The organism is Nocardioides sp. Root190, from assembly GCF_001428565.1.
In the GTDB taxonomy this organism is placed as follows: domain Bacteria; phylum Actinomycetota; class Actinomycetes; order Propionibacteriales; family Nocardioidaceae; genus Nocardioides.
Genome location: NZ_LMIA01000014.1, coordinates 38429 through 94762 on the forward strand (window position 1 = coordinate 38429; position 56334 = coordinate 94762).

The window sequence follows — 56334 nt, forward strand, 5'->3', positions numbered from 1 at the left end:
GCCGATCCACTCATCGATCTCGAGCTGGTGTCGGCCCTTCACATTGGCACCGAGCTCGGTCAACAGCTCACCGACCGAGCAGCCGTCGTAGCGGCCGATCAGTGCGGTGGAAGCGGTCCCGAGATCCATACCCATATTGGATCACGACCCACCGACACAACCACCGGCAGGCGGGAAGCCCGGTGGTCGAGGAGGTCGCGCAGCGACCGTCTCGAGACCAGGTGAGTCGATGCCGGAACTGGCCCGTGGACACCCAGGTGCACCGTGGCGGGTGGTCTCGAGACGGCCGCGGGCGGCCTCCTCGACCAACGGTGGCTGTCCGCCGTACCCACTCGTTGCTGCTCCTACGGAACGAGACCACCGACCGACTGCAGTCCGGGTCGGCGGCGTCCCCGTTGGTCGAGGAGGTCGCGCAGCGACCGTCTCGAGACCTGGTGRGTYGGTGCCGGGTCTTGCCCACAGGTAGGTGGGTGCATCGTGGCCAGGGGTCTCGAGACGGCCGCGGGCGGCCTCCTCGACCANCTCGAGACCTGGTGGGTTGGTGCCGGGTCTTGCCCACAGGTAGGTGGGTGCATCGTGGCCAGGGGTCTCGAGACGGCCGCGGGCGGCCTCCTCGACCAACGGGTGAGGGGTGTCCGTTGGTCGAGGAGGTCGCGCAGCGACCGTCTCGAGACCTGGCGGGTTGGTGCCGGGTCTTGTACGGGTAGGTGGGTGCATCGTGGCCAGGGGTCTCGAGACGGCCGCGGGCGGCCTCCTCGACCAACGGGGCCGCGGGCGGCCTCCTCGACCAGCGGCGGTGACGGCGTACGCGTACGCGCCGCTCGCCAGTCCTGCGCACCTTTGCGCGTGAGCGCGGACGCGCGACGGGGCTGCGAATTCCTACCTTCGAGACATCGGCGGAACCACCGCCCGCACCCGAAGGAGATCGTCATGTCGAACAAGGCAGTAGTCAGCCTGGCCACCGGGATGGAGGACCCCGAGCGGGTCACCGTCGCGTTCCTCGTCGCGCTCGGCGCGGCCGAGCAGGGCCGGCCCACCTTGATGTTCCTGACCAAGGAGGCCGTCCGGCTCGCCGTCCCCGGCGTCGGCGTCGGGAAGGCCTGTGAGGGGTGTCCGCCGCTGCCCGAGCTGCTCGCCCGCTACGAGGCCGCGGGCGGGAAGTACCTCGTGTGCCCCCTGTGCTTCAACGCCAAGGCGCTCGACCCGGAGAACCTGATCGGGAGCGCCGAGATCGGCGGGACGATCCCGATGTGGCAGTGGATCGGTGACGAGGGCGCGACCAGCTTCAGCTACTGATCGCGCGACATCTCGGGGATCGGCGTGAGCAACGGCTCCCCGGCCAGCCAGGCCGCGAGGTTGTCGAGGGTGAGGGTCCGCATCGCGGCCCGGGTCTCCTCGGTGGCGGAGCCGACGTGGGGGAGGAGCACCACGTTGTCGAGCGCGACCAGCGCCTTCGGCACGTGGGGCTCGTCCGCGAAGACGTCCAGCCCCGCGGCGCCCAGGCGTGCATCGGTGAGTGCCGCGAGGAGGGCGTCCTCGTCGACGACGGAGCCACGCGCGACGTTGACCAGGACGCCGTCCGGGCCGAGCGCGTCCAGCACCGGCCGGTCGACGAGCCCTGCTGTGGCCGGGCCTCCCGGCACGATCACGATCAGGTTGTCGACGGCGTCGGCGAGCCCGACCGCGGTCTGGTGGTAGGCGTAGGGGACACCGGGCACCTCGTGGCGGCTGTGATAGCTGACCTCGCAGCCGAGTGCCTCGAGCAGACCCGCGATGGTGCGCCCGATCCGGCCGAGTCCGAGGACGCCGACCTGGCTGCCGGAGACCTGACCGGTCAGCGGGAAGGACCCGTCCGCCCAGTGTCCGTCGCGGATGAAGCGGTCCGCGGCGACGAACCTGCGCCGGGTCGCGATCAGCAGCCCCAGCGCCGTCTCCGCGACCGCGGCGTCGAGGACGTCGGGCGTGTGGCTGACCGCGATCCCGCGGGCGAGGGCGGCGGGCACGTCGATGTTGTCGTAGCCGACGCCCTGGTTGGCGATCATGGCGAGGTTCGGCAGTGCGGCGATCAGGTCGGCGTCGACGCGGCCGGAGTTGGAGCAGACGATCGCGACGACCTCGGAGCCGTGGGCCGTGAGGAAGTCGGCGCGCCCCTCCTCCGGCAGGTCGAGGGCGTCGTACGACGCACCGACAGCGTCGTGCAGCTGCTGGCTGAACGGGGGGACCCGGAGGATGGTGCCGGTTCTCGTCACCCCGCCAGCCTAGGACGCGCCCTACGAGCCGCAGGCTGAGGTGACGTCGGTGACCGACACCCATGCGGGCAGCTGGCGCGGGTCCGGGGTGGGCAGGTGGTCGGGGCCGTAGGTCCAGCGCGGGCCGCGGGCGACCAGGTCCTCGATCGCGTCGGCGAGGCGGTCGACGTCGTCGCTGGAGGAGCCCAGTCCGAGGCTCGCCCGAACGGCCGTGGCACCGCCGGTGAGTCGCCGGAGCAGCGGGTGCGCGCAGAAGCGGCCGTCACGCACGCCGATCCCGTGCTCGGCGGAGAGGTACTGCGCGACGAGCTCGGCGCAGTGGCCCTCGACGGTGAACGTCGCGAGGGCGAGCACGTCGACCTCCCCGCGCCACAGCTGCAGGGTCCGGACCCCGTCGATGGCCTCCAGCCGGCCGATCAGCCGGTCGCGGAGATCCTCGTCGTGGCGCACCAGTGCGCCGTCCGGGAGAGCCGCGAGCACCTCGCAGGCAGCAGCGAGCGCGACCGCTCCGACGACATTGGGTGTCCCCGCCTCGTGGCGGGCCGGAGCAGCGCCCCACGTCACGGAGTCGGTGGTGACGTGGGTGACGGCGCCGCCGCCGGCGAGGTACGGGGGAGCGGCGTCGAGCCAGTCGCGACGTCCGACGAGCACGCCGGCGCCGTACGGCGCGAAGAGCTTGTGGCCCGAGAAGGCGAGGTAGTCGATGCCGAGCTCGGCGACGTGGATCCGGTGGTGGGGCACGAGCTGGGCGCCGTCGACGGCGATCCGGGCGCCGTGGCGGTGCGCGATCGCGACCAGCTCGGCCAACGGCAGGATCTCGCCGGTCACATTGGAGGCTCCCGTGACCGCCAGCAGCGCGGCGGGGGTCCGGGCGAGCTCGTGCTCGAGAGCCGCGAGAGTGGCGGCGACGGTGGGATGGGCGGGGACCGTACGGACCCCGTTGGCCCGCCAGGGCAGGAGATTCGCGTGGTGCTCGATGTCGAGGACGACCACGTCACCGGGCACTGCGCTCGCCAGCAGGTTCAGCGCGTCGGTGGTGTGTCGCACCACCTGGACGACGTCGTCGGGCCGGGCACCGACGAAGGCGCCGATCGTGCGGCGAGCCGTCTCGTAGGCCGCGGTGCTCACCGCAGAGGCGTACCCCGCGCCGCGGTGCACGCTCGAGTAGTGCGGAAGGAACTCGGCGACCCGGTCCGCGACCGCTTGGAGCGCGGGCGCGCTGGCGGCGATGTCGAGGTTCGCGTACGGCGTCGTCCCCCCGGTCACGAGGGGGACCGGTGCGCCGGCGCCGACCAAGCCGGCGAGTGGGTCGATGCGGCGGGTTCGGCGAGTGCGGTCGGTGCGGGTGCCTGCGGTCATGGAGTGTCCTCGGGTCGGGGACCCCGTGCCGGAGTCCGCGCTTGCCGACCTGCGGTGCGCAGGAGGCCGTGTCCTCACCCGGGGCACCCCACCGCGGAGGAGGGTTGCCGGCCAGCAAGCCGGGGCTTCGCACTGGCACTCGTGACAGGGCCGAACGCTACCAGATCACTCGACAATGAGCTCCCGGTCAGGCGGGACGACCCACCCGCAGCATCTCCTCGCGGCTGGCGACCTTGACCCGGGCCCGGCCGGCGGCCTCGCCGAGGGCGACCTCGTGCGCGTCGAGCAGCTCCCACGAGGTGTGCGTCGCCACGGCGACGTCACGCTCGGCGAAGTAGGCGTCCACGTCCTCGGGGCGACGCGCGGTCGCGGTCGGCACGGTGTCGGCGAGCAGGTGGCCGACGGTCTCGGCCGCGTCGCTCTTCGTGTGGCCGATCAGGCCGACCGGGCCGCGCTTGATCCAGCCGGTCACGAAGGTGCCGGGGATCGGGGTGCCATCCAGGTCGAGCACCCGGCCGCCGTCGTTCGGGATGACCGCGGCGCGGTCGTCGAAGGGGAGGCCCGGGAGGGCGGTGCTGCGGTAGCCGACGGCGCGGTAGACGCCCTGCACGTCCCAGTCGGTGAACTCGCCGGTGCCCACGACGTTGCCGTCGGCCTCGGGCGAGTGGGTGCGCTCGGTGCGCAGGCCGGTGACCCTGCCGTCGGCACCGGTGATCTCGACCGGCGCCTCGGCGAAGTGCAGGTGGATCCGGTGGTCCTTGCCCACCGGGTCGGCACCGACCCAGCTGGTCAGGGTGTTGAGCACCATCTTCTGCGCCTTGTGCTGCGCGATGTGCTCCATGCCGTGCTCGTCCACGTCGAAGCCCTCCGGGTGCACGATCACCTCGACGTTGGGCGAGTGGTTGAGCTCTCGCAGCTCCAGCGGCGAGAACTTCGCGTACGCCGGGCCGCGGCGGGCGAAGACGTGCACGTCGGTGATCGTCTTGGCCTGCAGGCCCTCGTGCACGTGGGCGGGAATGTCGGTCACCAGCATCTCGTCGCCGGTCTTGGCGAGGACCCGGGCGACGTCGAGCGCCACGTTGCCGACGCCCACGACGGCCACGCTGGTCGCGTCGAGGGGCCAGGTGGTGGGGGCGTCGGGGTGGGCGTCGTACCAGGACACGAAGTCGGCGGCGCCGTACGACAGCTCCTCGCCGGGGATGCCGAGATCGCGGTCGGCCATCGCGCCGGTCGAGATCACGACGGCGTCGTAGAACTCGCGGAGGTCCTCGAGCTTCACGTCGACGCCGTACTCGACGTTGCCGAGGAAGCGGACCTCGGGCTTCTCCAGCACGCGGTGGAGCGCCTTGATGATCTCCTTGATGCGGGGGTGGTCCGGAGCGACGCCGTACCGAACGAGCCCGAAGGGCGCCGGCAGGCGCTCGAGGATGTCGACGGAGACGTCGACGTCCGACTTGGTCAGGATGTCGGCCGCGTAGATGCCAGCCGGTCCGCCGCCCACGATCGCAACACGAAGAGTCATGGTGCAGAGTCTGCTGATCCACGGCGTCTCACAGAACGAGGTTGTGGTTGGGTGCTCACAAGATAGGCTTGTGAGCATGTTGGGTCCGTACGTCCCGGATCTCCGGGCTCTCGAGCTGCTCGTCGTCGTGTCCCGCACCGGCAGCCTGGGGGCTGCGGCGAGCGAGCTCGGCATCTCCCAGCAGGCCGCGTCGTCGCGGGTACGGACCATGGAGTCGCTCGTCGGTGAGCCGCTGGTGGCGCGGAGCAAGCGCGGCTCGGAGCTCACCCCGACCGGCGAGCTCGTCGTGCAGTGGGCGGATCGGGTGCTCGATGCCGCCCAGGAGCTGGATGCCGGCATCGCTTCGATCCGTTCGGACCGCCGCGGCCACCTGACCATCGCCGCCAGTCTGACGATCGCGGAGCACCTGCTGCCCGGGTGGCTGGTCGGACTCCGTGCCCAGCAGGCCCAGCTGGGACAGCAACCCACCGAGATCCGGATGACGGCGACCAACACCGAGCGCGTGACCGAGCTGGTCACCTCCGGGGAGGTGGCGCTGGGCTTCGTCGAGGGACCGGATGCCCCCAAGGGACTGCGCCGTCGTCTGGTCGGCACCGATGAGCTCGTGGTGGTCGTCGGCCCCACCCACCCCTGGGCGTCCCGCCCGCGCCGTCGGGTCACCGCCGCCACGTTGGCGGCCACGCCCCTCGTCGTACGGGAGGCCGGGTCGGGGACCAGGACCGTCCTGGAGCGGGCTCTCGCCGACATGCCGCAACCTCCGCCGATGCTGGAGCTGTCCAGCACGGCCTCGGTGCGCGCCGCCGTCGCAGCGGGGGCAGGTCCGGCTGCTGTCGGCGCCCACGCCGTCCGCGACGACCTCGCCACTGGCCGTCTGGTGCGGATCACCGTGGCCGGTCTGGACCTGACCCGCCGGCTGCACGCAGTGTGGCTCGGTGGCCCGCAACCCGCAGAGGGCCCCGCCCGCGAGCTCGTCGCCTGGGCCGCGCGGGGTGCGCGCGGCTGAGCGGCCCACCGACCGCGGGACCTCAGGTGTGGGCGGGGTGGCGCGCCGAGAGCCGGGCGATCGAGTCGTCGGTGCAGTCGGCCCAGAAGCCGCCGATCACGTCCTCGATCTGGGTGAAGGAGTCCGCGACGTAGAGGACGTCCTGGTAGTCGGTGATGTCGTAGACCTGACTGCCCATCTCGCCGATGTCGAGGGGGCGGATGGTCATCCCGCGGAACGCCTCGATCTCGCCGGGGGAGGAGAGGATGCCGGCGCCGTACGCCTTGAGGTCGCCTGCTTCCCAGAGGATCCCGAACTCGAGGGTGAACCAGAAGACCTTGCTGATGAACTCCAGCGCCTCGGTGGTGCGGACCCGGCGAGAGGCCTGGCCGGCGAGCTCGTAGAGGGCCGTGAAGCGCGGGTTGGCGAGGGTGTTTCCGTGGCCGACGACCTCGTGGAGGACGTCCGGCTCGGGGGTGTAGAGCGGCACGGAGTGGTGGCGGACGTACTGCGTCGACCAGAAGCCCTTGTCGGCGAGCGAGCCGTAGAAGTCGCGGAGCGGCACGAGGCCGGCGGCGGGCTGGTAGCGGTAGCCGGTCAGGGGGCGCAGCCACTCGCTGACCTCGGCCAGCTGCGGGATGTGGTCGATCGGCAGCTCGAGGGACTCCTTGCCGTCGAGGAACTCGCGGCAGGCGTGGGCGCGGTGCTTGGTCACCAGCGCCTCGCTGACCACGCGCCACACGCGGTGCTCGGCATCGGTGTACTCCGCGAGCGGAGCCGGCGTGCCGGGCCGCCAGTTGCTCGCGAGGGTGGCGAGGGCGTCGCGCCGGGCGCGGTACGCCGGGTCGGCGAAGCCTGGGTGGTCGTCGCCCAGGTGCACCTTGAGGGATCCGTCCTCGTCGGCGGTGACCGGGGCGAAGTGCTGCGCTTCCTCGAACATGGCCCAAGTCTGTGATCTGGTCCACCGAATTGCCAGCATCCTCAGACGAATGGCTCCGGTGGACCCGACCTGAGTGGCAGACTGTCCGACATGGATGCGACCGACCGTGCAATTCTGGACGTCCTGCGCACCGATGCCCGGACCTCGATCCGGGACGTCGCCACCCAGGTCGGAGTCAGCCGGGCGAGTGCCTACGCGCGGGTGAAGCGGATGACCGACGCCAAGGTGATCCGCAGGTTCACCATCGACGTCGACCACGTCGCGCTGGGGCTCGGGCTGGCGGCGTACGTCCACGTCCGGACCAAGCAGAACTCGTGGAAGTCATTCCGCAAGAAGGTCTGGGAGCTGGAGGAGGCTGCGCACGTCGCCCTCGTCACCGGCGACTTCGACTGCGTGATCCTGGTGCGGGCCCGCGACGCCGACCACCTGCGCGAGCTCGTGCTGGAGCGGATCCAGTCGTTGCCCGAGGTCGTCGCGACCCAGACGGTGCTGGTGTTCGAGGAGCACGTCGGTCCGTCCTGAGACCTGCGGCGCGCACGACTGGAACAGGTTCTAGTGTGGCGTCCGTGGACAGACTCGACGGACGTGTTGCTGTGGTGACCGGTGCGGGCAGCGGCATCGGTCGGGTGACGGCGCGCCGGTTGGCGGCGAAGGGCTGCGACGTCGCGCTCGTCGACCTCCGACCCGACGGGCTCGAGGAGACGGCACGGCTGGTCCGCGCCGAGGGGCGCCTGGCAAGCACCCACCTCGCCGACGTGTCGGACGCCGAGCGGATGGCTGCCCTGCCCGAGGAGGTGCTCGCCCTCCACGATGCCGTGCACGTCCTGGTCAACAACGCCGGAGTGACCTCGGTCGGTCCCTTCGCCGACGAGCGGCTCGAGGACATCCGTCTCCTGGTCGACGTCAACATCTGGGGCGTCGTTCACGGGTGCCGCACCTTCCTCCCCGTGCTGCGCGAGCAGGAGGAGGCCCACATCGTCAACGTGTCCAGCATCGCCGGGCTGCTCGGACTGCCGCACACGGCGACGTACGCGCTCACCAAGGGCGCGGTGAAGGCGTTCTCGGAGGCCTTGCGTGGCGAGCTCGCGGGGACCACGGTCGGTGTCAGCGTTATCTACCCCGGCACCCACCGCACCGCGATCGCCGCCACCGCGCGAGGCTCCGACGGCGCCCGCGTCGCGAAGCTGTCCCAGGGCCGGCTGGGCGTGCTGATGCCGCCGCCCTCGCTCGTCGCCCGCCGGATCGTCAAGGCGATCGAGAAGGACCAGGCCCGCGCCGTCGTCGGACCCGACGCCCGCGTGATCGACCTGGCCTCCCGGATCGCTCCCGGCCGCACCCGGTTGATCGGTCGGGTCACCGGGAGGCTGTCGGGTCACTGAGGCGGGCGTTCGCGGCACCATCGTGACGACGGCCACCGTCGTCCGTGGAGTGGCGGCCTACCGCTTCCGGTCGTGCTTCTCGAGGAACCCGTGGATCTCGACCCACGTCGTCTCGGGCGCCTTCGTCCCGGTGAGGACACCGAGGTGGCCGCCGGGGGCGAGGGGCAGCCGGACGTCGGTGGAGTTCGGCAGGAGCTCGCCGACGTGGTGGGCGGCAGCTGCTGGGACGAGGACGTCGGACTTTCCGGCGATGTTCATGACCGGCACCCTCACCGTGGCCAGGTCGACGAGGTGGTTGGGGCCCTGCACCTTGCCGGTGGCGAGCTCGTTGCGCAGCGCGAGGCGCTGGTAGACCTGCAGGGTCGCCCGCCCCGGGTAGGCCAGCATGTTGTTCATGATGTGATCGACCGCCTGGACCTGACCGAGGAACTCGCGGTCCTCGCGTCTCGACCACAGCGTGCGTGGCTTCTTCAGGTACGTCGGCAGGGCGGTCGCCTTGAAGCCGAGGCTCACGACCGGCGCCGGCACGGACCCGGCGACCTTGAGAGCACTGCCGACGATGCGACCACGTGTCACACGGCCAATCGCCTGCACCGGCCTGAGGATCGGCTGCTTGGAGAGGTCGAACGGACTGGCGACCATCGCGACCGTGCGGATGGGCAGGTCCTGGTGGACGGCTGCGGTCCCCAGCGACAGGAGCCCACCCATGCACCACCCGACCAGGTGCACGTCGCGGCCGCCGGCGTCCTCGGTCACCTTGCGGATCGCAGGCGGCAGGACGTCGTTGACGAAGTGCTCGATGCCGACCTTGCGGTCCACGCCCTTGAGCGGCCCGTAGTCGACGAGGTACGTCGGTCGGCCGCGGTTGACGAAGTCCTGGGCGAGCGAGAGCCCCTGGCGCAGGTCGAAGCAGGACGCCTGGGAACCGAGCGGCGGCACGAGGAGAACCGGGATCCCCTTGTTGCGCACTCCCTTGACCTTGTCGTAGCGGTGCAGCTCGCGGGTCTGTCCGGTGTCGATGATCTCCGACGGTGTCCGGGTCAGGTCGGCGATGCCGCCCTTGACCAGGAAGTCCCAGAGGTTGACCACGGACTGCTTGCTGGGAGCTCTCGTCGTCGCCACGGGCACAGTGTGGCCCAGATCACTGGCGAGGGAGCGGGAACTGCCGATGGGTCGTCTGCGGCGTCGGATCCGAGGGTCCGGAGGCTGCCCATGGGCTCGATGCAGATGAGAGCGGACTTCGCTCGGTTTTCCCCACAACCATCGGATCCGATGGTTGACGGAGGGCACCCTAACTCACCCCGGTCTAGACGCAAAGTAAAGAAATGTCGATAGCCATGACGAGGCATCGCATGCCGTCGTTTCCTGAGTGCACTGGCTCGGGCCACACGCCCTTCTCTCGTCTCTCTCTTCCAAAGAGGTATTTCACATGCGTCGAACCCTTGACCGCCTCCAGGCGGCTCGCCGCGAGGACCGCGGTTTCACCCTCATCGAGCTCCTGATCGTCATCATCATCCTCGGCGTGCTCGCCGCGGTCGTGGTCTTCTCCGTGCGTGGCATCACTGACAACGGCGAGACGGCTGCTTGCCGGACCGAGATTCGCACTGTGGAGACCGCCATCGAGGCGTACTACGCCGAGAACAACGACTACCCGGCCACCGTCGGCGACCTCGTCGGTGGCGCTGAGGGCTTCCTCCGCGAGGACCCGTCGGGCGCTTCCAGCATCGACCCGGCGGACACGATCAGCGCCACGACCGGCGAGATCACGCCGGCTCCCACCTGCTGATCCAGAATTTCTCCAGGAGGGTCGCCGCTCCGGCGGCGGCCCTCCTTCGGCCGTCCGTGAGGGGATCGGATGTTCCACCACCCGCACCGCATCGGTGACCGCATCGACCAGCTCCTGGCCGCCCTCTGGGAGGTCCGCGGTACCGACCTGCTGCTGACGGTCGGCCTGCCGCCGATGCTCCGCGTCGACGGCACCCTCTCCCCGGTCCCCGGCCAGTCCGCGCTCAGCTCGGAGGAGACCGACGCGCTGCTCGCCGAGGTGCTGACCCCGGACCAGCACGGTGCGTGGGAGTCGAAGCACGAGTACGACTTCTCCTTCTCGTGGCGCGAGCACGCCCGGATCCGGGGCAACGCGTTCACGCAGCGCGGCCTCACGGCTGTCGCGCTGCGGATGATCCCTCGTGACGTGCCCACGCCTGACGCCCTCGGCCTGCCGCCGGCGCTGCGCAGCCTGGCGATGAAGCACCAGGGCTTGATCCTGATGACCGGTCCCACCGGGTCCGGCAAGTCGACGACCCTGGCGTCGCTGATCGACCTGATCAACACCAACCGCGGCTGCCACATCATCACCGTCGAGGACCCGATCGAGTACGTCCACGACCACAAGATGGCGGCGGTCAACCAGCGCGAGGTCGGCACCGACACCGACAGCTTCCCCAACGCGTTGCGATCCGTGCTCCGCGAGGACCCCGACGTCCTGCTCGTGGGTGAGATGCGCGACCTCGAGTCGATCGCCTTCGCGCTGACCGTGGCCGAGACCGGACACCTCGTCTTCGCCACCCTGCACACCAACGACACCGCCCAGTCGGTCGGCCGGATGATCGACGTCTTCCCTGCCGAGCAGCAGGCCCAGATCAGGGTGCAGCTCGCTTCTGCGCTCAGCTGTGTGGTCTACCAGCGCCTGGTCCCGCGCATCGGTGGCGGCATGATCGCGGCCTACGAGGTGCTCGTGGCCACGCCGGCGGTGCGCAACCTGATCAAGGAGGGCAAGACCCACCAGCTGCGCAACTCGCTGATCACCGGCTCCCAGGACGGGATGATCACGCTGGAGCAGTCGCTCTCGCAGCTCATCCAGGCCGGCATCGTGACCGAGGAGGACGCCAGCGCGCGCAGCCTCTACCCCAAGGACATCGAGGCCCGCCCGCGGTTCACCGCCGGCGCGGGCCGGTGAGGCGACTCCTTCCATGCGACTGAAGGGCAAGCACAGCAAGGGCCCCGCTCCGGTCTCAGCGGCTCGAACTGACGAGGACGACGAGCGTCTCGGCCGGATCCTGGTCAGCGCCGGGCGGGTGCAGCCGTACCAGCTGGACGCTGCTCGCGAGCAGGACGGCCCCTCGCTCGGAGCCAAGCTGATCGCGAGCGGCGCCATCACCGACGAGACCCTCGCCCGGACGCTGTCGGAGCACCACGGCGTCCCGCTGGTGGACTTCCGCGAGCAGACTCCGGCCGCGGAGGCGATCGCACTGCTCACCCGCGAGCAGGCAGCCCTCCTCCAGGCCCTGCCGATGGACGTGGACGACGACGCCGTCACGCTGGCCGTGGTCGACCCGGCGCCGGAGCGACTCACCTCGCTCGCCGCGACGCTCGGCCGACCGGTCCGGGTGGCCGTCACCACCCTGCGCGACTTCGAGCGCGGCCTCGACACCGCCTACCGGGCGACCCAGCAGGTCGGCAGCCAGATCCAGGCCTTCGAGGCCCGCGACAACTTGCGCCGCGAGGCGGCCAACCTCGAGGTGGCCAGCGCCAACGAGGAGGCGCCGGTCGTCCGCGTGGTGCAGATGGTGATCACCCAGGCCATGCGCGACCGGGCCTCCGACATCCACATCGAGCCGACCGGCGAGCGGGTCCGGGTGCGCTATCGCATCGACGGCGCCCTCACCGAGGTGCTCGACCTGCCCGGGTCGATCGGTCCGGCCATCGTCAGCCGCATCAAGATCCTCGGTGGCATGAACATCGTTGAGCGGCGGCGCCCGCAGGACGGCCAGATCTCCATGGAGATCGAGGGCCGCGAGATCGACATCCGCGTGTCCACGACGGCGGTCGTCGGCGGGGAGAAGGTCGTCATGAGGGTGCTCGACAAGAGTCGCCCGCTCTTCAAGCTCGAGCAGCTCGGCATGCCCCCCGAGACCGCAGCTCGCTTCTCGGCCCTGATCCACGCGCCCTACGGCATGGTGATCTGCGCCGGACCGACCGGGGGTGGCAAGACCACGACGCTCTATGCGTCGCTGGGTGAGCTGAACAGTCCCGAGCGCAACCTGATGACGATCGAGGACCCGGTCGAGTACAAGTTCGACTCGATCAACCAGATCCAGATCAACGAGCAGGCCGGCATCACCTTCGCGGGTGGTCTCAAGTCCATCCTCCGGCAGGACCCGGACGTGATCCTCGTCGGCGAGATCCGTGACGTCGACACCGCTCGGATCGCCGTCCAGTCGGCGTTGACCGGCCACTTCGTGCTGTCCTCGCTCCACGCGACGGAAGCGGTCTCGGCGCTCTACCGCCTGCTCGACATGGGCATCGAGGCCTTCCTCATCGCCTCGTCCGTGACCGCGGTGGTGGCCCAGCGCCTCGTCCGCCGCAGCTGCACGTCGTGCCTGGCGCCGTACGAACCCTCGCCGGACGAGCTCGCCTTCCTGCACACCTTTGGCGGCTCGGAGCCGATCGGCGGCTTCCAGCACGGCACCGGGTGCCACTTCTGCTCCCAGACCGGCTACCTGGAGCGGATCGGTGTCTACGAGATGCTGGTCATCACCGACGAGGTTCGTGAGCTCATCGTCGACCATGCCCCCCACGACCAGATGCGCAAGCTCGCGCAGAACCAGGGGATGCGCACCCTGCAGCAGCAGGCGGCGCAGCTCGTCACCCACGGCACCACGACGGCTGCCGAAGTCATGCGTTCCATCTACGTCGCGGGAGTCTGAGCATGCCCAAGTTCGCCTATGTCGGAGTCGACCTGGCCGGGGAGAAGGTCAAGGGCACCCAGAAGGCGCCGAGCCGCGGTGACGCGGAAGTGGTGCTGTACGAGCAGGAGCTGCGGGACCTCCGGGTCACCGAGAAGAAGAGCATCCTGCAGTACGAGATCTCCGGGCCTCGCATCAAGCGCGAGCAGGTCATGCACCTGTCCCGACAGATCGCGGCCTTCCTCCGGGCCGGGCTGCCGATCCTCGACGCAGTCCACGCGATCGGCGCGGAGAGTGACAACTCCTCGGTGCGCCGGATGATGCACGAGATCGAGGACGGCCTGCGGACCGGGGAGCGCTTCTCCGACACACTGGAGCACTACCCCAAGGTGTTCCCAGAGTTCTACCGCGGCATCGTCCGCTCTGCAGAGTTGACGGGTGAGCTCGACACCGTGCTCAGCCGGCTCTCGCGCTACATCGAGCGCGACATCGAGGCCCGGCGCAAGATCAAGTCCGCGATGCTCTACCCGATGGTCGTGGCCGGCATGTCCGTGGCCACAGTCCTGGTGCTGGCCATCTACGTCCTCCCGAAGTTCGACGACTTCTTCAACGACCTCGATGCCGAGCTGCCGCTGCCGACTCGCATGCTGCTCAACACGACCGGCTTCCTCGGCACCTGGTGGTGGGCGATCCTCGCCGGCATGGCCGCACTGACCCTGATCTTCGTCATCGGCACCCGGTTCGAGAAGGGCAAGTACGCCCGCGACACGGTCCTGCTCAAGGTGCCGGTGCTGGGGGAGACGATCCAGTACGCCCTGGTCGAGCGCTTCTGCCGGGTGCTCGCATCGATGGTTGGTGCTGGGGTCAACCTGACCGAGGGACTTCGGGTCTCGACCGACTCGTTGCGCAACCGCGTCTTCATGAGGCGGCTGAACCAGGTCAACGAGGCGATGCTCGAAGGGCAGGGGATCGCCGGACCGCTGGCACGCACCCGCCTGTTCCCCGGGACGGCCACGTCGATGCTGCGTGTGGGCGAGGAGACCGGCTCGATGGACACCCAGCTCGAGGTGACCGCGCAGTATTACGAGGACGAGCTCGACTACAAGATCGCCAAGCTCACCGCGCTCATCGAGCCGATCGTCATCATCGTGATGGGGGGCATCGTCGGATTCGTCGCCATTGCTCTGGTGTCCGCGATGTACGGCATCTTCGAACAAGTGGAAATGTGATGCTGCGCCCGCGCGATCTCCGCTCCGACGGCGGTGCCACGCTGGTGGAGATGCTGGTTGCGATTGTCATCCTCAGCACCGCCGGACTTGCCGTGATGGCGGGCCTGCAGCTCAGCATCAAGACCGCTGACATCCACCGCAAGCAGTCGACCGGTGGGGCCTACGTGCGCAGCTATGCCGAAGCCATCGAGAAGTACGTGTCCACCTCGGATGCCAACTACAAGCCCTGCGCGGGTGCCAATGCCTACAATCCAGCCACCATCGGGTTCACCGCTCCGTCGGGCTACACGGCCGGACAGGCACAGGCGGTGCCGCTGAACGGTCTGGGCGTCACAGGATCGTGCCCCGGCGGTGACGTCGGCACGCAGCGGCTGACCCTGTCCATGCGCAGCAACGACGGTCGTGCCACCGAGCGACTCACCATCGTGCTGCGCAAGACGTGCGGACCGGGGTCGTCATGCCCGTGATCGAACGTCTTCGCCGTCGGCTACGTGACGAGTTGGGCTTCACCCTGATCGAACTCTTGGCCACCGTCATCATCATGGGCGTCATCGGTGCCGGCATCGTCGGCGTGGTGGTCAGCTACCTGCGCTTCACCGTGGACACCCAGTCGCGGATGACCGAGTCCCAGGACGTGCAATTCGCGGCGGTCTACTGGCAGCGTGACGTGGCCAGCATCGGCGTGCGAAGGGCTTACGACGAAGACTCGAAGACCTTCCCGCTGGACCCGTCCGTCGAGGTCGATCCAGACTGTGTGCTCCCGTCGGGCGACACGGTCGTGACCCTGGCCTGGAGTGACTACGAGACCCCGGACTCAACCTCCACGCCGACCAAGATCACTGTCACCTACGTTGCCCGGTCGAACGCCACCGACAATTACGAACTCATCCGGGTGCGGTGCACCGGGGCGAATGTCGACTCCACCATCGAGGTGGCGCACAGCCTCAACGTGGTGCCCACGGCGACCTGCGACGTGGCGTGCACGGGCTCCGGGGCGAACGTCCCGAGGCTCGTCTACCTCCATCTCTCGGTGCTCGACCCTGACGGCAACGGCACCACCGCCTACACCGCCACGCTCACCGGCGAACGGAGACAGACATGATCGATCTACTGCGCAGCAGGGTTCGACAGGCCCGCAGCGACCGTGGAGCGATCCTGCTCATCGCGATCATCATCGTCACGGTCGTCTCGGTCGTGACGGGTCTCGTGCTGACCCGTGGCGACGGCAGTCTCCGGGCCACCGTCGCGCTTCGGGACGCCGCGCGGACGTCGTACGCCGCGGACGCCGGGGCGAAGGTGGCCATCAATGCACTGCGTACCGGCGCGAACGCTGGCACCGGGACGTCTCCCTCCTACTTCACCAATGTCGACGGCACAGGGTGCTTCGGCTTCAACGGCACCGTTGCGAACCCCACCAATCCGCGCAGCACGCTGGTCCTCAACAACCTGATGCCGAAGGCGGCGGGAGAGACCCAGCAGGCCATGTCGGCGAGGGTCGAGTGTGCACCCGACGATGACACCGGAGCGCAGGGGTCGGCTGTCCCGATCAACAACTCGAACAAGCCCGGCTACGCGATCGTGACCCTCGGAGGCCCGCTGCGGACCGCGGACACGCTCAAGGTCCACGGCGGCGTCTACTCCAACAGCACCATCAACGGTGCGGTCGCGCTCGATGCAGGTGATGTCCGCGCGGTGGGCGCGTGCGCCCAGACGACGGTCACGGCACCGGGGACGAAGCAGTGCAACACGGGCTCGCCGATCGCGGACCCGAACTACGGCGACGAGCTCGGCGGCAGCGTGCCGCCACTCCGCAGGCCACCGACGTCCTGCTCGGGCAATGTCGCGACCTTCGAGCCCGGCTACTACGACAATGCGGCGGCGCTGAGCACGGCTTCCAACCTGTGCGCGCTGGCGTGGTTCAAGCCCGGCACCTACTACTTCGACTTCCACAACGACAGCTGTGCGAACGTCTGCCCGACGAGCATCTTCGGGTCCGCTGGCAACACGTGGCGGTTGAACGGAAGGAAGCTCATCGGCGGCACCTGGCGTGGCGCCGGCGGCAACACGAACACGCCCCCGCCGAGCAACATCGACATGAACCTCGAGCAGGACGGCGTGCGTGTGCCGACCTGCGTCAGCCCGATCACCGACGTCAACGCGCAGGGCGTGCAGTTCGTGTTCGGTGGAACCAGTCGGCTCTACATCGACCAGAACACCGAGATGGAGCTGTGCGGCAGCTACCACGCCGACCGGCCGCCAATCGTGATCCACGGGCTCAAGAACGGCGGCACTCCGTCTGCGGCCAACATCAACGACCTCTCGGCAAGTGCCAACCCCACGGCAGCCGGTGACGGGACCTGGACCGGCCTGACCGCACCCAACGTCACATCGGTGGCCAACGGCAACGCGAGCTGGGCTCCCGGTTCAGCCAGCGCCAGGAGCACCACCGTGACCGCAAACGGGTTCGTGCCGAGCACCGCGATTCCTGCCGGGGCGGTGGTCACCTCCGCGACCCTGCGGGTGCGCCACCAGAACGCGGATGCGACCACCAACTCGGCGGCGAGCGCGACGCTCAGGGTGGGCACGACGACCTCGGCGTCGCTGTCGTTGGCGGACGGAACGGGGAAGGGCTATTCCGTGATGACCACGTCCAGCGTCACCTTCAACAGCTCGACGAACCCGGGCGTCTTCAACGCGTTGCAGCGGGCGGTCTACGACGGCACCTACACGGGAGCAACCGTCGCCTACACGGCGCGGTCCCGGGCGAACGTCTCCTCGACCCTCGATGCCGTCCTCCTCGACCTGACCTACTACGTCCCGGTCCTGCGCGGGCAGACCGGAACGTGCGTGGCCACCGGGACCAGCTGCCCGATGGTCAGCATGAAGAACGGCAACAACAAGATCCTGCTGTACCTCCAGGGCACGACCTATGCACCGTTGGGCTACTTCGACATCCTCCTCGGCAACTTCAGCGCCGAGGTCGCCAAGTTCGGCATCGTCGCTCGAGAGCTCGACTTCGCGATCACCAACGGCAATCCCAGTCACACGGGGCCGATCTTCGAGATCCCCGACAATTCGCCGGGCTTCGGGTTCAACACGACGCTGGTGAACCTGGACGTGTATGTCTGTCCCGGGACGAGTTGTACGTCCGGGGGAGAGCTGGCCCTGAACACGAAGGTGAAGGTCTTCGACGATGGCGACCCGTCGGCCGGCGGGGACCGCGAGATGTCCGTCCTGAGCTGGAGCCACACGCGCTGACCGAGCACGAGTTCCTCTCCGTCGCCGTCCCGGTGTTCGTCGGCCTTCTCGGGTTGGCGATCGGGTCGTTCCTCAACGTCGTCGCGCACCGCGTGCCGGCGGGGGAGTCGATCGTCCACCCGTCGTCGGCGTGCCCGAAGTGCGGGCACGAGATCCGCAACCGGCACAACGTGCCGGTGCTGGGATGGCTGGTGCTGCGCGGCAGGTGCTTCGACTGCGGTGAGCCGATCAGCGGGCGCTACCCGTTGGTCGAGGCCGGGACGGGGATTCTCTTCGCGCTGGTCGCCGTACGGCTGATGAGCGACGGGCTGGGGCTGGACGACCAGGGACTGCGACTGTTGCCGGCCTATCTCGCGTTCGCCGGGATCGGGATCGCGCTCGCGCTGATCGACCTGGACGTCCAGCGGCTGCCGGACGTGATCGTGCTGCCGTCGTACCCGGTGCTCGCCGCTCTGCTGCTGATCGGGTGGGACGGCGACGCGTTGCTCCGGGCGCTGATCGGGGCAGCGATCCTGTTCGTGTTCTTCTTCGTCGTCTGGTTCCTCGCGCCCGGCGGGATGGGCTTCGGCGACGTCAAGCTGTCCGGGCTGGTGGGTGCGATGACGGCCTGCCTGTCGTGGGGCACGTTCCTCGTCGGCGCCTTCATGGGCTTCCTGCTCGGCGCCGTGGTCGGTGTCCTGCTGATGGCCAACGGGAAGGCCGGCCGCAAGACGGCAGTGCCCTTCGGGCCGTTCATGATCCTCGGCGCCTTCACGGCGATCCTCGGGGCGGGTGGGCTCGGGGACTACTACCTGGAGCTTCTCCGTTTTTGAGTGTTGCGCGGACATTCGAACATGTCTACGATCGTGCCACGGCCGACGGCCGGGACGCACCGAGAGGTCCCGGGCACCCGAGGTCTCAGTTCGTCAGGACATGACACGCACCGTCCGGGTGTGGAGTCGCTGCACCACCGGTGCCTCCTGGAGGGCGACAACCCTGTTGTCGTGCCTGCCCGAGGAGCCCCCGGATGTCCGTCGCCACCGCCACCCGCACCCACCCGATCCTGGGATGCGTGGACGAGGTACGCGCGGCACTCGCTGCGGTGGGCGAGGTCCAGCCGGTCTTCATGGACACCGCAGACAAGCAGACCGCCCTGGTTGAGCTCGCCCAGGCCGAGGCCCAGCTCACCGAGCTACGGCTCCGGGTCCTCGCAGCAGCAGACGACATCGGCCAGGAGTCCGGTGCCCGCGACCGGTCCGCGTGGGTGTCCCACGCCACCCGGACCGACCCCGCCACCGCCCGCGCCGACACCACCCTCGCTCAGCACCTCGACCACCGACCCCAGCTGGCCGCAGCGATGCGTCGAGGACACCTCACCGCTGCACAGGCCCGGGTCATCGCGAACGCCCTGGACGACCTGCCCACCCACCTGCCCGCCCAGGTCGCCCTCGATGCCGAGGCCACCCTGGTCACGTTCGCCGCCGACTTCCGCCCCCTCGAGCTGCGACGCCTGGCCCGACGACTGCTGGACGTCGTCGCCCCCGAGATCGCCGAAGCCGAAGAGGCCCGACGACTCGAGGAAGAAGAACGCCGCGCGTACGCAACAGCGTCCCTGAAGTTCCACGACCAACCCGACGGACTCACCCGGATCCGGGGACTCCTGCCCACCACCGTCACCGAACGACTCAAGCGCTACCTGCAGGCCCACACCTCACCACGCAAGCAGGGCCACTCGGGCCAGGACAACGGCACCACTGGCGAGAAGAGGGTGCCGCAGCACCGCGCCTACGCCCGCGCCCTGGCCGCACTCCTCGAACACCTCGACCCCGACCAGCTCCCCGAACACGGCGGGGAACCCACCACCGTCATCGTCACCATGACCCTCGACCAGCTCCGCACCGACCTCGCGACCGCCGACATGATCACCGGCGAGGACGCCCACACCATCAGCGCCAGCCACGCCCGACGACTCGCCTGCACCGCCCAGATCATCCCCGCCGTCCTCGGCACCGACAGCCAACCCCTCGACATCGGCCGCACCGCCCGCCTCCACCGCCCCCACCAACGACGAGCAATCCGGCTACGCGACCGCCGATGTCGCGGCGAGGGCTGCACCATCCCCGCCGCCTGGTGCGAGATCCACCACAAGGTCCCCTGGAGCCAAGGCGGGCCAACAAGCGTCGAGGACGGCGTCTGCTTCTGCTCCCATCACCACCACCTCATCCACGACACCACCTACGACCACACCTGGCTCCCCAACGGCGACGTCCGCTTCCACCGACGACAACGTCGCTCGGTGGAGGTCCGAGCGCTGCACCTCGAGCTCATCGGCTTCTGAGCGACGGAGCTCAGGCGACCGAGCGGACCTGCTCGACTGCAGCGCTGATCCGCGCCACGGCGTCGGCTGACGCCTCGCCCTTCTCGACGCCGTCACCGAGCTTCTTCTCGAGGTCGTCGAGCGCCTTGTCGATGCCCTTGCCGGGCTTGTCCTCCTCGACCGCCTTGTCCAGGTCCTCCAGCCTCTTGGTGAGGTCCTCGGCGAGCTTGCCGTCCAGGTCGCCGGAGGCCACGGAGTCGTCGATGGCGGAACGGAGCTCGGCGATCGCCGTCGTGAGGTCGTCCTGTCCTTCCGGCTCGGCGTCGTCCGAGGGGGTCGACGCAGGGGGAGTCGCCGCCGGAGGAGAGTTCGTCGGTGTCTCGCTCGCCTCGGTCGTCGGCGACTGCGGGGCGCTCGTCGAGTCGGAGGCAGCGTCGACCGGGTCGTCGCCGTCGTCACCCTGCAGGAGGACGACCACGAGCAGGACGAGAGCCAGGAGCACCGCGGCCGCGACGGCGATGGCCGCGAGGGGCACCCGGGAGCGCGGGGGAGCAGAAGGCGGGGGATCGGGTCGCGGGGCAGCGGGCGGTGGGACGACCGGCATCACCCTGGTGCCCGCGGTGACTGCTCGGTTCGCGAGGAGCGCGGCGACGCCGAGCTGCCGTCGGGCGGGGTCCTTGGCCAGCAGGTCGTCGACCAGGTCGTCCAGCCAGACGGGTACGTCGGGCCGGCGGTCCCGCACGCGCGGGGGCGCCTCGTCGATGTGCTGGCGCAGGACGGCGAGCGGGTGCTCCCCGGCAAACGGAGGCTCGCCGGTCAGCAGCGTCATCAGCGTGCACCCGAGCGCGTAGTGGTCGCTGGCCGGTGTGGCCGGCCCGCCGCTTGCCTGCTCCGGTGAGAGGTAGCCGGCACTGCCGACGACCGTGCCGCTCGCCGTCACCTGGGTGCCGGTCGACTCGGCCAGGCGGGCGATCCCGAAGTCGACCACCTTCACCTGGCCGTGCTGGTCCAGGACCAGGTTGCCGGGCTTGATGTCGCGGTGGACGAGGCCGGCGCGGTGCACCGCCTCGAGCCCGGAAGCGGCCTGTGCGACGAGCTCGACCACCCGCTCGTGGTCGAGCAGGCCCTCGCTGCGCAGGAGTGCAGCCAGCGTGGGTCCGGGCAGCAGCTCCATGACCAAGTAGGCGTGGGAGTCCTCGACGTCGGCGTCGTGGACGCCGACCACGTGGGGATGGCTCAGGGCTGCGGCCGCGCGGGTCTCCTGCCGGAACCTGCGGACGACGGTGTCGTCCGCGGCCGGGACGTCCACGACCTTGACGGCGACGGCCCGCCCCAGGACCCGGTCCCGGGCCTGCCACACCTCGCCGCTGCCGCCGCGACCGATCGCTCGCTCCAGCTCGTAGCGCCCTCCGAGGACGTCGTGAGGGCTCATGGCACCATCCTGCCCGTGAAGGCAGTGGTCACAGCGCCAAGGTCACGACCACGGCCAGCACGATCATGATGCCGAGAACCAACCAGAGGCCTTCGGCCTCTGCGGCGAGATCGAGGCGCGGACGTCGTCGAGCGTGACGTCCGGTGGGCAGGGTGCTCATGTCGAGGCTCAACGAATGGGGCTGTCGTCACGCACCACGCGGTCGCGGCGCCACGGCGGGGCGATGACGAGGGACAGCACGATCGCGAGCACGCCGGCCACGATCAGGATCATGCCCAGCCTGTCGTCGTTGATGAACTCGAGGTCGACGGTGATGACGTCCAGGGCCAGGATGAGGCCGAGGACGAGGAGCACGATGCCAAGTCCGATGTACATGGGCTGTTGGTGCCCGCAAAAGCGCTGGGCATACCGATCCGGTGCCCCTCGGAAACGATGGTCGCCGAGGCAGACCGACGCCGCGACGGTGCCACGCCGCCCCACTCGACGCGTGGTGCGCCGCCGCGACTGCTCGGGGTCAGCGGCTGCCGAAGCAGACCAGGCAGGAGGCCGGGTCGTGCTGGATGTTGCTGTCGTGCAGGCGGTCGGCTCGGGTCAGCAGGTCGTCGAGGGCGCGCTCCGATGCAGCGATCTCGAGGACGGCTGCCTCCAGCTCCGGCGTCAGACGCGGGCCGGCCTGACGCTCCCTGGGAGACTCCTCGACCGTGGTGTAGGCAAGTGCGCTCATGGGGTCCTCCACTCATGTCCGAGATGACGATGTGCTTCGAGCATCGGGGGTCGCAGTGGGCGGGAGCAATGGCCGTGGGGCAGGTCTGGGCGTTGGATTCCCGGGGGTGGTTCTTTGTGACCACGACCTCGGGACGAGGGTCTCTGGTGCGGCTACTGGAGGGCAGCGGTCAGCCGCATGACGTTGTCGACGTACTTCGTGCGCGCCGGGCGCTTCTCCCACTCGGGGAGGGTGAGCTCCCGTGAGATCGAGCGGTAGCCGTCCTCGACCTCGCGCAACCGGGTGACCAGGTGCGGGTCCGGGAGCATCAAGGAGATCTCGTAGTTCAGGCCGAAGGAACGCATGTCCATGTTGCTCGAACCGATGACGGCGACGTCGTCGTCGATGGTGAAGTGCTTGGCGTGCAGGACGTACGGCGCGGGGTACTGGAAGATGCGCACGCCGGCCTCCAGCAGGGCGCGGTAGTAGGACGCCTGCGCGTGCCCGACCATGAACTGGTCGGACACCTCGCTCACGAACAGCTCGACGTCGAGGCCACGCTCGGCGGCCGTCGTGACGGCGTACAACAGCGACTCGTCGGGCACGAAGTACGGCGAGGTCAGCGAGATCCGCCTGGTGGCGGCGTAGATCAGCGTGGTGAACATCCGCAGGTTGTTCTCCGCGACGACGCCCGGCCCGCTCGGCACGACCTGGCACGGCACGTCCAGGAGCTCGTCGGGACGGATGTCGGGTTCGCCGAAGACGGGCACCAGCTCGACGACCTCGCCGGTCTCGACGTACCAGTCGGAGGCGAAGACCGCGTTGAGCCCGCCGACGACCGGGCCCTCCAGACGCACCATCAGCTCGACCCACTCCCGCCCGAGCCGGTGGTTCTTCGGCTTGTTGTAGCCGGGCTCGGTGAGGTTGAGCGAGCCGGTGAAGCCGACGCTGCCGTCCACGACGAGGATCTTGCGGTGGTTGCGCAGGTCGGGGCGGCGGAACCGGCCCTTGAGCGGCTTGATGGGCAGCATCGGGTGCCACTCGATGTCGGTGTCGCGCAGCTTCCTGAGCATCGCGCGGTAGCTCGGCAGGCCGCGGGAGCCCAGGTGGTCGAACAGGAGGCGTACGTCGACGCCCCGCTTCGTCGCGCGCACCAGCGCCTGGAAGAGCGGGTCGGTGACCTCGTCCCAGGCGGTGATGTAGAACTCGACGTGCACGTGGCTGCGTGCCCGCTCGACCTCGCGGGCCATCTCCTCGATGACGCCGGCGTAGTCGGGCCACAGCTGAACCTCGTTGCCTCCGGTCAGGGGAAGTGCGCCGAGGTGCTGGTTGAGGCCCGCGACGCGGGCGATGTGGGGCGGCAGTCGCGAGGTGTCGAAGGACAACGGCAGCTTGTCGGCGCGTTCCCGGATCGCTGCGGAGGCGCTGCGCTGGCGGGCGATGCGCCGGTTGCCCAGTCGGGTGCGGCCGAAGAGCAGGAAGATCGAGAAGCCGACGATCGGCTCGACCATGATGAGCAGCAGCCAGGCCATGCCCGTCGACGGCTTCCGGTTGCCCGGGATGATCCCGAGCGCGATCAGGCGCAGCACCATGTCGAGCCCGAAGATGATCCAACCGAGGGTGGACGTCGGAACGGGCCAGTTCATGGGTGAACACTAGGGGCGGGGACTGCCGGCGCCGCGGAGCCTCCGCCCGCGTCCGATGCTCAGGTGGGCTCAGGTGGGCTCAGGTGGGCTCAGGTGGGCTCAGGTGGGCTCAGGTGGGCTCAGGTGGGCTCAGGTGGGCTGAGTGGGCCATCCGGTCGACGTACGCGACGACGCGGCTGTAGAGCGCGGTGCCGTCGGGCGAGCCCGCCGACCGTGGGGCGGGCGCCTCGGCGAGGTCCTGGATCAGGGCGCCGGCGGACACGACGCCGGCTGCTCCGGCCACGCCGGCAGCGACGCGGGCGGCGTCGCGCACGACGACCGGGTCGAGGGTCCACGCGGCCTCGAAGACGCGATCGAGATCGGGGACCCGGTGCTGGCCGGGGAGCTCCCAGGCGGTCAGGCACGCGGTGCTGTCGACGGCGTCGCAGACCACCGCCCACTCGCGTCGCATCGGGGCGTCCTCCGCGAGGGTGGCGCGCAGCGGGCCGCGGTCGTCCGTGGAGTCGCCCCAGTCGGCGGCGAGGACGATCGTGCTGCGGGCGACGCGGTCCAGCTCGCGCCAGCGGGCTGCGGCGGGACGGTAGAACTCGGCGCGCTGGAAGGCGCCGAAGAGCACGGGGCGCTCGGCGAGCGCGCAGCACTCGTCCTCGATCGCCCACGAGAGGGCGAGCAGGGTCGACTTGCGCAGGCGGTGCGAGGGCAGCGAGGGGTGGCGTCGCCGCAGCTCGGCGTACACCGACGGGCTGGCGGGGGCGCCGGTCGCGGAGACCTCGGCGATGGCGGCCTCGAGGCGGATCCCCGCGTCGCGGCGGCGGATCACCTGGCGCACCAGCCCGATGTCGGCCGTGGTGTAGCGGCGGTGGCCGCTCGTGAGTCGCTGGGGGACCGGGAACCCGTGGCGGGTCTCCCACATGCGCAGCACCGCGGGACTCACGCCGGCCTCCCGGGCCAGGTCCCCGATGCTCAGGCCGGCGGGGTCGTCCTGCGCTGGGGTGTCGGGGTGGTCCATGTCTGCCATCATAAATCTAAACAGTCAGTTCACGTAGTGTGTTTAACTATTGTCCGATCAGTCGATCCGACATCGCAGGAGCCGAGACCGATGAGCACGACAGCCGATCCGGAGACGCTGCTGGGCCGCGCTGCCCGGGGCGACCGGGACGCGTTCGCCTCGTTCTACGACCAGACCTCGCACCACGTCTACCGGTTCGCGCTCCTGACAGCCGGGGCGCCGGAGCCTGCCGAACAGGTGTGCCGCACGACGTACCTCCGTGCGTGGCATCGCGCCGGACAGTACGACGCGCGCTCGGCCTCGCCGATCGCCTGGCTCATCTCGCTGGCCCGCGACGCCGGCCCGGAGCACACCACCGCGGCCTGAGCCGGTCCCGTGGGCCGGTGGCTCACACGCCGACGAGGATCTCCCGGACACTCGCCACGGCGACGGCGTTCCACAGCGGGACGCGCCGCAGGAGGTAGTGCCCCACCCGGCCCATGTCGGTGAAGTCGGCATCCGCGATGGCGCTCGCGCGCTCCACGTAGGCGCGGGTCGCGCGGGCGGAGGTGATCTTGTCCGAACGGCCGTGGGCGGCGCGCAGGAACTTGCCGGCGAGGGGGTCGATCGGCTCGTCCTTCGGCAGCCACGGTGCGAGGGCGACCACGCCGCGGACCGCCGGGTCGTCGGCGACGGCGACACCGGTGCGCGCTCCCATCGAGTGACCGACGATGACCACCGGCAGGTCGTGGCGGGAGCGGAGTTCCTCGAGTGCCCAGCGGGCGTCCGGCACGGGCGAGGGCAGGCCGCCCGGCCCGGCGTTCCAGCCCTTCAGCTTGTAGCGCAGGAGGACCACGCCGATCCCGTCGGCGACCAGGATCGGCGAGATCTGCCGGGCCAGGCCGCGGCCTCGACGCCAGGACAGGCTGCGGCCGCCCACTGGCTCCTCGTTGGTCTCGGCGCCCCCGTGGAGCACGAGCGCGATCGCACGGGGTCGGGCAGGCAGGTACGCGTCCGTGAACGCAGGCACGGTGCCGGGCAGGGGTGTCGTCACGTCAACCATCACTCTTCCTTCGTCAGCGACCGGCCGGGCGGATTGGTCCTCATCCGTGGCGACGCAGCAACTGGTACGCCTCGAGCGCCTCGGCCCGGGCCTCGGCGTGGTCGACGATCGGGTCGGGGTAGCCCTCGGGCGGTCCGGAGCGCCACGGCTGGTGCACGTCCTTGCCCCTCTGGCCGGCGAGCTCCGGCACCCAGCGCCGGATGTACTCGCCGTCGGGATCGAACTTCTCGCCCTGGGTGATCGGGTTGAAGATCCGGAAGTACGGCGCCGCGTCCGTGCCGCAACCGGCGACCCACTGCCAGTTGTGCTGGTTGCTGGCGAGGTCGCCGTCGACGAGCTGCTCCATGAAGTGGGCCGCCCCGTGCTGCCACTCGACCTGGAGGTGCTTGACCAGGAAGGACGCCACGATCATCCGGACCCGGTTGTGCATCCAGCCTTCGCCGAGCAGCTGGCGCATCCCGGCGTCGACCATCGGATAGCCGGTCCGGCCGGCCTTCCACGCCGCGAGCCGGGTGTCCAGCTCCTTGCCCTGGACGTAGGGGAGCCCCTTGAGCTCGGGGCGGAAGTAGTCGCGCGCGCTGTCCGGCCAGTGGTGCAGCACCTGCGCGTAGAACTCGCGCCAGGCGAGCTCGCGCCGGTAGGTCTCCTGGTGCGGGTTGCGGGCGTCGATGTCGGCCAGCAGCGTGCGGGGGTGGATGGCACCCCAGCGCAGGTACGTCGACAGGCGGGAGGTCTCGTCGAGGTCGGGGCGGTCGCGGATGTCCTCGTAGTCGGTGCCGTGGAACTCCCGCCAGCGCGCCAGTGCGGCGGCCTCGCCGGCCTCGGGCAGCTCGACCTCGCCCAGGTCCGGCTCGTCCGGCAGGTCCTCGGACGGGGCGCCGACCCACTCGACGTCAGCGGGGTCGGACTCGGCGGGCGCCCGCCAGCCGTGCCCCGCCCAGGCCTTGTAGAACGGGGTGAAGACCTTGTACGGGCTGCCGCTCCCGGTCGCGACCCGACCCGGCGCGACGGCGTACGGCGACCCGGTTGCCACCAGCGGCACGTCCCCGAGGGCCCGGGCCACCGCCTCGTCGCGCTGGGCGCCGTACGGCCCGAAGTCCGCGCTGATGTGCACTGCACCGGCCGAGATCTCGCGCGCCAGCTCGGGAAGGACGTCCTCGGGCCGGCCGTGGCGCACGACCAGGCCCGGGCCGTGCTGGCGCAGGTCCTGGTCCAGGGCACGCAAGGACTGGACCAGGAACGCGATCCGCGCAGGTCCGGACGGTCCCAGCAGCGAGTCGTCGAGGACGAAGAGGGGGAGCACCGGTCCGGCATCCGCCGCTGCGAGGAGGGCGGGATGGTCGCCGAGCCGGAGATCGCGCCGGAACCAGAGGATGCTCGGGGTCACCGGCCCATCGTGGCACGGCGGACAACGGGCCTCAGATCAGGCTGGACGTCAGGCCGCCGTCGAGGGTGAGTGCCGTCCCCGTCATCCAGGTCTGCGCGGGATCCGAGAGGAAGCCGACCACCCGCGCGACGTCGTCCGGCGAGCCGAAGCGCCCCTGCTTGGTCTCGATGACCTGTCCGAAGGCGCCGGCCTCCATGCCGAGGTACCGCTCGAACTCGGGCGCCGCCTCGGTGACCAGGTCGGTGCCGATGAACCCGGGCAGCACGGCGTTGACCCGCACCCCGTGCGGGCGCAGCTCCATCGCGGCGGTCTTGGTCAGGTTGATGACCGCTGCCTTGGCAGCGGCGTAGGAGGCGATGAGGGGCGTGCCCGTCGTACCGCTGACCGAGGCGATGGACACGATCGAGCCGCCGCCGGAGGCGATGATCGCCGGTGCTGCCCAGCGCAGGGACAGGAAGACCCCGTCCAGGTTGACCGAGGTGACCTGCCTCCAGGCCGCGAGATCGGTCTCGAGGATCGGCGCCACGACACCGATGCCGGCGTTCGGCACCATCAGGTCGAGGTGGCCGTGGTGCGCGACGGTGTCGGCCACCAGTGCCTTGACCTGGTCCTCGTCGCGCACGTCGCAGGGGATGGCGATCGCGTCGTCGAGCTCCTTGGCCGAGATCTCGGCGGCAGCGGCGTCGATGTCGGAGATCACCACGCGGTAGCCGCGAACGGACAGCTCATGGGCGATGCTGAGGCCGATGCCCTTGGCGGAGCCGGTGACGATGGCGACGGGTGAGGACATGGGCGTCACTCCTGTGCTGGTGGGATGTGGTCCCACGGCACGCTAGGCACCGACGCGGCGGACCGGACCGGTCCTGCGCACCAGAGTCCTGCGGGGCCTTTGGCTGCTCACGACAACACGGCGTGATGCGACCGCTCCGGTGATCGCGCCGACGATCACCGCGGTGAGCGCGGTCTGCGCGATCTGCTGGAGGTCGCGGCCCTGCTCGAAGGGCAGGAGCAGGGGGAGGACGAGCGCGTAGGACAGCAGCGCGGCGAAGATCCCGTGCAGGGCGGGGATGCCGGCCCGCTGACTACGTCGTGCCGCGATCGCGAAGGCGACGATCGCGACCAGCGCCAGCCAGATCCCCGCAGTCAGGGTCGAGACCAGGGTCAGCATCGGTGCGAGGAAGCCACCGATGAGCAGGATGCTGAACCCCGTCGACGCGCCACGGACGGCGTTCGGGACGTCGATCCGGCCCACCGGCACAGGGACTGGCGCGGGCGCGGGCGCGTTCTTTCGTGAGGTCTGCGGCATGACGTCGACGCTAGGTCAGCGCCCTCGCCCTGGCGTTGCTAACCGCTGACAAAACCGTGAGTGGGATTTGTGACCTGGGACTATGTCCCGGGTCACACGTCGCTGAAAGGTTGTGCAGGACTTCAACCGAGGCAGGCGGTGAACCATTCATGGGGAATGCGACACGCAAGGCTCCGGCTCCAGGAACTCTTGCAGCCGGCGTGGCCGAGCTGGGCGAGATGACCAAGCTCGGGGGCTCCGTGATCTGGATGGCCGTACGCGGACCGTTCGACTACTGGCACGACACCGTCGACCAGATGTTCCAGATCCTCAAGCAGTGCTGGATCCCGATGGCCGTGTCCTGCACGTTCTTCGGACTCGGCGCACCGGGACTGCAGGGCGGCAACATCTACGCGCTGTTCGGCATGCCGGAGCGGCTCGGCTCCTTCTTCATCATGGCCAGCATCCGTGAGTTCGCCCCCTGGGTGAACGCGATGGTGGTCGCCGGGGTCGTCGGCTCGGCCATCACCGCCGACCTCGGCGCCCGACGGATCCGCGACGAGATCGACGCGATGGAGGTCCTCGGCGTCGACCCGATCCGGGCGCTGGCCCTGCCGCGCATCGTCGCGGTCACCATCATCACCGGGCTGATGGACATCATCGCCCTCTGCTTCGGCCTGCTCGGCGGCTTCATCGCGGCGGTGCCGATCCTGGGCGCGAACCCGTGGGCGTTCTACAACAGCCTGTTCGCCAACCTCACCACACCGGACATCTGGGGGAGCGTCGTGAAGACGACGCTCTTCGGCCTGATCATCGGCGTCGTGTGCTGCTACAAGGGCATGTACGCCAAGGGCGGCGCGATCGGCGTGGGCCGCGCGGTGAACCAGGCGGTCGTCATCGCCTTCGCCCTGATCTGGATCGTCAACGTCGTCTTCACCAACATCCTGCTCGGGCTCAACCCCGAGATGCAGGTCTTCAAGTAGTGGGGGCGCAACGATGACAACGACTCCCGAGAAGCCGGCCGCCGAGCGGCCGAGCGCACCGACGCCCAAGGACAGCGAGCTCTCGCTGTCCAGCGCGGCCGGGTCGGTCCGGGCCGCGCTGACGACGGGCGGTGAGATCCTCCGCTTCTCCTGGGAGGTGACCCGCAGCCTCCCCGAGGTGCGGATCCACTGGACCGAGGTGGTCCGCCAGGCGGCGATCCTCGTCCTGTCCAGCGCGCTGATCATCTGGGCGATGCAGTTCGTCGTCGGGACGGTGTGCGGGACCGAGGCGATCTACACGCTCAAGCAGGTCGGTGCGCCGATCTACTCCGGCATCTTCAACGCCTGGTGCGCGGTCCGCGAGCTGGTTCCCTACATGTGGGGCTACATCCTCGCGGCCAAGATCGGCTGCGGTCTGGTCGCCGAGATCGGGTCGATGCGGATCGCCGAGGAGGTGGACGCCCTCGAGGTGATGGGCGTCGACTCCCGCAGCTACCTGGTCGGCACCCGCGTCGTCGCGGCCTGGCTGGCGATGCCGTTCCTGTACGCCGTCAGCCTCGCGATGATGTCGCTCGGGGAGATCCTGGTGACGGTCTACTACGTCGGTGGGGTGTCGCCTGGTGGGCACATGTACATCTTCTGGCTCTACCAGAACCCACTCGACTTCCTCTACTCGATGATCAAGGGCATGACGATGGGCACGGCCATCGTGTTCGTCGCCTGCTACTACGGCTACACCGTTCGTGGGGGATCAGTCGAGGTCGGCAAGAACACCGCCAGATCCATGGTCCTGAACATGGTCCTGATCCACATGATCGGGGCTCTCGGAACCCAGCTCTTCTGGGGCCTCTCGCCGAATGCGCCCATCGGCAACTAGCGCACGCTCCCGTCCGCACCTCACGCAGAGGAACTCCACATGACCACTCTTGCTCCCCTCCCCGACGCCGCTGCACCGTTCGGCTCCGCCACTCCTGCCGGGACCTCCGGCAACCAGCACTCGATGGAGGTCCGCAACGTCCACAAGAGCTTCGGACCGTACGACATCCTGACCGGCCTGAACCTGAACTTCGTCGACGACGCGATCACCACGATCCTGGGCCCGTCCGGCACGGGGAAGAGCGTCCTGATCAAGCACCTCGTCGGTCTGCTGGAGCCCGACGAGGGCGAGGTCCTGATCTTCGGCCAGGACATCTGGAACATCAGCAAGCCCGAGCGCTACGAGCTGCGCAAGCGGTTCGGCGTGCTCTTCCAGGACGGCGCCCTGTTCGGGTCGATGAACATCTTCGACAACGTCGCCTTCCCGTTGCGCAAGCACACCGACACCCCGGAGTCCGAGGTCCGCGACATGGTCATGGACCGCCTGCAGGAGGTCGGCCTCGAAGGGGCCGCGGCCAAGCTCCCCAGCGAGGTCTCGGGCGGCATGCGCAAGCGCGCCGGGTTCGCCCGGGCGCTCATCCTCGACCCGGACATCGTCCTGTTCGACGAGCCCGACTCGGGTCTCGACCCGGTGCGCACCAGCCTGCTCAACGACGTCATCCTCGACATGCACGAGCGGCACAAGGGCACCTACATGGTGGTCACCCACGACATCCGCACGGCTCGCAAGGTCAGTGACTACGTCGGCGTGATCTGGAAGGGCAAGGCCGTCCACTACAGCGACGCGGACTCCGCCTTCAACTCCGAGAACCCGTTCGTCCGGCAGTTCCTGGCCGGCGACTCCGCCGGCCCGCTGGGGATGGACTGATGAGCAGGACTCGACCCCGGATCCGACCCGGACTGGCGATCGGCGTGCTCGGCATCGCCCTGGTGGCCGGTGCGGTGGTGACCCTCGACCAGAGCGACGGGTACCGCGTCAGCGCGGTGCTGCCCAACGCCGGCAACCTCTTCATCGGCAGCTCGGTGATGTACGACGGCTACGAGGCCGGCAGCGTGACGGGCATCGAGGTCCGTGACGGCAAGGCCATGGTCGAGCTCTCGCTCGACGACGAGTTCGGCCCGCTCCACGACGGCGCCACCGTCGAGGTGGTCTGGAAGGCGGCACTCGGCGAGCGCCTGGTCCGGATCGTCGACGGCGCGGACAAGAACCCCGAGCTGCCCGAGGGCGCGATGCTCGCGGGCGTCCAGCGGGAGCCCGTCGAGCTCGATTCCGTGCTCTCGGCGCTCGACGCACCGACCCGCAAGCACCTGTCCTCGCTCGTCGGACGGCTGCAGGAGACCCTCGATGGGCGCGAGGCGGACGCCAACGCCAGCCTGCAGGCGGCCGGTCCGGCGCTGGAGGAGCTCGGCGCGGTGCTGCGCGAGGTCGACACCGACGGCGAGGCGATCAAGCAGATCGTCGTCCAGTTCAACGACACGATGAAGATCCTCGGCTCGCGCGGTGAGAGCCTCGAGCAGGTGGTGAGCTCGCTGGCCTCGGCGACGGCCACCATCGCCGCCCAGGAGCGCAGTGTCGGCAGCACGTTGCAGAAGCTGCCGCCGGTCCTGGAGAAGGCCGACGAGACGCTCGCCCGGGTCCCCGGCACCGTCGAGGTGACCCTGCCGCTGCTGGAGGACCTGGCTCCCGCCACTGGAAGCCTGACGTCGGTGTCGCGCAACCTGCGGCCGCTGCTGCAGGACCTGCGTCCCACCGTCGGCGACCTCCGGCCGACCCTGGACCAGCTGTCGACGTTGCTCGGCCTGACGCCCGGCCTCCTCGACGGCAGCACCGCGACCGCCCCGGACGCCGACGACGCGATGACGGGTCTCACCCCGGTGATCGACTTCCTCCGGCCGTACACGCCCGAGCTCGCCGGCTGGGCCACCAACTGGGGCTCGGCAGCCGGCAACCGCGACAACCAGGGCCACTACACCCGGTTCCTGATCCAGGCCGGGCTCGAGAGCGTCATCCCCAACCCGACCGGCACCCCCGGTCCGGGAGTGACCCAGAACCTGACGCCGGACCCCGGTGCCCCGGTGGGGCAGCCGTGGACCGACGCCTACGGAAGCGGAATGCGATGAACGCGATGAGCGACGTCGGTCGCGCGGCCCTGGTGGCCGTGCTGATCGCGGCAGGAGTCGCGGGGGTCGCGACCCAGCTGGGCAGCGACAGGGACGACGAGATGGTCCGCGCCACGTTCCTCTCCGCAGCGCCCCTCGTCGAGGGCAACCAGGTCAAGATCGACGGCGTGGTCGTCGGCTCGGTCAAGAGCCTGACGGTCGAGGACGGTGTGGCCGAGGTGGGCCTCGACCTCGACGAGGAGGCCCGCCCGCTCCACGAGGACGTGAAGCTCACGATCCGGCCGGTCAGCCTGCTGGGGGAGCGGTACGTCGACCTGGACCGCGGCAGCCCCGACGCCCCGCTCCTCGCCGAGGGCACGGTCATCCCGGTCGAGCAGACGGCCACCTCGGTCGGGCTCGACGAGGTGCTCAACACCGTCGACCAGCCGACCGGCGACGGTCTCCGCGCGCTGGTGAGCACGCTCGGCGAGGGCCTGCAGGGCAACGGCGAGAACGTCGACGAGACCCTGAAGCTGCTGTCCCCGAGCCTCAAGGACGTCACCGCGATGGCGTCGGTGCTCGACGAGCACAACGAGCTCCTCGCCCGCCTGATCACCAACTTCGAGCCCGTGGCCAGTGCACTGGCCACCCGCGACGGCGAGGCGATGGACCAGCTGGTCGACTCCTCCGACACGGTGCTGACCGCTGTGCGGGAGCGCCAGGTCAAGCTCGAGCGCACGCTCGCCAAGCTCCCCGGCACGCTGCGGGTGCTGCGCACCACGCTGGGCAACCTGCGTGCCGCCGCGGACGACACGGCGCCGACGCTCAAGGAGCTCCGCCCCCTCACCGATGCCCTGCCCGACCTGGCCGAGGAGCTGCGGGCGTTCTCCGACGTCCTCGACCCGGCCCTGGCCACGTCCGAACCGGTGATGCGCAAGGCGGACGAGCTGCTCAAGGCTGCGGCGCCCGTCGCGAAGGACGTGCGGGAGTCCGGTGGCGGGCTCGCCACCACCACGTCCGGCCTGCAGGAGGTCACCGGTGCCCTCACCCGCAACCGGGACCACCTGTTCGACTACATCCGGTTCTGGGCGCTGACCACCAACGGTCACGACGGCCTGTCGCACTACTTCCGTGCCCACTACGTCGTGGACCCCGACACCGTCCTGGGCCTGCTGCCGGTCACGCCGGGCGACAAGCCGGCGGCCGCCAAGCCGGCGAAGACTCCCGCCGCACCGAAGGATTCGGCGCCGCGCGGTCTTCTCGACGGACTCAACGACGTCCTCGGTGGACTGCTGCAGCCCAAGGGCGCCAGCGCCACCGGACTGAGCGAGAAGCAGGAGCTCAACCTGCTCGGACTGCTTCTCGGAGGGAAGTGACATGACCGACAACGCCCTGTTCTCCTGGCTGCGCAGCCCGCTGGGCATCGGCACCGCAGTGCTCGTGCTCTTCGGTGGAGCGGTGGTCTTCGGCCTCAACTCCACCCACGGCATGCCGCTCGCCGAGCGCCGTGAGGTCCTGGTCGCCTTCGAGGACCTCAGCGGCCTCAACACCGGCGACGACGTGCGCATCGCGGGCAACCGGGTCGGCTACGTCGAGGACCTGCGACTCGAGGACGGCCAGGCCGTCGCCGTGCTCAAGCTCGACGACCCCGACACCGAGCTGTACGAGAACGCGCAGGCCGCGCGGATCTCGGACCGGTCGGGTCTCGGTCAGAAGTTCGTGACCCTGGACCCGGGTGACCCCTCCACCGGCGCCCTCCGCTCCGACGCGATCATCCCGGCCGACCAGACGGTCAAGACCGAGGACATCAACGAGCTGCTCGACACCTTCGACGAGGCGACCCGGGCCGAGGCCGCGACCGCCCTGCAGAACCTCGGCGGCGGCATGATCGGCCACAGCGAGGACCTGCACGCCGTCACCCGTAACGCGCCGGAGATCCTCCGCTCGACCGGCGAGGTGTCCCGGGCGCTGGCCGCCGGCAAGGGAGCGCCCCTCGAGGACCTGCTCCTCTCGGCGGACCGGCTCAGCGGACGCCTGGCGACCCGGGACGAGGAGCTCGCGGCCCTGATCGACGAGATGGCGGTGACGGTCGATGCCTTCGCCGCCGACGACGGCAACCAGGTCCGGGCCTCCCTCGACCAGGCGCCGGACACCCTCGACGCCGCGCACTCGGCACTGACCGGGCTCGACACGCCCCTCGCCGACCTCGCGGTCGCGATGCGCCAGGTCCGCCCGGGCGCCACTGCGCTCGGCCGCTCCACCCCCGACCTGCGCGCCTTCCTCCGGGAGGCGGTGACGCCGCTCGCGAAGATGCCGGACGTCAACAAGGACGCCGAGACCGGCGTCGTGGCGCTGGACCGCCTCGTGGGCGATGCCCGACCGCTGGCCCAGCAGTTGCTCAAGACCGCGAGCAGTGCCGCTCCTCTCGCGAGCGTGCTCGGCGACTACGCCGAGGACATCGCCTACTTCCACACGAACGCTTCCGGCGCCCTCGGGCGTGGCGACAGCGCCGGCCACTGGCTGCGGATCCTGCTGCTGCCCGGCGTGGAGTCGGTGGGCCTGCCCGGCGCCGCCACGCGTGACCCGTACCCGGCCCCCGGAGAGACCTGGTGAGGACGATGTCGAAGAGGTCGAACACGTCGAAGACGTCGAAGACGTCGAGGAGAAGGAGCGCCGTGAAGCGCGGACCGCGTCGTCCCCGCCTGACGACGCTGCAGCTGGGCAAGATCTTCGTGGCGGTGGCGGCCGTGTCCGGCGCGCTGCTGTTCCAGAAGGCACAGCTCGCCGCGATGCTGCGACCGGGCGACACCGTCCAGATCCAGTTCACCGAGGCGCACCGGCTGCGCAGCGCCGTGTCGGACGTGAAGATGTCCGGGGTCGAGGTCGGCATCGTCCGGTCCATCGAGGACGAGAACGGGCTGACCACGGTCGAGGTCAAGGTCGACGGTGATGCGCGCAAGGCCATGGGTACGGCGCCGTCGGCGCGGGTCCGGCCGACCACGTTGCTCGGTGGCAACTACTACCTCGAGATCATCCCCGGTGGCCGTCGTGGCGAGTTCAAGGGAACGATCCCCGTCGAGCGGACCCAGCTGCCGGTCGAGCTGGACGGCGTCGCCAGCGCCTTCGCCGCGGACGCCCGCACGGGTGTCCGCAGCAGCACCAAGGCCCTCGACGCAACGCTCGAGGCCGACGGCACCCGCGCGCTGCGGGACCTGCTCGAGTCGGCGCCCGGAACGCTGCGCTCAACCGACGAGGTGCTGCGTGCGTTGCAGGGAACCCAGCCTGATCGCGACCTCTCCGCCCTGGTCGACGGCGGCGAGAACGCCTCGACCGTCCTCTCCTCGGAGAACGTCCGTCTCGGCGAGACCGTCGAGGACCTCGCCACGACCGCGGAGGTGCTCGACGGGCGCCGCAACGACATCGCCGAGGCGGCCCGCACGATGCCCTCGAGCCTCGATGAGACGGCCACCCTGCTGGACAGCCTCGACGGTGTCCTGACCTCGCTCGAGGACACCGCGGACCCGGCGCGTCCGGCGGTCCAGGAGCTGTCGCGCCTGCTCGAGCAGGCCGACCCGGTCCTGGCCCGGGCCCGGCCGGTCGTCCGCGACCTGCGCGGAGTCCTCCGTGACGCCAGGCCGCTGGTGACGACGCTGATCCCGATCAGCCGTGACCTCGACGCGACGGTCGACAACCTGCAGGGACCGGTGCTCGACCGGGTGAACGGTCCGGTGCTGGAACAGCTGATGTCGCCGTGGCACGGCACGGGTGAGTACGCCGGTGGCGGCGCCGACCGGCCGCTCTACAAGGAGACGGGCTACATGTTCTCCAACCTGGCCCAGGCCAACATGACCGACGAGAACGGCTCGATGGTCTCCTTCCTCCCCGGCGTCGGTCCCGGCTCGCTCGCCGGTCTGCCGATCAGCCTCGAACAACTGATCAACGCTGTCGTGAAGGGGGAGCGGTGATGAAGCGCTCACTGACCAAGTTCTGGGAGCGGGCCCGCAGCGAGCCCGGCCTCGGTCGCAACCTGATCGCCTACGCCGTCCTGGTGGCGCTCGGCACGACCGTCGGCGGGTACTTCCTCGCGAACCAGCGGTTCAACCCGCCGTGGGAGGACCGCTACACGCTCTACGTCGAGCTCGACGAGGCGGCCGGCATCAGCCCCGGCAACGGCCAGGAGGTCCGGATCGCGGGGGTCCAGGTGGGCGACATCCGCTCGGCCGGCATCACCGACGAGGGCATGGCACGCCTGGAGCTGCGCATCGACAACGGCCAGGTCGTGCGCGACGACGCGCAGCTGCTGCTGCGGCCCAAGAGCCCGCTCAACGACATGTACATCGAGATCAGCCCCGGGACGGCGGACGCACCGGCCCTCGAGGACGGCGACACCATCACGGCCGACCGGACGGTCTCGCCGATCCAGGTCGACGACGTGCTCGCCCACCTCGACTCGAACACCCAGGCCGCGATGAGCTCGCTGTTCGCCGAGTCGGACGTGGCGCTGGTCAACGCGCCGAAGAAGCTGCCCGCCGGCCTCGACCGGACCAACGAGCTCCTCGTGGAGCTCGCGCCGGTCATGGAGCGGCTGGAGACCCGGCGCAAGAGCCTGGCCCGCCTGGTCAACGCCCTGGCCGACGTCTCCGAGGCCGCCGGCAAGAACGACGTACGGCTGGAGCGGATGGCGACGTCGCTGAACCTCACCCTCGGCACGCTGTCGGGGGAGCGCGAGAACCTCGACGCCACCCTGGCCCAGCTCCCCGAGCTGTCGCGTGAGCTGCGCTCGACGTCGAGCAGTGTGGTGCGCCTGGCGAACCAGCTCGACCCGACGCTGGCCAACGTCCGCAAGGCCAGCGACGAGCTGCCCGGGGCGCTGAAGAGCTTCAACGGCAGCGTCGACGAGCTGGACGACTTCATCCGCGAGGCCGAGCCGGTGCTGGACAAGGCCGGTCCGGTGGTCAGTGATCTCCGGGCCGTGGCGCCCGACCTGCGCACCATCGCGGGCGACCTGCGTCCGCTGAGCGCGGACGCCCGACCGCTGACCCAGATGCTCGTGCCGCGACTCGACGACGTCGCTGCCTTCGTCTACAACACGAACTCGGTCGTCAGCCTCCGCGACGCCAACCGCGGGATCCTGCGAGGGCTCTTCCAGCTCTCGCCCGAGACGATCGGAGGGCTGGGCTGATGCGCATTCCGTACCAGAGCGTGCCGAAGCTGCGTGGACTCGTGCTCGTGGCCTTCCTCGCCGTGTGCGCGACGGTCTTCAGCTTCCTGTGGCTCCAGGCCGGCGGCAAGCTCCCGCTGCTCTCCAAGGCCGGCTACCAGGTGACGGTGCCGTACGACGACATCGACAACCTCGTCTTCCAGTCCGACGTCCGCATCGCGGGTGTCGAGGTGGGCGCGATCGAGCGGATCGAGATCAAGGACGACAAGGCGATGGTCACCCTCGACCTCGACCCCGAGGCCGTTCCCCTCCACGAGGGCGCGATCATCACGGTCCGCAACAAGACGATGATCGAGGAGACCTATCTCGAGATCGTCGACGGTGACGGCGCGGCCTACGCCGACGGGGCCACGCTTCCCGCGAGTGTCGCCCGGGGCAGCGTCCAGCTCAACGACGTCCTGACCAGCCTCGACGCGACCACCCGCAAGGACCTCTCGGCCCTGATCCGCTCCGGCGGGGCCGCGACGAAGGACACCCGGGAGGACGTCGACGCCGTCCTCACCGGGCTCGGCGACCTGGGCGAGAACTCGGGCGCGCTCGAGGCGCTCGCCGCACAGTCGGAGGACCTGCGCTCGCTGGTGCAGTCCTCGACGACGGTCCTCGACGCCCTCGACACCCAGCAGGGTCGGATCGTGGACCTGACCCGCGACGCGCAGACCCTCACGGCCGTGACGGCCGGGCACGAGGACGACGTCAAGGCGATCATGCGGGCCCTGCCCTCGTTGCTCGTCTCGACCGAGCGGGCCAGCGACAGCCTCGCCACGCTGACCTCGCCGCTGGGCACGGTGTCGCGCAACCTCCGCGCGGCCTCGCCGGACCTCAGCGCCGCGCTGCTGGAGCTGCCGGCCACGACCGAGGACCTGCGCGGGATGCTGCCCTCGCTGGACACGACGCTCGACCGGGCGCCGGCCACGCTGACCAGGCTGAGCCCGATGCAGAAGGCCACCAGCCCGCTGCTGGAGACGCTCCAGGTCAACGTCGCCGACCTCAACCCGATGCTCGCCTACCTCAAGCCGTACGGCCGTGACCTGGTCTCCTACTGGACGAACTTCATCGGCTTCGTCGGGTCCTCGGACCAGAACGGGCCGATCGCACGGGTCAAGCCGATCCTGGGGTTGAGCTCGCTGAACCTCCCGGTCGGCGCCAGCCCGACGACGATGTACAACCCCTACCCGGCGCCGGGCACCCACAACGACCCGGCCGAGTTCACCGGCGAGTACCCGCGAATCACCGAGGACCCGATCCCGTAATGCGCACCTTCCGCGCCCTGAGGACACCGCGGCCACGCTACCTGCCTGGCGTGGCCGCGGCCCTCGGCGTGCTCGCGCTGATCGTGGTCGGGCTGCTGCGCGTCGAGGTCGAGACGGGCGTCGACGAGTTCGTCCCCCGTGACGACCGGGTGGTCCGGGCGACCGCCGCGATGGCCGAGCAGTTCGGGGGCGACCCGATCGTCGTGCTCCTCGAATCGGCGCAGGCGGGACAGCTGCTCCTCAAGGACAACCTCCCGGCGCTGCTCCAGCTCGAGGGGGAGCTGGCCGCACTGCCACACGTGAAGGCGGTCTACGGTCCCGGCACGGTGCTGAACCAGATCGCCGGCCAGGCGCAGGACCTGCTCGCCGAGCTGGGCGGCTACCGGGACGGGCTGCGGGCCAAGGCCGAGAACGATGCCCGGGAGGCCGGGGGAACGGCGAAGGAGGTCGAGGCGGCTGGCAGCCGTGCGACCCGCGGGTTCGACGAGCGCTACTCCGCCTTGCTCTCCCGCGGCATGCCCGGCGGTCTCCCGACGCTGCACAACCAGACGTTCGTCAACCGGGTGATCTTCAACGACGAGGGTGATCCTCGCCCCCAGTGGGACTTCCTCGTGCCCCGACCCGACGCCGTCGCGGTGCTGGTCCGGCCCGATCCGTCCCTGGCCCAGAGCGACACGGAGGACCTCGTCGCCGCGGTCGAGGCCGCGGTCGACGACAGCGCCGTCGACACCCGTCGTACGACGGTCACCGGCATCCCTGCCGTGGTCGCGGCGCTGGGCGAGCAGGTCCGCCACGAGGTCCCGCTCCTCGGCGGGGTCGCCGTGCTGGCGGTGGGCGCGTGGTTCCTCCTGACCAGCTGGACCCGTCGCCGCCTGCGCCTGCTGCCCCTCGCCGCGACACTGCTCGGCACCGGCGCCACCCTCTCGGTGGCCGGCTGGGTCGGTCGTCCGCTGGCGCTCACGGCGGTCGCCTTCCTGCCGGTCCTGCTGGGGATCGGCTCCGACTTCATGACCTACCTGCACCGTGGTGCCGGGCGTCGTACGGTCGTGGCCGCGGCCCTGGCTTCTGCAGCCGGCTTCGGTGCGCTCGCCGTCGCGCCGGTGCCCGCGGTCGCCGACCTCGGGATCAGCCTCGCGATCGGCCTCGTCGTCACCGTCCTGGCCTCCCTGGCCGTGCACCGCTGGGGTCCGCAGGAGGTCGCCGAGGAGATCGTTCCCCTGCCCGCCCCCGTGCGTCGGGGACGCACGATCCGGCGCCGGGACCGTCGCCTGCTGTTGCTGGTCCCGGTGGTCGGTGCCGCCGTCGGCTGGGCGCTGTTCCCCTCGCTCACCATGCAGTCCGACTTCACCGCCCTCGCGGACGGTCTGGGGGAGTACGACGATGCGCGTGACGTCGAGCGGGTGATCGGCGCCTCGGGCGAGGTCGCGCTCGTCGTACGCGGCGACGACGTGCTCGACGCCGAGACGTTCGCATGGATGAGCGAGACCCGACGCGACGTGATCGCGCGGCACGGCGACGAGCTCAGTGCTGTCCTCTCGCCCGCGGACGTGCTGTCCTTCCTCGGGACCGAGCCGGAGCCGTCCGAGGTCGACGCGGCACTGCGGCTGCTGCCGGGCTACCTCGCATCGAGCGTGGTCAGCGACGACCGTCAGATGGCCGTGATGACCTACGGCGTGGATCTGCGCGACGTGGAGCGTCTGGCGACGCTGCGCGACTACCTCGAGGAGGTCGCGGCGAGCGCCCCGGCGGGCGTCGAGGTCGATGTCGCCGGACTGCCGATGGTCGCGGTCTCCGCCCAGGAGGCGATGGACGACGAGCGACTGCTCGGTGCCCTGCTGGGCATCGGCGCCGCCGGCATCGCCCTGCTCCTCCTGCTCCGTGACCACAAGGTCGCGCTGGTCGCCATGATGTCGGCCGCTCTCGCCTCGGGACTGGTCGCGCTGGGGATCGCCGTCACCGGGGCCACGCTGACCCCGATGACCGCCGGCCTGGGCTCACTGACCGCGGCGGTGGCGTGCGAGTTCACGGTGCTGTTGGCCCTCGGGCAGCGACGCGGTGATCCGCGGATCGGCCGCGCGGTGGACCTCGCCGCCGCCGCATCGGCCACCGGGTACGCCGTGCTCGTCCTCTCCGACCTCGGGCTCATCCAGGGCTTCGGACTGCTGCTCGCCCTCACCGTGGCCGTGGCGCTGGGTGTCTCCCGCCTGCTGGTGTGGGCCTTGTTGCCCGAAGCGGTCGAGCAGCCGGAGGACGAGAGCGCCGAGGCGGCCGTTCCCGAGGTCAAGATCCTGGAGAAGGTGTGATGAAGCAGAAGGTCCTCATCGCGGTCGCCGTGCTGGCCGTCGTCACCGCCGGACTGCTGGTCTGGCGTCCCTGGGCCGACGAGGCACCGGACGGGACCGCCTTCCGTGTCGGCGAGGACGTCGTGAGCATCGACGACCTCGACGCCCGCAACGATTCGCTGCGCGCCCTCTACGGCATCCAGGAGCCGCTCGGCGACGAGGGCCTCGACGACTTCCGCCGCCAGGCAGCGAAGTCGATGGCGATCAGCCTGGTCCTGGACGGTGCGGTGGACGATGCCGGGATCGAGGTGTCCCAGGCCGAGGTGGACGAGGCGGTCACCGCCTTCGTCGCCAGCAGGTTCGAGGGCGATCGGGACCAGTTCCTCGACTCCTTGGGCAACGTGAACACCTCCGAGGACGCCGTCATCGAGGAGGTACGACGCCAGCTCGAGCTCCGTGCGCTCCTCGCCGAGGTCTCCGGCGAGGTCACCGTGAGCGACGCCGACGTGGCGGTCGCCTTCGAGGAGCGCAAGGCCGACCTCGGCACGCCGGAACGGCGCGTCATCAGCAACATCGTCGTCGAGAGCCGGGCCGAGGGCCAGGAGGTGCGGACCGAGCTCGACGGCGGCGCCGACGTCGTGGCCCTGGCCCGCCGGGTGAGCATCGACGCGGCGACCCGCGAGAAGGGCGGCGACCTCGGGGCGGTGTCCCGAGCCGACCTGCTGCCGGACGTCGCCGACGCGGTCTTCCGCACCGGAGCCGGCAAGGCCTACGGCCCGGTGGAGGGCACCCAGGGCTGGAACGTCGGGGTCGTCAGCCGCGTGCAGCAGCCCGCCGCTGCGACGCTCGCCGGCGTGCGCGAGGACCTCCGTGCCGTGCTCGTGTCGGAGCGGACCCAGGCGATCTGGAGCGAGTGGCTCGCCGGCGAGCTGCGGGAGGCCGACATCCGCTACGAGGCGGCCTACCGGCCCAGCGACCCCTACGACATCACCTCGTGGGAGCAGCCTCTCGGGACCGACCAGGCGGGAGCCGACAAGTGAGCAGCGTCCTCGATGCCCTGACCTGCCTGGTGATCGGCGTTTTCCTCTTCACCCTCGGCGCCTGGGGGAGGTCGCACGTCTCGACCCTCGTCGTCGACGCCATCCAGGGCGAGGAGCGGCTGCAACGGATCGCGGTCCTGAAGCGGGGCGCGACCACCTGTCAGGTGGTGGCCGGTGTGTTCGTCGTCGTCGCGTTCTTCCTGCTCGCCACCCGCTGACCCGCCGGGGCTCAGCCCAGGCGGAGGTCGCGGATCGCGAGCTGGGCGGCGCGGTAGCCGACCATGCCGTGCGCACCGGGGCCCGGAGGGGCGGCGGCGGAGCACAGGTAGACGCCGGGAACGCCCGTCCGGTAGGGATTGCGGCCCGGACGAGGTCCGAACAGCAGGGCCCCGGGCGTCTTCGACCCGGTGAGGATGTCCCCGGAGACGTAGTTGGCGTTGAAGGCCGTGAACTGGGCGGGGCTGGTGACGTGCTGGTCCACGATCCGCTCCCGGAAGCCCGGCGCGAAGCGTTCGACCTGGGCGATGACGGCTTCGGTGGCGTCCCCGTCGTACCCGGCCGGCACGTGGGCGTAGCTGTAGACGGGGTGCACGTTCCCGCGGGAGCGGGAGGGATCGGCGAGGTACTGCTGGGCGAGCAGGACGAAGGGCCGCACCGGGAGCCGGCCCGCGGCGATGGTCTTCTCGTTGGCGATGATCTCCTCGGCGCCGCCGGAGAGATGGACGGTGCCCGCACGGCCGACGTCGGGATCGCGCCACGGGATGCCGCCCTCGACGGCGAAGTCGACCTTGAAGGCCGCCGGGCCGTAGCGGTACCTGCGGTACGAGCGGCGGGTGCCTGCGGGCAGCTGGTCGCCGTACAGGTCGAGCGCCGCGGTGGGGGAGAGGTTCAGCAGCACGGCGTCCGCGCGTGGCAGCTGCGTGAGCGAGGTGACGCGCACCCCGGTCTCGATCTTGCCGCCCGCCTCGACCAGCGCCGAGGCCATCGCGGTGGAGATCGACTGGGTGCCGCCGACGGCGACGGCCCAGCCGTCGTGGTGACCGGCGGTCAGGATGCCCACGCCGATCGCGGAGGAGACGACCTCGGTCAACGGCCGCATCGCGTGCGCCGTCGTACCCAGGAACAGGGCGCGTGCCTTCTCGGTGCGGAAGTACCGCGCGAGCAGCGCCGCCGGCAGGACGGTCGGCGCGCCGAAGCGGCCCATCAGCAGGGGGTGACGGGGGACGTGCACCACGGGGCCGAGGATGTCCGGCGCGAGCCGGTCGTAGGCACGCGACGGCGACCCGAACAGTCGCTGCCAGCGACGGCCGTCCGCGCCCAGCCCGGCGGCGGTCTCCTCGAGGGAGCGGTGCAACAGGCCTGCCGGACCCTCGTCGAGCGGGTGGGCGGCGTCGATCTCCGGCCACGCCCACGCCAGCCCGTGCGCGTCCAGGCCCGCCATCGCCGGCGACTGGTGCGCCATCGGGTGGATGGCTGCGCAGTGGTCGACGAGCATCCCGTCGCCGAACGGCTGGACCGTCCGCGTGCCGCCCCCGATCTCGTCGTTCGCCTCGAGAACGGTCACATCGGCCCCGGCCCGGGCCAGGGTCAGTGCAGCAGCAAGCCCGTTGGGGCCGCTGCCGATCACGATCACGTCAGCCATGACACGAACCTACGGTGCGGGCGAGGGCCGGTGCATGGGCCGGCGCGATGGACTTCGTCGGTGGGTGTGGTCGCCGCGCACAAATCCGCCGCTCCCGTTGTCCCGCGAAGTGCGCGTGCTTCTCCCGCGAAGTGCGCCGTTTTCTCCACCGAGGTGCGTGGTCCTCTCCGTCACCCGGTGACCAGCCGCGCTCGCGCCGTCACACCAGCACAGCAGGGCCCAGCCAGTTGCACGCCGTGAGGGCGAGCTCGATCGCCTGGCGGTCGGTGCTGATGGAGCGGCCGAGGGCCTTCTCCGCGGAGGCGATGCGGTACTTGACGGAGTTCTTGTGCATCAGCATCGCCTCGGCCGTGGCGGTGTAGCTGCTCTCGTGCTGGAAGAACAGCAGGAGGGTGTGCCGGAGGCGGTCGTGGTGCTCGTCGTCGAGTGCGAGCTCGCGAAGGGTGTCGTGGATCCAGTCGCGGGTCAGGTCGAGGTCGTGCGCCAGGAGGGAGGCGACCTTGAGGCCGGGCTCGCCGAAGCTGGTGACGGGGTGCGTCGGGTCGTCGCGGATGGTCGTGACCTGCTGGGCCTTGACCGCCTCCTCGTGGGTACGACGGAAGCCGGCGAGTCCGGACTGCGGGCGACCGAAGGCCACCATCGGGACGGGCGGCCCACCGGCTTCGCCGAGCAGGGAGCGGATCACGTCGAGGTCGGGCTCGACGTCCTCCCGTACGGCGAACCAGGCCCACGCGCTCGCTCGGTCGCGCGGGATGACGAGGGGGATCCGCTTGGAGCCGAGGTGCTCGGCGATCGCGCCGGCCGCCTTGGTGAAGCGGGAGAGCTGGTCCTGTTGGGTGCCGGTCTCGTGGACCCACAGGACGGCGCCGAGGTGGGGGACACGGAGCCGGTAGCCGATCACGGATTCGGCGGCGTCGACGTCGGTCTCGGTGCCGGCGAGGATGTCGTCGACCCGGCTGGCCCGCGCGCTGCTCCGCTCGGCCAGCCAGCGTTCGCGCTCGCTCTCGTAGACGGTGATGACACGCTGGGAGATCCAGTCGATGTAGTCGAAGGTGACCGCGACGACGCGCTCGAGGCCGGCTGCCCGCTGCTCAGGCTCGGCGTCCACCGTCTCGAACTCGTGGAACGCCTGCTCGAGCAGGAACTGCTGTCCGAGGCGGTAGGCGCGGACCAGTGCGCTGACCGGGACGCCACGCTGGGCCAGGCGACGGGCGTACTCGTAGGCCGCCGACGGTGGCTCGATGTTGTCCACCACGATGTCGTGGCGCAGCGAGTGGAGGATGTTCTCGACGTTGCCCTCGATGCTCGCGTAGAGCAGGTCGAAGATCGCGCCCTCGCCCTCGAGCTCGACGATCCGGGTCGAGAGACGGTCCCGCATCGCGTTGCTCAGCTCGCCGATCTTGTCGTGCAGGTTGGCGGCGACCTTCTCGACCAGGGCGCTCGTCGTGAACCTGTCGGTCATCACGTCTGGCATCTCCGCATCGTGGCATAAGTGCAGTGACGTACGTCACTGTCTGAAGGATACGAACGAACGGGACCGGGTTTGGTCCCGCCGCACAAAGAGGGAACTGCGCCGGTGTCAGTCGTTGGCGGGCTCCCGCAGGCGTGCCTTGACCAGCTTGCCGACGGAGTTCTTCGGCAGCTCGGCCAGGACGTGGACGGCCTCGGGGACCTTGTAGCGCGCCAGGGACGCCGCGCAGTGGGCCCTCAGCTCGTCCTCGCTGACCGCCAGGCCGGGCTTGGCGGCGACGTACGCGACCGGCACCTCGCCGAGCACGGGGTCGGGCTGGCCGACGACCGCCGCCTCGAGGACGGCCGGGTGGCCGTAGAGGCACTCCTCGATCTCCTTGGGGTAGATGTTCTCGCCGCCGCGGATGATCAGCTCCTTGATCCGGTCGACGATGCGCAGGTAGCCGTCCTCGTCGATGGTGCCGACGTCGCCGGTGTGCAGCCAGCCGTTGCGGAGCACCTTGGTGGTCTCCTCGGGGCGCCCGAGGTAGCCCCGCATGACGTTCGCACCCCGGATCACCACCTCGCCGCGCAGTCCTGTCGGCAGGTGCTCGCCGGTGGTGGAGATGACGGCCACCTCCTGGCCGGGCAGCGCGATGCCCACCGTGCCGGGCTTGCGCGGCCCGGTTACCGGGTTGATGGTCGAGGCGACGCTGCCCTCGGAGAGGCCGTACCCCTCCACGACGGCGATGCCGAAGCGCTGCTCGAAGCGGGTGATCAGCTCGGCCGGCATCGGGGCCGCACCGCAGATCACGAACCGCAGCGAGGAGGTGTCGACCTCGCGCTCGGTGGTGGCGTCGAGGACGGCGTACATCGTCGGCACGGCCGAGAAGTACGTCGGGCGGTGGGCCTCGACGAGGTCCCAGAAGGTCGACGGCGAGAAGCGTGGGGCGACCACGACGTCCCCTCCGGCGCGCAGCACCGAGACCACGCTGGCGATGAGCCCGTTCGCGTGGAAGAGGGGGAGCACGAGCAGGCTGGTGTCGTCGGCCGTGAGCTGGAAGTGCTCGACGAGGGACGAGCTCATCGCCGAGATGTTGGCGTGGTCGAGCAGCACCCCCTTGGGACGCCCGGTCGTGCCGCTCGTGTAGATCACCAGGGCGAAGTCGTCGGGTTGGGCCAGGGGCGGACTCTCCGGCAGGTGGCTGCCGGGGCCGGCGTGCGAGCCGGCGTGGATCGAGCTGACGTCCACCCAGGCGATCTCGAGCTGCTCGGCCAGGGCTCGTGCCCGCTCCTCACCCACGAGCACGGCCGAGGCCGAGTCCTCCAGCTGGTAGAGGGCCTCGTCGTCGGTCAGTGCCGGGTTCACGGGCGTGAGCGCCGAGCCGTGGTGCCACGCCGCGAACATCGTGGTGACGATCTCCGCGCAGTTCGGCAGCATCACTGCGACGTTGTCGCCGGGGGAGATGCCCAGCTCGGCGAGCCGACCTGCGAGGCGTCGTACTGCTGCGGCGAAGGCCGCGTTGTCGAGGGTGCGCTCGCCATCGCCGAGGCAGCGACCGCCCGGATCCCGCTCCTCACGGAGGAACGGGATCCGGGCGAGGCTGTCGGCGGTGGCCGTCGTGGTCATGCGTGGGCTCGTGGCGGCTGGGCGAGCTCCGGGTGGTGGTCCGGGTGGCGGTAGGTCACCTCGACGGGGACCGGGCCGTCGGGCAACCACGGCTGCGTCTTGACGCAGTCGGCGACGAGCCACGTGCCGCGCTCCACGATGCCGAGCGCCGCGTCCATCACGAAGTACTCCTGCGTCTTCTTGTGCAGGGGCTGCGACTCGACCCACACCACGACGAACTCGCCGGGCTCGAAGCCGATCCGCTTCTGGATGGCCTCGATGAGCTGGTCGTCGTGCAGGTGGCCGTCGCCGAAGTTCCAGCCGATGATCGCGTTGCAGCAGAACTCCGCCTCGCGCAGCGAGTAGGTCTCGTACTCCTCGCCCAGGTAGTTCTGCATGACGGAGAACAGGCCGCGGCCCTGGGCGTGCATCGCCCGCCAGGCAAGCGTCATCTGCATCGTCATCTCGGCAACGTCGGGCTCGTAGCCCATGCCCTCGATGAGCTGGTCGACCTGGTTCTTCGCGGGCTTCTTGAGCTGGTTGAGCTTGGCCTCGGCGCCGGGCTTGAACGCCCAGGTGGCCGACGCCCAGTTGCCCGAGTACTGGCGCATCGAGGGCAGGAAGGACACCAGGTCGGGCCGGAGGTTGCCCAGGACGGGGAAGAAGACGAGGAGCGCGACGAGCACGGGCAGCATCCAGCCCTCGCTGAAGTCGCCGACACCGTAGCCGTCGCCCGCGAAGTGGCCGGCGAACAGGAAGATCGTGATGTAGGAGAAGACGATGTTCCACTCCAACGGGACCGCCAGCGGGAACGTCTGGGTGATGAAGAGGTGGAACAGCACCATCGAGCTGACGGCGAGCAGCGTGATCGTCCAGTTCGTGCTGAACAGCAGGACGAGCGGGACGGCGAGCTCGGCCAGCGTGCCCAGGACGTGCGCCATGACCCACGCCAGCCGCGACGGGTTCAGGTCGTCGGGCAGGGAGCGGAAGTGGGCACGCTTGAGGGCCTTCGGCACGAAGGGCGCGTTGGAGACCATCGGCGGGATGACCAGCTCGAAGAGCGGGGTGAGCTTGGAGATCGAGGCGCCGACCCAGACGATCACGATGATCACCTTGGCCGCGACGATGAAGTCGGTGAAGGTGAGCACGCTGCCGGCGAGTGCGGAGATGACCAGGATCGGCACGTACTGCTCGCCGCGGGCGGCGAGGAAGAGGATCTTGTCGCGCAGGCCGCACAGGACCAGAAGGCCGGCGGAGACCGCCATCAGGACGGGGTCGACCATCTCGATGCCGCCCAGGCCGCCGATGCTGGTCGAGCTGCCGGCGACGATGGCATACATGAAGCTGCCGAGCGTCACGAGGTAGAGCAGCACGTCGAAGACGCTGCGGTTGTCGCCCGCTGTGAAGGGGACCTTGCCCGGCCACGGGGGGAGCCGGATGGTGTCCGGTCGCGCCCAGTAGGCGATGCCGCCGGTCATCGGCTTGAAGTGCGCCGCGAGCGGGCCCCACGTGCCGCCGATCCCGAACAGCTCGAGGAACAGCGTCCAGAGCACGATCTTCTGGTAGATCACCGGCTCGTCCCACCACGCACCGACGTCGAACATGCCTCCGACGTCGGAGGTGAGCGTCGCGAGAGCGATGCCGCCGCCGATGGACAGGACCAGCAGCTTCACGATGTAGATCGTGTGCACCATCTTGGGGGTGCCGAAGCCGAACTCGGCCCAGAACGTGGCGAGGAAGTGGATCCGCTCCTGCCGGGGTCGGGTGAGGAACTCTGCCGGATCGGCCGGCGGTGCGTCGGGGGTGAGGAAAGGCATGTCGTGACTCCTTCGGGGCGGACCGGCCGGCGGCCCGCGCGAGTCGAAAGTAGGCCGCGGGAGGTGTCGTGCATCACGGCCCCGAAGACCGACGATTGGTGGGGTTCTTCGTGCCTGGCGGACAAATGGCCGAGGAATGGCCGAGGAATGGCCGAGGAATGGCCGAGGAATGGCTGAGGACCGGCCGACGAATGGCGCGGGCTGGTCTGGTCACGACGCAGCGCTATCGTCGGCCCCATGCGGACCCCAGCTTTCAGCGACGAGCAGCTGGCCGTTGCGATCGCGGCGGCCGCGGCCGAGCTGGGGGAGCCGCTCACCGCGTCGTCGTACGACGCCTGGCAACGCGGCCGCGAAGCGGCCTCCCCGGCGCTGGTGATCCGGCGGTTCGGGTCGTGGAACGAAGCGTGCTCACGCGCGGGCGTCGCGACGAACAAGACCCGGTCGACCTCGCGGCGCTGGAGCGACCAGGACGTCGTGGACATCGTCACGGCCTACCTCGCGTCGCCCGGCAGTGCCGGCACCTTCGCCGACTACAGCGAGTGGGCCAGGGAGCAGGTGGGTGCACCCAGCGGGGCGACCCTGCGGCAGCGATTCGCCTGGGCCGAGGTCAAGCAGCGGGCCAGTGCACACGAATGACCGCTCACGGGACACAATGACAGCATGACTGTCATTCCCGCTGTCCGACTGGCTGAGCTCGAGCCCGCCTGCGACCTCGCCGACGCCCTCGAGCTGTTCGACTCGCTGCCGGCCGTGCGGGCCGAGGAGATCACCGGCCGCTGGCACGGGCGAGAGCTCGGGACCGGTCACCCGATGGACGGACTCCTGGAGGCGTCGGGCTGGTACGGAAAGCAGTTCGACTCCGTCGACGAGGTCCACCCGCTGCTGTTCCGCACCCCCGCCGGCAAGATCGTGTCCGTCGACCCCCGCCGGATCCCCTTCGGCATCGTGGACAAGATCCCCGAGGGCGTCATCACCCGGGGACGCCAGGTCATGGGCGCGGCCCTTCCGGCGCTGCGCACGAAGAAGGCGCGGGCCCGCTTGCGCAACGTGGAGTACCGCGGCGTCGTCACGGCCGGGATGAGCTACGACCACCTGCCGATCATCGACCTGTTCCGCCGCATCGACGAGCGGACCCTGCTCGGCTGCATGGACCTGCGCGACGCGCCGCCGTACTTCTTCGTGCTGGAGGCCGACGCCCCCGCCTGACGCCCCCCTGACGGCAGGAGCTCAGGCCGGCGGGTAGGGCGCCGCTCGCAGCAGCGACGCGAGGTGTGCGAGGTTGGCGGCCAGGGTGGTCGTCGTCGCGGCGGTCTTCTCGGGCTCGGGATCGAGGTCCTGGTAGTCCGTGCCCTGCATGGCTTCGCCGACCCAGTAGGTCACGGCGTTGGCCGGCAGGCTGAAGCCGACGTCGTTGAGCGCCTGGTAGACCTCTGCCGACACGTGGTGGGCGCCGTCCTCGTTGCCGACGACCGCCACTCCGGCGACCTTGCCCGAGGTCAGCGTCCGGCCCTCGTCGTCTGTCTCGCCGAGCTCGGCGTCCAACCGCTCGAGCACCAGCTTGCACACCGACGCGGGCTGGCCCATCCAGATGGGTGTCGAGATCACCAGGATGTCGGCGGCAAGCATCTTCGCGCGCAGCTCCGGCCAGGTGTCGCCGTCGCCCTCGTCCACCCCGACGCCGAACGCCACCTGCTGGTCCACGACGCGGACCTGCTCACCCTCGACGCCGTGGGCGCGCAAGGCCTCCAGGAGGCGCCGGCCGATCAGCTCCGAGCTGGATCTCGACGGCGACTTCCGCAAGGTGCAGCAGAGCACCAGTGCGCGCAGGGACTCGGTCGGCTGGTTCTCGTCCATGGAGGTCGGGTACCCGCCCAGGGGTCGGGCAGTCGTCCCGGGTGCCATGGCCCGTTGTGGCGTCCCAGCCGTGCCCGTTCGACCCTGCTGGAGGCCGGTTCGTCGCGCCTACGCTCACAGGACCTTCCGGGGGGAGGGTCGAGGTGAGGAGGCTCGGGGTGGGCGCTGCATCGCGTCGCGCGCTGGTCGCGCTCCCGGCTGTCGGAGCCGTGGCGGTGTCCGCCGGCGTCGCCTCGCCGGCCGAGGCGGCCGTCTACCTGCCGCGCGCCTGGACCCGGACCGCGATCCCGACCGCGGCCACCCTGCACCAGCTGAAGAGGTTCACCAGCGGCTACACGCCTGCGCTGAACAAGCAGGTGATCGCTGCCGGTGGCTTCACCAAGTGGTTCGAGAAGCAGCTGGGCGGCTCCTACAGCGACGGCTGGTCCTCCGACACGTCGCGGTGGTGGACCTCGATCAACGCGTCCGCGAGCGAGATCTGGCGACGCGACCAGGAGGGCATCGAGGGGATGTGGCTGGCCGACGCCAACTACGAGCGCTGGACGCTCGTGCGGCGACTCGGCTCCCAGCGCCAGGTGCTCGAGACGATGACCGACTTCTGGGAGAACCACCTCCACGTGCCGGCCAAGGGCGAGGTCGGGCCCTTCCGTTCGTCGTACGGCAAGACCATCCGGCGCTTCGCGCTCGGTCGGTACGACGACATGCTCGCCGCGGCGATCACGCACCCGGCGATGGCGGTCTACCTCGGCAACGCGAACTCCTCGAAGGTGGCTCCGAACGAGAACCTCGGTCGCGAGCTTCTGGAGCTCCACACCGTGGGGCGCGGCAACTTCGACGAGGACGACGTCAAGACCTCCGCCCGCATCCTCACCGGCTACCGCATCGACAGCTGGCGCACGTGGACCTTCTCCTACGACCCTGCCCACCACTGGACCGGGCCGGTCGGGGTCCTCGGCTTCTCCCACGCCAACGCCGCACCGGACGGGCGGGCGGTCCTCACGGCGTACCTCCGCCATCTCGCGCGCCACCCCGCGACGGCACGCCGGATCGCGTTCAAGCTCGCCCGACGCTTCGTCTCCGACACCCCGACGGACGCGCTCGTCGCCAGGCTGGCGAAGGTCTACCTCGCCAGCAACACCGACATCCGGCCCGTGCTGCGCAGCCTGGTCACCTCGACCGAGTTCCGCGGCGCCTACGGGACCGGCAAGAAGGTCCGCAACCCCACCGAGGACGTCGTCGCCACCTGGCGCTCCCTCGGAGCCACGATCACCGCCGCGCCGCGGGACGGTGAGGCCGAGGTCGCCGCCAACGAGATCCTCTGGCAGACCTCCTCGCTCGGGCTGCGCCCGTTCTCCTGGCAGCCGCCCGACGGGCGACCAGACACGGCCGCCGCGTGGTCCTCGACGTCGCGGTTCCTGAACTCGCTCGACCTCCACTACACGATGTCCGGAGGCTGGTGGCCGCAGGTCGGCGTCCGCTTCCGTACGGCGCGGTCGTGGCTGCCCGCCGACAGGATCCGCTTCGACCAGCTCGTCGACCACCTCGCGCGGACCATCCACGGTCGCGGCTCGACCTCGTTGCTCCTGCAGGCCGCCTGCGAGGCGACCGGCTGCACACCCGCGACGTCCATCACGGCGAACCACCAGGTCGTGAAGTACGAGATGGCGCGCCTGCTGACGGTGTTCCTCGACTGCCCGACCCACATGACGAGGTGACCCATGGCCGAGAGCACTGACGACACCGACTGCGGCTGCCCGGAGTTCTCCGGCATGTCGCGGCGCGGCCTCTTCCGGGGTGCCCTGAGTGCCGGCCTGACCACGACGGCGCTCTTCGGCTCGACCTTCGTCGAGACGTCGTGGGCGCAGCCGCTCGCGACGGGCGCCCCGTCGGCCCCGTCCGTGCTGGTCGTGCTGTCGATGCGTGGCGCGGTCGACGGGATGAGCCTGGTCGTCCCGCACGGTGATCCTGCGTACTACGCCGCCCGACCGCGGATCGCGATCCCGGCCTCGCAGCTGCTCGCGAAGGACTCCTTCTTCGGACTCCACCCCCAGCTGGCGCCCCTGCTGCCGATGTGGAACGACGGCAGGATCGCCGCCGTCCACGCGGCAGGTCTGCCTGCGCCGAACCGTTCGCACTTCGCCGCGATGGAGGAGGTGGAGGACGCCGCCCCGGGTTCGCTCACGCGCACCGGCTGGCTCAACCGGCTGATCGGGCGCGACACCTTCACCAGCCCGCTGCAGGCCGTGCACCTCGGCGGATCACTCCCGCCGGCCTCGCTCAGCGGACCGCAGCCGACGGTCGCGCTCGAGACGATCGGGGACATGCGGCTCGCCGGCGTCGACAAGTGGGACGTCGGCGGCCGGCGGACCAGGTCGATGCAGACCACCTGGCGCAGCTTCGGTGGATCGTTGGGGGCGGGCGCACGCTCCGCGATGCAGGCGATCGACGACTTCACGCCGGTGAAGGCGACCTCGGCGACGCCGGCCAACGGGGCGTCGTACCCCTCGACCGACCTCGGCAAGGCATTGGCCGCAACGGCCCGGACCATCCGTGGTGACGTCGGCGCCGAGGTGATCACCGTCGACTCCGGCTCCTGGGACCACCACGTCGACCTCGGCACCCTGGCCTGGGGCCAGATGCAACGGATGGCCGAGGAGTTCGCCACGGCGCTCGCGGCCTTCTTCACCGACCTCGGTGGGCTCGGTGGCAAGGTGACGGTCGTGGCGTTCTCGGAGTTCGGTCGGCGTACCAAGGAGAACAACAACTACGGCCTCGACCACGGCTGGGGCAACGTGATGCTGCTCCTCGGCGCCGGCGTCAAGGGCGGGCACCACGGCCAGTGGCCCGGCCTGGTCAACGAGGCCAACGGGGACCTCTCCGTGACCACCGACTACCGCAGCGTGCTCGCGGAGGTCGTGGTGAAGCGGATGGGCGCGTCCTCGGCGGCCGTGTTCCCCGGCTTCACGCCGAGCACCGTCGGTGCGCTGCTCTAGGGAGACGCGCCCTAGAGACCGATCGCCAGCAGGACGACCGCGACGACCGGGAAGGCACCCTGCGTGATCGCGGCGCGGGCCTTGTCGGGCGAGGACAGCAGGAGCACGAGCGCGGCCGCCACCATCGAGCCTGCGCCAGCGAGGACCAACGTGGTCCCGACGGTGTCCTCGTCGGCCGCGAATGCGCCGAGACCGACGGCGATCGCGACGGCCAGGAAGAGGTTGTAGAAGCCCTGGTTGAAGGCGAGCTCCTTGGTCGCCTCGGCCTCCGCCTCGCTCGTGCCGAAGGTCGCCCGGGTCCTCGGGCTGGTCCAGGTCAACGACTCCATCACCCAGATGTAGACGTGGAGCAGGGCAGCGAGCCCCGCGAACACGAGCGCGACCGCGGTCATGGCTGCTCCTTCGAGTCGAGGTACGACGCCAGCCCGGTGGGGGCGCGTCCGGTGAGCCGCTGCACGTGGTCGGTCACGCCGGCCAGCTCACCGCGGGCGATCGCAGTGTAGGTGGAGACCCAGGCGTCGTACTGCCACTGAGGGGCGGGCCAGCGCAGCCGGGACGCGTAGGCCTCCTCGAGGGTCTCGTCGTGGTAGGTCACCGGTCGGCCGGTGTGGGCCGTCAGGATGGTCGCGACCTCGGCGAGCGAGACCGACTCGGGGCCGGTGAGGTCCCAGGTGGTCCCGGCATGGGCGCCGACATCGGTGAGCACGGCGACCGCGCTGCGGGCGATGTCGTCGCGGGTCACCGCAGCCACCCGGCCGTCGCCGGCGGGGCCGCGGATGACGCCGTCCTCGCCGACCAGGTCGGGCAGGAAGTCGAGGTAGAAGTTGTCGCGCAGGAACGTGAACGCCATGCCGCTGGAGCGCAGGTGTTCCTCGGTGGCCCAGTGGTCGCGGCCCAGCGTGAAGGCGCAGTCGACGGCGGCGCCGTAGAAGGAGGTGTAGACGACGTGGCCGACGCCCGCCTCGGCGGCGGCGTCGATGAAGGTGCGGTGCTGGTCGAGCCGGTCCGCGGCCTCGGCGCCCGAGACCATGAACAGCGTCGTGACGCCCTCGAGGGAGCGTCGGGCGAGTTCGCGGTCGGCGTACGACGTCGTGGCGAGGGTGGCGCCCTCCAGGTCGGGTGCCCGCGACGGGTCCCGGACCAGCAGGCGTTGCTCGAGTCCGCGCTCCGAGAGCGCCCGGGCGATGATCTGCCCGAGCGCTCCCGTGGAGCCGGTGATGCCGAGGGTCACGGAGGGTGACTCTCAGCCGAGGTCGTTCTCGGCGAGCCAGTCCTTGGCGATGGTCGCGGCCGGCAGCTTCTCGTCGACGCTGCGCTGGTTGAGCGCGATCAGGTCCTCGGGCGTCATCGCCGCACTGATCTCGTTGATGATCGCGGCGGCATCGTCGCTGACGTCGTCGCTCGCCACGGGGACCACGGCAGAGGCGAGGAACAGGCCCTTGGTGTCCTCGAGGGTGACCAGGTCGTTCTTCTTGATCGAGGGGTCCGCGGTGTAGATCAGGCCGACCTGGATGTCGCCGTCGTTGAGCGCCTTGACGGTCAGCGGGCCGCCGCTGTCCTCGATCGGCGTGAAGGTGACGTCGACGCCGTAGGTGTCCTTGAGGCCCTTCGGGCCGTTGGGCCGGGACTCCGCCTCGGAGTTGGCGCCGAACACCAGCGGATCGGTGACCTTGGCGAGGTCCTCGATCGTCGTGATGTCCCACTTGTCCGCGAACTCCTTGGTGATGACGTAGGAGTCCTGGTCCGTGGCGGGGGAGGCGTCGAGCAGGCGCAGGCCCTCGGGGAGCGCGTCACCGAGGGCGGCGTAGGCCTCCTCCGGCTTGGTGGCCGTCGCGTCCGGCTCCAGCGCGATGAGGAGCGGGCCGGTGTACTCCGGGAACAGGTCGATGTCGCCGGACTCGATGTCGGGCAGGTAGGCCTCGCGCTGGCCGATCCTGAACGTGCGCTCGACCTCGATGTCGTCGGCCTCGAGTGCCTGGGCGTAGATCTCGGCGATGATCTCGTTGGAGTAGTAGTCCTGAGAGCCGATCACGATGGTCTCGCCGTCGCCACCGCCGGAGGCCAGCGGGTCGGAGTCGCCGCACGCGGACAGCGCGAGGCTGCCGGCGGCAACCAGGGCGAGCACGGGGCCGAACCCCTTGCGGATGCGGGTCATGGTCAACCTTTCGAAGGCGCAGCCCCAGCGGGGCTGCGGGTCGGGGAGACGTCGCCACGGGGAGGGCGCCGGCTCGCACGCTGGAGAGAGCCCAGCGCGAGATCGAGGAGGAGTGCCAGCAGCGCGACGAGGATCGCGCCGGCCAGCATCTGGGGGTAGTCGCGGGTCTTGAGACCGGCGAACAGGTAGCGGCCGAGGCCGTTGTCGGAGATGTAGGCCACGAGTGTGGCCGTGGCGACGATCTGCAGTGTCGCCGCGCGCAGGCCCCCGAGGATGACGTCGGCGCCGAGGGGGATCTCGACCCGCGTCACCAGCTGCCACTCGCTCATCCCGATGGCGCGGGCGGCGTCGACGGCACCGCGGTCGGCCGCCTCGATACCGGCGTAGGCGCCGGCGAGCAGGGACGGGAAGCCGAGCGTGACGAGGGCGAGCAGGGGCGCCTCGATGCCGATGCCGAGCCAGAGGCCGAGCAGGGTGAGCAGGCCGAGGGTGGGTACGGCGCGGACGGCGCCGGCCAGTCCGACGACGAGCAGTCGGCCGCGTCCGGTGTGGCCGATCACGATGCCGAGCGGGAGCGCGAGGACCGCGGCGACGAGGACGGCGGCGAAGGTGATCCACAGGTGCTGCAGCAGACGCGCATCGATGCCGCCGGGACCACCC

54 protein-coding genes and 1 riboswitch (1 of these 55 running past the window's edge) are annotated in these 56334 nt (G+C 70.3%); of the genes, 30 read left to right on the top strand and 24 right to left on the bottom strand.

Annotated features, from left to right (window positions below; all coding sequences use genetic code 11):
• Positions 1 to 930 precede the first annotated feature (930 nt).
• A complete protein-coding gene (locus tag ASE01_RS22930) occupies positions 931 to 1296 on the top strand; it encodes a DsrE family protein (protein ID WP_056758409.1) in 366 nt (121 codons plus the stop codon).
• Here the strand turns inward: ASE01_RS22930 and ASE01_RS22935 are convergent.
• The 3 genes from ASE01_RS22935 to ASE01_RS22945 form a co-directional block, all read right to left on the bottom strand.
• Positions 1290 to 2249: a 2-hydroxyacid dehydrogenase gene (locus ASE01_RS22935; protein ID WP_056758412.1), complete on the bottom strand. Its 960-nt coding sequence runs from the start codon at positions 2247 to 2249 to the stop codon at positions 1290 to 1292. The genes ASE01_RS22930 and ASE01_RS22935 overlap by 7 nt on opposite strands.
• Before the next feature lie 21 nt (positions 2250 to 2270).
• Complete coding sequence (locus tag ASE01_RS22940) at positions 2271 to 3608, bottom strand: aminotransferase class V-fold PLP-dependent enzyme (protein ID WP_056758415.1); 1338 nt, start codon at positions 3606 to 3608, stop codon at positions 2271 to 2273.
• A gap of 32 nt (positions 3609 to 3640) precedes the next feature.
• Positions 3641 to 3755: riboswitch (SAM riboswitch) on the bottom strand.
• Between the two features lie 40 nt (positions 3756 to 3795).
• Positions 3796 to 5130: an FAD-dependent oxidoreductase gene (locus tag ASE01_RS22945; RefSeq protein ID WP_157537782.1), complete on the bottom strand. Its 1335-nt coding sequence runs from the start codon at positions 5128 to 5130 to the stop codon at positions 3796 to 3798.
• 76 nt (positions 5131 to 5206) lie between these two features.
• On the opposite strand from ASE01_RS22945, the gene ASE01_RS22950 reads away from it, so the two are divergent.
• Positions 5207 to 6133 carry a LysR family transcriptional regulator gene (locus ASE01_RS22950; protein ID WP_056758840.1) on the top strand — a complete coding sequence of 309 codons (927 nt, stop codon included), beginning with the start codon at positions 5207 to 5209 and terminating at the stop codon, positions 6131 to 6133.
• Between the two features lie 22 nt (positions 6134 to 6155).
• Here ASE01_RS22950 and ASE01_RS22955 read toward each other — a convergent pair whose 3' ends face one another.
• On the bottom strand, positions 6156 to 7052 hold the full coding sequence (locus ASE01_RS22955; RefSeq protein WP_056758420.1) for a phenylalanine 4-monooxygenase: 897 nt from the start codon (positions 7050 to 7052) through the stop codon (positions 6156 to 6158).
• 90 nt (positions 7053 to 7142) lie between these two features.
• On the opposite strand from ASE01_RS22955, the gene ASE01_RS22960 reads away from it, so the two are divergent.
• Both ASE01_RS22960 and ASE01_RS22965 read left to right on the top strand, forming a co-directional pair.
• Positions 7143 to 7574 carry an Lrp/AsnC family transcriptional regulator gene (locus ASE01_RS22960; protein ID WP_056758423.1) on the top strand — a complete coding sequence of 144 codons (432 nt, stop codon included), beginning with the start codon at positions 7143 to 7145 and terminating at the stop codon, positions 7572 to 7574.
• 44 nt (positions 7575 to 7618) lie between these two features.
• Complete coding sequence (locus ASE01_RS22965) at positions 7619 to 8431, top strand: SDR family NAD(P)-dependent oxidoreductase (RefSeq protein ID WP_162260332.1); 813 nt, start codon at positions 7619 to 7621, stop codon at positions 8429 to 8431.
• Positions 8432 to 8488: 57 nt separating this feature from the next.
• On the opposite strand, the gene ASE01_RS22970 is transcribed toward ASE01_RS22965, so the two are convergent.
• The gene (locus tag ASE01_RS22970) at positions 8489 to 9553 is read right to left on the bottom strand and encodes an alpha/beta fold hydrolase (protein ID WP_056758844.1); all 1065 of its coding nucleotides are present in this window, start codon (positions 9551 to 9553) and stop codon (positions 8489 to 8491) included.
• A gap of 307 nt (positions 9554 to 9860) precedes the next feature.
• Here ASE01_RS22970 and ASE01_RS22975 point away from each other — a divergent pair, with 307 nt between their 5' ends.
• The 9 genes from ASE01_RS22975 to ASE01_RS23015 all read left to right on the top strand — a co-directional run bounded on the left by ASE01_RS22975 (position 9861) and on the right by ASE01_RS23015 (position 19920).
• On the top strand, positions 9861 to 10217 hold the full coding sequence (locus ASE01_RS22975; RefSeq protein ID WP_056758431.1) for a prepilin-type N-terminal cleavage/methylation domain-containing protein: 357 nt from the start codon (positions 9861 to 9863) through the stop codon (positions 10215 to 10217).
• Positions 10218 to 10286: 69 nt separating this feature from the next.
• A complete protein-coding gene (locus ASE01_RS22980) occupies positions 10287 to 11387 on the top strand; it encodes a type IV pilus twitching motility protein PilT (RefSeq protein ID WP_056758435.1) in 1101 nt (366 codons plus the stop codon).
• A 13-nt stretch (positions 11388 to 11400) separates the two neighbouring features.
• The gene (locus ASE01_RS22985; protein ID WP_082606342.1) at positions 11401 to 13137 is read left to right on the top strand and encodes a GspE/PulE family protein; all 1737 of its coding nucleotides are present in this window, start codon (positions 11401 to 11403) and stop codon (positions 13135 to 13137) included.
• A 2-nt stretch (positions 13138 to 13139) separates the two neighbouring features.
• Positions 13140 to 14345, top strand: coding sequence for a type II secretion system F family protein (locus ASE01_RS22990; RefSeq protein ID WP_056758438.1), 1206 nt, complete (start codon positions 13140 to 13142; stop codon positions 14343 to 14345).
• Entirely contained in the window at positions 14345 to 14812 is a 468-nt protein-coding gene (locus tag ASE01_RS22995; RefSeq protein ID WP_056758441.1) for a prepilin-type N-terminal cleavage/methylation domain-containing protein, read from the top strand. Before ASE01_RS22990 ends, ASE01_RS22995 begins: the two co-directional genes overlap by 1 nt.
• Positions 14803 to 15447: a type II secretion system protein J gene (locus ASE01_RS23000; protein ID WP_157537784.1), complete on the top strand. Its 645-nt coding sequence runs from the start codon at positions 14803 to 14805 to the stop codon at positions 15445 to 15447. The genes ASE01_RS22995 and ASE01_RS23000 overlap by 10 nt, the downstream gene beginning before the upstream one ends.
• A complete protein-coding gene (locus tag ASE01_RS23005) occupies positions 15444 to 17603 on the top strand; it encodes a hypothetical protein (protein WP_056758448.1) in 2160 nt (719 codons plus the stop codon). The genes ASE01_RS23000 and ASE01_RS23005 overlap by 4 nt, the downstream gene beginning before the upstream one ends.
• A 53-nt stretch (positions 17604 to 17656) precedes the next feature.
• Positions 17657 to 18415: a prepilin peptidase gene (locus ASE01_RS23010; RefSeq protein ID WP_200958989.1), complete on the top strand. Its 759-nt coding sequence runs from the start codon at positions 17657 to 17659 to the stop codon at positions 18413 to 18415.
• Positions 18416 to 18609: 194 nt separating this feature from the next.
• On the top strand, positions 18610 to 19920 hold the full coding sequence (locus ASE01_RS23015; RefSeq protein WP_056758450.1) for an HNH endonuclease signature motif containing protein: 1311 nt from the start codon (positions 18610 to 18612) through the stop codon (positions 19918 to 19920).
• 10 nt (positions 19921 to 19930) lie between these two features.
• Here ASE01_RS23015 and ASE01_RS23020 read toward each other — a convergent pair whose 3' ends face one another.
• The 6 genes from ASE01_RS23020 to ASE01_RS23040 all read right to left on the bottom strand — a co-directional run bounded on the left by ASE01_RS23020 (position 19931) and on the right by ASE01_RS23040 (position 24689).
• Entirely contained in the window at positions 19931 to 21331 is a 1401-nt protein-coding gene (locus ASE01_RS23020; protein WP_056758452.1) for a serine/threonine-protein kinase, read from the bottom strand.
• A 28-nt stretch (positions 21332 to 21359) separates the two neighbouring features.
• The gene (locus ASE01_RS25465) at positions 21360 to 21491 is read right to left on the bottom strand and encodes a hypothetical protein (RefSeq protein ID WP_268789705.1); all 132 of its coding nucleotides are present in this window, start codon (positions 21489 to 21491) and stop codon (positions 21360 to 21362) included.
• Between the two features lie 8 nt (positions 21492 to 21499).
• Positions 21500 to 21706, bottom strand: coding sequence for a DUF6458 family protein (locus tag ASE01_RS23025; protein ID WP_056758457.1), 207 nt, complete (start codon positions 21704 to 21706; stop codon positions 21500 to 21502).
• 139 nt (positions 21707 to 21845) lie between these two features.
• Positions 21846 to 22055 carry a hypothetical protein gene (locus ASE01_RS23030; protein WP_056758459.1) on the bottom strand — a complete coding sequence of 70 codons (210 nt, stop codon included), beginning with the start codon at positions 22053 to 22055 and terminating at the stop codon, positions 21846 to 21848.
• A 152-nt stretch (positions 22056 to 22207) separates the two neighbouring features.
• A complete protein-coding gene (gene cls, locus ASE01_RS23035; RefSeq protein ID WP_056758462.1) occupies positions 22208 to 23680 on the bottom strand; it encodes a cardiolipin synthase in 1473 nt (490 codons plus the stop codon).
• 109 nt (positions 23681 to 23789) lie between these two features.
• Complete coding sequence (locus tag ASE01_RS23040; RefSeq protein WP_056758465.1) at positions 23790 to 24689, bottom strand: DICT sensory domain-containing protein; 900 nt, start codon at positions 24687 to 24689, stop codon at positions 23790 to 23792.
• 90 nt (positions 24690 to 24779) lie between these two features.
• Between ASE01_RS23040 and ASE01_RS23045 the strand changes: the two genes are divergently transcribed.
• Positions 24780 to 25055 (top strand): sigma factor, encoded by a 276-nt coding sequence (locus ASE01_RS23045; RefSeq protein ID WP_056758468.1) that lies wholly within the window; start codon positions 24780 to 24782, stop codon positions 25053 to 25055.
• Between the two features lie 22 nt (positions 25056 to 25077).
• On the opposite strand, the gene ASE01_RS23050 is transcribed toward ASE01_RS23045, so the two are convergent.
• Genes ASE01_RS23050 through ASE01_RS23065 form a run of 4 tightly spaced genes read right to left on the bottom strand, consistent with a single transcriptional unit; the run spans position 25078 to position 28424 of the window.
• A complete protein-coding gene (locus tag ASE01_RS23050; RefSeq protein ID WP_235536180.1) occupies positions 25078 to 25731 on the bottom strand; it encodes an alpha/beta hydrolase in 654 nt (217 codons plus the stop codon).
• Positions 25732 to 25771: 40 nt separating this feature from the next.
• Complete coding sequence (locus tag ASE01_RS23055; RefSeq protein ID WP_056758471.1) at positions 25772 to 27118, bottom strand: cryptochrome/photolyase family protein; 1347 nt, start codon at positions 27116 to 27118, stop codon at positions 25772 to 25774.
• 31 nt (positions 27119 to 27149) lie between these two features.
• Positions 27150 to 27908 (bottom strand): SDR family oxidoreductase, encoded by a 759-nt coding sequence (locus tag ASE01_RS23060; RefSeq protein WP_056758474.1) that lies wholly within the window; start codon positions 27906 to 27908, stop codon positions 27150 to 27152.
• 42 nt (positions 27909 to 27950) lie between these two features.
• Complete coding sequence (locus ASE01_RS23065; protein ID WP_200958991.1) at positions 27951 to 28424, bottom strand: hypothetical protein; 474 nt, start codon at positions 28422 to 28424, stop codon at positions 27951 to 27953.
• Positions 28425 to 28642: 218 nt separating this feature from the next.
• On the opposite strand from ASE01_RS23065, the gene ASE01_RS23070 reads away from it, so the two are divergent.
• From ASE01_RS23070 to ASE01_RS23125, 12 genes are all read left to right on the top strand, one after another.
• Positions 28643 to 29386: an MlaE family ABC transporter permease gene (locus tag ASE01_RS23070; RefSeq protein ID WP_056758861.1), complete on the top strand. Its 744-nt coding sequence runs from the start codon at positions 28643 to 28645 to the stop codon at positions 29384 to 29386.
• Positions 29387 to 29399: 13 nt separating this feature from the next.
• On the top strand, positions 29400 to 30263 hold the full coding sequence (locus ASE01_RS23075) for an ABC transporter permease (protein ID WP_056758477.1): 864 nt from the start codon (positions 29400 to 29402) through the stop codon (positions 30261 to 30263).
• 39 nt (positions 30264 to 30302) lie between these two features.
• Positions 30303 to 31130 (top strand): ABC transporter ATP-binding protein, encoded by an 828-nt coding sequence (locus ASE01_RS23080; RefSeq protein ID WP_056758480.1) that lies wholly within the window; start codon positions 30303 to 30305, stop codon positions 31128 to 31130.
• A complete protein-coding gene (locus tag ASE01_RS23085; RefSeq protein ID WP_056758483.1) occupies positions 31130 to 32383 on the top strand; it encodes an MlaD family protein in 1254 nt (417 codons plus the stop codon). The genes ASE01_RS23080 and ASE01_RS23085 overlap by 1 nt, the downstream gene beginning before the upstream one ends.
• Entirely contained in the window at positions 32380 to 33738 is a 1359-nt protein-coding gene (locus ASE01_RS23090; protein ID WP_056758485.1) for an MlaD family protein, read from the top strand. Before ASE01_RS23085 ends, ASE01_RS23090 begins: the two co-directional genes overlap by 4 nt.
• Position 33739: 1 nt before the next feature.
• Complete coding sequence (locus tag ASE01_RS23095; protein ID WP_056758488.1) at positions 33740 to 34975, top strand: MlaD family protein; 1236 nt, start codon at positions 33740 to 33742, stop codon at positions 34973 to 34975.
• 62 nt (positions 34976 to 35037) lie between these two features.
• The gene (locus ASE01_RS23100; protein ID WP_056758491.1) at positions 35038 to 36327 is read left to right on the top strand and encodes an MlaD family protein; all 1290 of its coding nucleotides are present in this window, start codon (positions 35038 to 35040) and stop codon (positions 36325 to 36327) included.
• Positions 36327 to 37544, top strand: coding sequence for an MlaD family protein (locus ASE01_RS23105; RefSeq protein ID WP_056758494.1), 1218 nt, complete (start codon positions 36327 to 36329; stop codon positions 37542 to 37544). The genes ASE01_RS23100 and ASE01_RS23105 overlap by 1 nt, the downstream gene beginning before the upstream one ends.
• Positions 37544 to 38833: an MlaD family protein gene (locus ASE01_RS23110; protein ID WP_056758497.1), complete on the top strand. Its 1290-nt coding sequence runs from the start codon at positions 37544 to 37546 to the stop codon at positions 38831 to 38833. The genes ASE01_RS23105 and ASE01_RS23110 overlap by 1 nt, the downstream gene beginning before the upstream one ends.
• Positions 38834 to 38883: 50 nt before the next feature.
• Entirely contained in the window at positions 38884 to 41136 is a 2253-nt protein-coding gene (locus ASE01_RS23115; RefSeq protein WP_056758498.1) for a hypothetical protein, read from the top strand.
• Entirely contained in the window at positions 41136 to 42155 is a 1020-nt protein-coding gene (locus ASE01_RS23120) for a peptidyl-prolyl cis-trans isomerase (protein ID WP_056758500.1), read from the top strand. The genes ASE01_RS23115 and ASE01_RS23120 overlap by 1 nt, the downstream gene beginning before the upstream one ends.
• Positions 42152 to 42373: a hypothetical protein gene (locus ASE01_RS23125; protein WP_056758505.1), complete on the top strand. Its 222-nt coding sequence runs from the start codon at positions 42152 to 42154 to the stop codon at positions 42371 to 42373. The genes ASE01_RS23120 and ASE01_RS23125 overlap by 4 nt, the downstream gene beginning before the upstream one ends.
• An 11-nt stretch (positions 42374 to 42384) precedes the next feature.
• On the opposite strand, the gene ASE01_RS23130 is transcribed toward ASE01_RS23125, so the two are convergent.
• The 4 genes from ASE01_RS23130 to ASE01_RS23145 all read right to left on the bottom strand — a co-directional run bounded on the left by ASE01_RS23130 (position 42385) and on the right by ASE01_RS23145 (position 48672).
• On the bottom strand, positions 42385 to 43797 hold the full coding sequence (locus tag ASE01_RS23130) for a phytoene desaturase family protein (RefSeq protein ID WP_056758508.1): 1413 nt from the start codon (positions 43795 to 43797) through the stop codon (positions 42385 to 42387).
• A gap of 199 nt (positions 43798 to 43996) precedes the next feature.
• Positions 43997 to 45271 carry a PucR family transcriptional regulator gene (locus ASE01_RS23135; RefSeq protein WP_082606345.1) on the bottom strand — a complete coding sequence of 425 codons (1275 nt, stop codon included), beginning with the start codon at positions 45269 to 45271 and terminating at the stop codon, positions 43997 to 43999.
• 105 nt (positions 45272 to 45376) lie between these two features.
• Positions 45377 to 46876: a class I adenylate-forming enzyme family protein gene (locus ASE01_RS23140; RefSeq protein WP_056758511.1), complete on the bottom strand. Its 1500-nt coding sequence runs from the start codon at positions 46874 to 46876 to the stop codon at positions 45377 to 45379.
• The gene (locus ASE01_RS23145; protein ID WP_056758513.1) at positions 46873 to 48672 is read right to left on the bottom strand and encodes a DUF3556 domain-containing protein; all 1800 of its coding nucleotides are present in this window, start codon (positions 48670 to 48672) and stop codon (positions 46873 to 46875) included. Before ASE01_RS23145 ends, ASE01_RS23140 begins: the two co-directional genes overlap by 4 nt.
• A 237-nt stretch (positions 48673 to 48909) precedes the next feature.
• Here ASE01_RS23145 and ASE01_RS23150 point away from each other — a divergent pair, with 237 nt between their 5' ends.
• Positions 48910 to 49308 (top strand): homing endonuclease associated repeat-containing protein, encoded by a 399-nt coding sequence (locus ASE01_RS23150; protein WP_056758516.1) that lies wholly within the window; start codon positions 48910 to 48912, stop codon positions 49306 to 49308.
• A gap of 24 nt (positions 49309 to 49332) precedes the next feature.
• The gene (locus ASE01_RS23155; RefSeq protein ID WP_056758519.1) at positions 49333 to 49878 is read left to right on the top strand and encodes a DUF4334 domain-containing protein; all 546 of its coding nucleotides are present in this window, start codon (positions 49333 to 49335) and stop codon (positions 49876 to 49878) included.
• Between the two features lie 21 nt (positions 49879 to 49899).
• On the opposite strand, the gene ASE01_RS23160 is transcribed toward ASE01_RS23155, so the two are convergent.
• A complete protein-coding gene (locus ASE01_RS23160) occupies positions 49900 to 50526 on the bottom strand; it encodes a flavodoxin family protein (RefSeq protein WP_056758522.1) in 627 nt (208 codons plus the stop codon).
• Positions 50527 to 50684: 158 nt separating this feature from the next.
• Here ASE01_RS23160 and ASE01_RS23165 point away from each other — a divergent pair, with 158 nt between their 5' ends.
• Together ASE01_RS23165 and ASE01_RS23170 are read left to right on the top strand one after the other, a co-directional pair.
• A complete protein-coding gene (locus ASE01_RS23165) occupies positions 50685 to 52241 on the top strand; it encodes a DUF1800 domain-containing protein (RefSeq protein ID WP_056758524.1) in 1557 nt (518 codons plus the stop codon).
• 3 nt (positions 52242 to 52244) lie between these two features.
• Positions 52245 to 53519, top strand: coding sequence for a DUF1501 domain-containing protein (locus tag ASE01_RS23170; protein WP_056758527.1), 1275 nt, complete (start codon positions 52245 to 52247; stop codon positions 53517 to 53519).
• Positions 53520 to 53530: 11 nt separating this feature from the next.
• On the opposite strand, the gene ASE01_RS23175 is transcribed toward ASE01_RS23170, so the two are convergent.
• The 4 genes in view from ASE01_RS23175 to ASE01_RS23190 are tightly spaced (at most 12 nt apart) and all read right to left on the bottom strand, a layout consistent with a single transcriptional unit that may run on beyond the window.
• Positions 53531 to 53911 carry a DUF1304 domain-containing protein gene (locus tag ASE01_RS23175; RefSeq protein ID WP_056758532.1) on the bottom strand — a complete coding sequence of 127 codons (381 nt, stop codon included), beginning with the start codon at positions 53909 to 53911 and terminating at the stop codon, positions 53531 to 53533.
• Positions 53908 to 54750 carry an SDR family oxidoreductase gene (locus ASE01_RS23180; RefSeq protein WP_056758535.1) on the bottom strand — a complete coding sequence of 281 codons (843 nt, stop codon included), beginning with the start codon at positions 54748 to 54750 and terminating at the stop codon, positions 53908 to 53910. Before ASE01_RS23180 ends, ASE01_RS23175 begins: the two co-directional genes overlap by 4 nt.
• Positions 54751 to 54762: 12 nt before the next feature.
• Positions 54763 to 55674 carry an ABC transporter substrate-binding protein gene (locus tag ASE01_RS23185; protein WP_082606347.1) on the bottom strand — a complete coding sequence of 304 codons (912 nt, stop codon included), beginning with the start codon at positions 55672 to 55674 and terminating at the stop codon, positions 54763 to 54765.
• Between the two features lie 2 nt (positions 55675 to 55676).
• A protein-coding gene (locus tag ASE01_RS23190; protein ID WP_056758538.1) for an ABC transporter permease crosses the window boundary here: on the bottom strand, positions 55677 to 56334 show its 3' portion. 50 nt of this gene lie beyond the right edge of the window; only the last 658 of its 708 coding nucleotides appear in the window; its start codon lies off the right edge, out of view — the gene reads right to left on this strand; its stop codon occupies positions 55677 to 55679.

Coding starts and splice junctions, on each gene's coding strand:
- ASE01_RS22930 (WP_056758409.1), top strand. CDS start 931: ATGTCGAACAAGGCAGTAGTCAGCCTGGCCACCGGGATGGAGGACCCC.
- ASE01_RS22940 (WP_056758415.1), bottom strand. CDS start 3,608: ATGACCGCAGGCACCCGCACCGACCGCACTCGCCGAACCCGCCGCATC.
- ASE01_RS22945 (WP_157537782.1), bottom strand. CDS start 5,130: ATGACTCTTCGTGTTGCGATCGTGGGCGGCGGACCGGCTGGCATCTAC.
- ASE01_RS22950 (WP_056758840.1), top strand. CDS start 5,207: ATGTTGGGTCCGTACGTCCCGGATCTCCGGGCTCTCGAGCTGCTCGTC.
- ASE01_RS22955 (WP_056758420.1), bottom strand. CDS start 7,052: ATGTTCGAGGAAGCGCAGCACTTCGCCCCGGTCACCGCCGACGAGGAC.
- ASE01_RS22960 (WP_056758423.1), top strand. CDS start 7,143: ATGGATGCGACCGACCGTGCAATTCTGGACGTCCTGCGCACCGATGCC.
- ASE01_RS22975 (WP_056758431.1), top strand. CDS start 9,861: ATGCGTCGAACCCTTGACCGCCTCCAGGCGGCTCGCCGCGAGGACCGC.
- ASE01_RS22980 (WP_056758435.1), top strand. CDS start 10,287: ATGTTCCACCACCCGCACCGCATCGGTGACCGCATCGACCAGCTCCTG.
- ASE01_RS22985 (WP_082606342.1), top strand. CDS start 11,401: ATGCGACTGAAGGGCAAGCACAGCAAGGGCCCCGCTCCGGTCTCAGCG.
- ASE01_RS22990 (WP_056758438.1), top strand. CDS start 13,140: ATGCCCAAGTTCGCCTATGTCGGAGTCGACCTGGCCGGGGAGAAGGTC.
- ASE01_RS22995 (WP_056758441.1), top strand. CDS start 14,345: ATGCTGCGCCCGCGCGATCTCCGCTCCGACGGCGGTGCCACGCTGGTG.
- ASE01_RS23000 (WP_157537784.1), top strand. CDS start 14,803: ATGCCCGTGATCGAACGTCTTCGCCGTCGGCTACGTGACGAGTTGGGC.
- ASE01_RS23005 (WP_056758448.1), top strand. CDS start 15,444: ATGATCGATCTACTGCGCAGCAGGGTTCGACAGGCCCGCAGCGACCGT.
- ASE01_RS23015 (WP_056758450.1), top strand. CDS start 18,610: ATGTCCGTCGCCACCGCCACCCGCACCCACCCGATCCTGGGATGCGTG.
- ASE01_RS23020 (WP_056758452.1), bottom strand. CDS start 21,331: ATGAGCCCTCACGACGTCCTCGGAGGGCGCTACGAGCTGGAGCGAGCG.
- ASE01_RS25465 (WP_268789705.1), bottom strand. CDS start 21,491: ATGAGCACCCTGCCCACCGGACGTCACGCTCGACGACGTCCGCGCCTC.
- ASE01_RS23025 (WP_056758457.1), bottom strand. CDS start 21,706: ATGTACATCGGACTTGGCATCGTGCTCCTCGTCCTCGGCCTCATCCTG.
- ASE01_RS23030 (WP_056758459.1), bottom strand. CDS start 22,055: ATGAGCGCACTTGCCTACACCACGGTCGAGGAGTCTCCCAGGGAGCGT.
- cls (WP_056758462.1), bottom strand. CDS start 23,680: ATGAACTGGCCCGTTCCGACGTCCACCCTCGGTTGGATCATCTTCGGG.
- ASE01_RS23040 (WP_056758465.1), bottom strand. CDS start 24,689: ATGGACCACCCCGACACCCCAGCGCAGGACGACCCCGCCGGCCTGAGC.
- ASE01_RS23045 (WP_056758468.1), top strand. CDS start 24,780: ATGAGCACGACAGCCGATCCGGAGACGCTGCTGGGCCGCGCTGCCCGG.
- ASE01_RS23050 (WP_235536180.1), bottom strand. CDS start 25,731: ATGGTTGACGTGACGACACCCCTGCCCGGCACCGTGCCTGCGTTCACG.
- ASE01_RS23060 (WP_056758474.1), bottom strand. CDS start 27,908: ATGTCCTCACCCGTCGCCATCGTCACCGGCTCCGCCAAGGGCATCGGC.
- ASE01_RS23065 (WP_200958991.1), bottom strand. CDS start 28,424: ATGCCGCAGACCTCACGAAAGAACGCGCCCGCGCCCGCGCCAGTCCCT.
- ASE01_RS23070 (WP_056758861.1), top strand. CDS start 28,643: ATGACCAAGCTCGGGGGCTCCGTGATCTGGATGGCCGTACGCGGACCG.
- ASE01_RS23075 (WP_056758477.1), top strand. CDS start 29,400: ATGACAACGACTCCCGAGAAGCCGGCCGCCGAGCGGCCGAGCGCACCG.
- ASE01_RS23080 (WP_056758480.1), top strand. CDS start 30,303: ATGACCACTCTTGCTCCCCTCCCCGACGCCGCTGCACCGTTCGGCTCC.
- ASE01_RS23085 (WP_056758483.1), top strand. CDS start 31,130: ATGAGCAGGACTCGACCCCGGATCCGACCCGGACTGGCGATCGGCGTG.
- ASE01_RS23090 (WP_056758485.1), top strand. CDS start 32,380: ATGAACGCGATGAGCGACGTCGGTCGCGCGGCCCTGGTGGCCGTGCTG.
- ASE01_RS23095 (WP_056758488.1), top strand. CDS start 33,740: ATGACCGACAACGCCCTGTTCTCCTGGCTGCGCAGCCCGCTGGGCATC.
- ASE01_RS23105 (WP_056758494.1), top strand. CDS start 36,327: ATGAAGCGCTCACTGACCAAGTTCTGGGAGCGGGCCCGCAGCGAGCCC.
- ASE01_RS23110 (WP_056758497.1), top strand. CDS start 37,544: ATGCGCATTCCGTACCAGAGCGTGCCGAAGCTGCGTGGACTCGTGCTC.
- ASE01_RS23120 (WP_056758500.1), top strand. CDS start 41,136: ATGAAGCAGAAGGTCCTCATCGCGGTCGCCGTGCTGGCCGTCGTCACC.
- ASE01_RS23130 (WP_056758508.1), bottom strand. CDS start 43,797: ATGGCTGACGTGATCGTGATCGGCAGCGGCCCCAACGGGCTTGCTGCT.
- ASE01_RS23135 (WP_082606345.1), bottom strand. CDS start 45,271: ATGCCAGACGTGATGACCGACAGGTTCACGACGAGCGCCCTGGTCGAG.
- ASE01_RS23140 (WP_056758511.1), bottom strand. CDS start 46,876: ATGACCACGACGGCCACCGCCGACAGCCTCGCCCGGATCCCGTTCCTC.
- ASE01_RS23145 (WP_056758513.1), bottom strand. CDS start 48,672: ATGCCTTTCCTCACCCCCGACGCACCGCCGGCCGATCCGGCAGAGTTC.
- ASE01_RS23150 (WP_056758516.1), top strand. CDS start 48,910: ATGCGGACCCCAGCTTTCAGCGACGAGCAGCTGGCCGTTGCGATCGCG.
- ASE01_RS23155 (WP_056758519.1), top strand. CDS start 49,333: ATGACTGTCATTCCCGCTGTCCGACTGGCTGAGCTCGAGCCCGCCTGC.
- ASE01_RS23160 (WP_056758522.1), bottom strand. CDS start 50,526: ATGGACGAGAACCAGCCGACCGAGTCCCTGCGCGCACTGGTGCTCTGC.
- ASE01_RS23170 (WP_056758527.1), top strand. CDS start 52,245: ATGGCCGAGAGCACTGACGACACCGACTGCGGCTGCCCGGAGTTCTCC.
- ASE01_RS23175 (WP_056758532.1), bottom strand. CDS start 53,911: ATGACCGCGGTCGCGCTCGTGTTCGCGGGGCTCGCTGCCCTGCTCCAC.
- ASE01_RS23185 (WP_082606347.1), bottom strand. CDS start 55,674: ATGACCCGCATCCGCAAGGGGTTCGGCCCCGTGCTCGCCCTGGTTGCC.